Genomic DNA, 57,671 nt, shown 5'->3' with positions numbered 1-57,671 from the left:
CCGCCTCGGCCACGCCTTCATCCCGGGCCTCGGCGGCTGCGACATCGGCGGCCGCCCGGTCGACTTCCACTTCGAGGTGCTCCGCCAGTTCGGCGCCACCATCGAGAAGCACCCGCAGGGCACCTACCTGGTCGCCCCGCAGCGCCTGCGCGGCACCCGGATCGAGCTGCCCTACCCCTCGGTCGGCGCGACCGAGCAGGTGCTGCTCACCGCCGTCCTCTGCGAGGGCGTCACCGAGCTGCGCAACGCCGCCGTCGAGCCCGAGATCGTCGACCTCATCTGCATCCTGCAGAAGATGGGCGCGATCATCACCATGGGCACCGACCGCACCATCCTGATCACCGGCGTGGACGAGCTGACCGGCTACAACCACCGCGCGCTGCCGGACCGCCTGGAGTCCGCCTCCTGGGCCTGCGCGGCGCTGGCCACCAAGGGCGACATCTACGTCCGCGGCGCCCGCCAGCTGGAGATGATGACCTTCCTCAACACCTTCCGGAAGGTCGGCGGCGCCTTCGAGGTGGACGACGAGGGCATCCGCTTCTGGCACCCGGGCGGCGAGCTCAAGGCGATCGCCCTGGAGACCGACGTGCACCCGGGCTTCCAGACCGACTGGCAGCAGCCGCTGGTGGTCGCGCTGACCCAGGCCACCGGCCTGTCCATCGTGCACGAGACGGTGTACGAGTCGCGGCTCGGCTTCACCGGCGCGCTGAACCAGATGGGCGCCCACATCCAGCTCTACCGCGAGTGCCTGGGCGGCACCCCGTGCCGCTTCGGCGCCCGCAACTTCCTGCACTCCGCGGTCGTCTCGGGCCCGTCCAAGCTGATCGGCGCCGAGCTGGTCATCCCGGACCTGCGCGGCGGCTTCTCGTACCTGATCGCGGCGCTGGCGGCCGAGGGCACCTCGACCGTGCACGGCATCGACCTGATCAACCGCGGCTACGAGAACTTCATGGAGAAGCTGCGCGACCTCGGCGCGCACGTCGAGCTGCCCAGCGAGCAGCTCGTCCACGCCTGACCGGCGCGCCGGCACGCCGGACGACGACGGAGGCCGGGCCCCCCTCGCGGGGAGCCCGGCCTCCGGGCGTTCAAGGGGTGCTTCAGGCGCCCTTGGCGGCTTCCTTCAGCTTGGAGCCGGCGCTCACCTTGGCGCTGTAGCCGGCCGCGATCTGGATCGGCTCGCCGGTCTGCGGGTTGCGGGCGGTGCGGGCAGCGCGGTGGGTGCGCTCGAAGGTCAGGAAACCGGGGATGGTGACCTTCTCGTCGCCCTTGGCGACGACCTCGCCGACGATCTCGGCGAAGGCGGCCAGAACGGCGTCGGCGTCCTTGCGGGTCACCTCGGCGCGCTCGGACAGCGCGGCCACCAGCTCACTGCGGTTCATGTGTACTCCTGTGGTCTGTTCGCTTGCGGTGTGCGGGGGCCCATCGGTGCTCCCTCCGGGGGGCACCCGGATAGGCCGCAGGTCCGCACACTGTGCTCATTCAGGCAATGCGTGGTCGCGGGGCGGGTTCGTACCCCGTGCCGCCGTGCCTTCGAAGGCCCGCCTGCCTGCCTGGATACGAATCCTGCCCCGTCCGGCCCCGAGAAAGCCAATCGGGCCCCGGCGGCGCCACCCGAACAACGCCCGCCCGCCGGAGGTGTGACGCTCCGTCGGCTCCGGCGGACCGGGCGCGGGCGGCGGTCGGGACGACTCGCCGGAGGATGAGGGGGACGTTCCGTACTTGTCGGACACGCCTGCCCCGTGCAGGGCTACCGTACGCCCTAGGCACGACAAGCCCAAACACGCCCCTCGCCCTTGTGTCGCAAGGGTTCGGGGCGGGCTTGGGTGGGTAAGGGCGACATTCGGTCATTTGACCGATCCGCGACACGTCCCGAAGGGGTCGGGTCAGAGCTTGACGGTGGGGAACGAGGCGGTGTCGAGAGTGCCGACGATGCCCGGGGTCGGGCGGGCCGGGGCCGGCTCCTCCGAGGCACCGGCCAGGGCCGCCTCCCGCACGGCGGCGGCCACCGTCTTGGCGACGTCCTTGTGGAAGACGCTCGGGATGATGTAGTTCGCGTTCAGCTCGTCGTCCGCGACGGTGGTGGCCAGCGCCCGGGCGGCGGCGATCATCATCTCGGTGTTGACCGTACGGCTCTGGGCGTCCAGCAGGCCGCGGAAGACGCCCGGGAAGACCAGCACGTTGTTGATCTGGTTCGGGAAGTCGCTGCGGCCGGTGGCCACCACGGCGGCGGTCTGACGGGCGATCGCCGGGTCGACCTCCGGGTCCGGGTTGGCCAGCGCGAAGACGATCGCGTCCTTCGCCATGGTGGCCAGGTCGTCGCCGTCCAGGACGTTCGGGGCCGAGACGCCGATGAAGACGTCGGCGTCCGCCACGGCCTCCTTGAGCGTGCCGGTGCGGCCCGAACGGTTGGTGTGCTCGGCGATCCAGCGCAGCGAGTCGTTGAGGTCGTCCCGGCCGCTGTGGACCACGCCGCGGACGTCCGCCACGGTGGCGTGCTCGACGCCCGCCGCCAGCAGCAGCTTGAGGATCGCGGTACCGGCGGCGCCGGCGCCCGACATCACCACCCGGATGTCGCCGATCGCCTTGCCGACCACCTTGAGCGCGTTGGTGAGCGCGGCCAGCACCACGATCGCGGTGCCGTGCTGGTCGTCGTGGAAGACCGGGATGTCCAGGGCCTCGCGCAGCCGCGCCTCGATCTCGAAGCAGCGCGGCGCGGAGATGTCCTCCAGGTTGATGCCCGCGAAGCCCGGGGCGATCGCCTTGACGATGGCCACGATCTCGTCGGTGTCCTGGGTGTCCAGGCAGATCGGCCAGGCGTCGATGCCGGCGAAGCGCTTGAACAGGGCCGCCTTGCCCTCCATCACCGGCAGCGCGGCCGCCGGGCCGATGTTGCCCAGGCCGAGCACCGCGGAGCCGTCGGTGACCACCGCGACGCTGTTGCGCTTGATGGTCAGGCGGCGGGCGTCCTCGGGGTTCTCCGCGATCGCCAGGCAGACCCGGGCGACACCCGGGGTGTAGATCATGCTCAGGTCGTCACGGTTGCGGATCGGCAGCTTGGACGACATCTCGATCTTGCCGCCGAGGTGCATCAGGAAGGTACGGTCGGAGACCTTGCCGATCGCCACGCCGTCGATCGCCCGCAGCTTCTCGACGATCTCCTCGCCGTGCGCGACCGAGGACGCCGCGACGGTCACGTCGATCCGCAGCGCCTCCAGGCCGGAGGCGGTGACGTCGAGGCCGGTGACCGATCCGCCGGAGGACTCCACGGCCGTGGTGATCGCACTGACGGCGTTCCCCCGGGCCGGGACCTCCAGCCGCACCGTGATCGAGTTGGAGACACTGGGCACCGTCGCCATCGACGTCCTTCTTCCGTCCACTGAGGGTCTCTGCGGGCCGGGCAGGGATTCAACAGTTTGTTGAATGCAGTGCCCAGCGCATGCTAGACCTCGATCGTCGCACCTACCAGGGGGAAGCCAGAAATAACGTTCATTGAGTGTGCGGATCCGACAAGAGCGCGTGACCCTGCTTGCCCCCACGGGCCGATGCGTTACATTGGACGGGACACCGGCTCGATCCAAGCCCCCGGGCCCAACCTTAGTCGCTTCGAGCGACCACTTGCCGCGAGGCGAGCATGGCGGGTCGGTGTCACCAATCGTCACGACGAGGGCCCCCACCAGGCGGTGGGGGCCCTCGTCGTTGAGCAGGCGTCAGCCGGGCCGCGGGGCGGCCGCGCACGGCGGCCGCCCCACCCGTCAGCCGTGCAGGAGCGCGGGCACCCCCGCCGCGTCCGGCAGGTCGTCCGGGCCCGAGAGCACGGTCAGCCGCTGGGTCGCCCGGGTCAGCGCCACGTACAGCACCCGCAGGCCCGCCTCGGACTCGCCGGCGATGCCGGTCGGGTCGGCCACCACCGTCGCGTCGTACTCCAGGCCCTTGGCCTCCAGGCTGCCGAGCGCCACCGCCCGTTCGCCCAGATCCGCGATCCAGCCGGCCGCCTCGGCCCGGCGGTCCATCGGCACGACGACCGCCACGGTGCCGTCCACCTCCGCCAGCAGCCGCTCCAGCTCGGCCCGGGCCGCCGCCGCGAACGCCTCGGGCGCCGGATCGGTGACGGCCGCGAAGCGCGGCTCCACCCCGACGCGGCGCACCGCGCTCGGCGAGGGCGTCCCGGGCGCGGCCAGCGCCAGCACCTTGGCGGCCACCTCGGCGATCTCGGCCGGGTTGCGGTAGTTCACGGTCAGCGTGTGGCGCCGGCGCGGCTTGCCGGACAGCACCTCGTCCATCGCCGCCGCGGCCTCCTCGGGGAACGGCCAGGAGGACTGCGCCGGGTCCCCGACGATCGTCCAGGTGGCCATCCGGGCCCGACGGCCGATCATCCGCCACTGCATCGGGGTGAGGTCCTGCGCCTCGTCCACGATGATGTGCGCGTACTCGGTGCGCTCGACCGGCACCCGGTCGCGCTGTCTGGAGCTGCGGTCGGCGAAGGTGGTGACCTCCTCCAGACCGGTCAGCAGGTCCACCGCGTCCACCTCGCGGACCTTCGGGCGGGCCGCCTCGCCGAGCAGCACCTGGAGCTCGTCGACCAGCGCCACGTCGTGCGCGGACAGCGCACCCTCGCCGCGCTCCGACAGGTGCCGCCAGGAGGCCGCCAGGACCCGCGCCTCCTCCGGGGTGACGGCCCGTCGGGCGACCCGGTTGGTGTGCCGGGTGTGCTTGAGCATGCCGAGCACCCGGCGCGGGGTCAGCGCGGGCCACCAGGCGTCCAGGAAGTCCAGGAACGCCGCCTCGTCCGAGACGTAGTCGTCGAAGGACTCCTTCTCCTCCTGGCGCTGCTCGCGGGCGTAGTGGTCGGTCGGCCTGGGCAGGTGCCGGACGACCTCCTGCCAGAGGGCGTCCAGCAGCAGCCTGCGGGCGCGCGGGCGCAGCAGGTTCAGCGGGGTGCCGCCGGAGCCGATGACGTTGCCGCGCACGGCCTTCAGGCGCCCGGCGTCCAACCGCAGCACCTCGCCGCGGGCGACCACCTTGAGCTCCTGCGGGGCGCCCGCCTCCAGCGCGCCCCTGGCGGCCCGGCGCAGCAGCTGCGTCATCCGGGCCGAGCCCTTGATCCGGGCCGCCTCCGGGGTGTCGTAGGTGCCCGCCTCGATGCCGTCCACCAATGAGCCGACCGCGCGGATGGCGACCTGGCCCTCCTCGCCGAGCGAGGGCAGCACGCCCTCGGTGTAGGAGACCAGCAGCGGGGTCGGGGAGACCACCAGGATGCCCCCGGCGTAGCGGCGGCGGTCCTGGTAGAGCAGGAAGGCCGCGCGGTGCAGGGCGACGGCGGTCTTGCCGGTGCCCGGTCCGCCGGTGACCAGGGTGGCTCCGGCCGCGGCGGCGCGGATGACCTCGTCCTGCTCCTTCTGGATGGACGACACGATGTCGCGCATCGAGTGGCTGCGGGCCCGGCCGAGCGAGGCCATCAGGGCGCCGTCGCCGACCACCGCCAGCTCGCGGCCGTCCAGGGTCGGGGCGAGGTCGGGACGCAGCAGGTCGTCCTCGACGCCGACCACCTTGCGGCCCTTGGAGCGGATCACCCGGCGGCGGATCACCCGGCCGGGCTCCAGCGGGGTGGAGCGGTAGAACGGCGCGGCGGCCGGCGCCCGCCAGTCGATCACCAGCGGGCCGTACTCGGCGTCCAGGACGCCCAGCCGGCCGATGTGGAGGGTCTCGGCGACGGCCGGGTCGGCCGGGTCGAGCGGGGTGTTCGAGGGGATGCCGTGCTCCTCCGGCGCGTCGGCCTGCTGGAGGTCGATCCGGCCGAAGAGGAAGTCCTCGAACTCGTTGTTGAGCCGCTGGAGGTGCGCGCCGGCCCGGTAGACCTGGGCGTCGCGCTCGGCGAGCGCGCCGGGGGTGCCGACCTGGACCCGCTTGACGGCGTCCTCCAGGATGTACTCGGCCTCGGCGAGCTTCTCCTCCAGGCGGTGGTAGACGGTGTCGAGGTGGTGCTGCTCCTCGGCGACCTCACGCGCGCGGATGGTGTCCCCGTCCGCGGCGGAGTCGGCGGCGGCGGTGATGGCGGTGTCCGTGTTGCTCTGCATGGCCTCGGTGGTAGCGGCGGTGTACTGGGTTGAGCCGTGCGCGCCCAAGAAGCCCCCTGACGTACATCTTGCGGTGGGTGGGTCCGGCTCGGGGAAATGAGCGGACGGAAAATCCTACGCCCCCGACCCCGGTCCGCGCTGCACCGCCCGCCCCCCGGGTGGTGGCGGTGCTCCTGCGGGCCCGCCGGGAGGGACGACGAAGGCCGCCCCCCGCTGAGCGGTGGGCGGCCTTCGACTGTTGAAACATGGGGTTGTGGAGATGCCGGGAATCGAACCCGGGTCCAGTGGAGTGGATTCAGGACTTCTCCGAGCGCAGTCCGCTGTGATTTTCTCGGCCCTGGCGGTCACGCGGACAAGCCGCCAACAGGCCCAGCTGCTGTTTGATTTCCCCTCCGCCCCCGCAGCCCGGGCGGACGGTTGAGTTCCCTAGATTATGCCAGGGTCCGGGTCGGGAACTCCCCGGTCTGACACCCAAGCGCTATCGGTGCTTATTAGGCAGCGAGAGCGAACTGCTGGGAATCGCGCTTAGAAGTGGCGATTATTTTTTTGCGACAGATGGTTAACGAGATCATTGCCGCGTTCCTCGGCTCGCTTCTCCTGTTTCGACTTCCCCTGTCGAAACCGATCATCCCCATGTTTTGTTGAGAAACAGCTCGGTGGGCGGCGAACCGACCCGACCGTGTTGCTTGCGCCATAGTACGCGAGGCGACGGGTGAGGGTCCAGCGGATTAACCCTGGCGCCGCCGTGCCGCCGCCACGGCGCGTGCCGTCTCGCGGGTGTCCTGCTTCTCGCGCAGCGTCTGCCGCTTGTCGTACAACTTCTTGCCGACGGCGAGTGCGAGTTCGAGCTTCACCCGGCCGTCCTTGAAGTACAGCGAGAGCGGGATGAGGGTGTGCCCGGCGTCGCGGACCTTGGCCTCGATCTTGTGGATCTCCATCCGGTGCAGCAGCAGCTTGCGCTTGCGCCGCGCGGCGTGGTTGGTCCACGTCCCCTGGGTGTACTCCGGGATGAAGACGTTGTCGATCCACGCCTCGTGGTTCTGGATGTAGGCGTAGCCGTCGACCAGGTTGGCCCGACCCTCGCGTAGTGACTTGACCTCGGTGCCGGTGAGCACGAGGCCGCACTCGTAGGTGTCGAGGATGGTGTACTCGTGTCGCGCCTTCTTGTTCTGCGCGATCAGCTTGTGTCCGGTTTCCTTTGCCATAGCGCCGATCATTCTCGCATCCCGACCCGGTGCCGGGCAGCCCCTTTACGCGCGGGTCCCCAGACCCGCCAGGACCCGCAGGGCGAGCGCGTCGGCGTCCTCGTCCCCGGCCGCCGGTACGTCGGGGGCCAGCCCGGTGCCCTCCGGGGAGCGCCCGGCGGGGGTGAAGTAGCGTCCGACGGTGAGCTCCAGCACCGCGCCGTCGGCGAGCCGGCTGGGCTGCTGCACGGTGCCCTTGCCGAAGGTGCGGCCGCCCACCACCACGGCCCGGCTGCGGTCCTGGAGGGCGCCGGTGAGCAGTTCGGCGGCGCTCATCGTGCCGCCGTCCACCAGCACCACCAGCGGGACGTGCTGGTCGCCGCCGGGCGGGGCGGTCAGCTCGCGGGTCCCGCCGCGCTCCTGGTAGGAGCCGACCGGCCCGCCGTCCAGGAAGACCGCGGCGGTGTCAGCGGCCTCCTCGACCAGGCCGCCGGAGTTCCCCCGCAGGTCGAGCACCACCCCGGCGCGGGCGCCCTGCACGGCGGCGCGCACCTGCTCGGCCACCCCGCTGGTGAAGGCCCGCACGGTGATCCGGACGACCCCCTTGTCCAGGTGCTCCACCGCGACCTGCTGGCTGTCCAGCAGCGTCCGGTACAGCCGGACCTCGCGGACCTCGCCGTCGCCGCGCTGGACGTCGAGGGTCACCTCGGAGCCGACCCGGCGCTCGCCCTCCCGCCCGCGCAGCCGGGCGACCACCTCGGTGACCGGCAGGTGGTCCGCCTGGTCGGCGCCGATCCGCAGCAGCCGGTCGCCGGGGGCGATGCCGGCCGCGGCGGCCGGGCCCGCGGGCTGCACCTGGGAGACCTCGGTGACGCCGTCCTGTCCGCGGCCCACCGAGAGGCCGACCCCGAGGTAGCGGCCGTCCAGGCCCTGGCTGAACTCGGCGTACTCCTGCGCGCTGTAGTAGGCCCCCCAGCGGTCGCCGTTGGCGCCGAGCAGGTGCTCGGCCTGCTGCTGGGAGAGCGCGGCGCCGGCCGGGTCCTGCCCGGCCGCGACGGGGGCGGCGGCGGCCGCCGCCGGAGCCGCGTCGGCGGAGGAGTGGCGGGCCGGGGTGGTGCCCGGGTCGCCCCACGCGCCGGTGGCGGCACCGGCCAGCAGCACGGCGCCGAACACCAGGCCGAGGGTGACCGCCTGACGTGCTCTGCGCGGAGTCTCTGGCATGGCATCGGAGTCTAGACACAGCGCGGAGCGCGCCGGGCCGGAACGGGTGACGCCGGAGCGGCGACGGCCCCGGACGGCGCAGTGCCGTCCGGGGCCGTCGGGGCCGCGAGGGGGTGGTGCGGGTCGAACAGGCGCCTAGACCTTCAGGTACTTGCGCAGCGTGAAGAACGCCGCGATGCCGGCCATGCCCATACCGACCACCACCAGCAGCGGTATCACCGCCAGCACCGAGCCGAGCCCGATGAAGTGGATGAACTGCACCCGCTCGGCCAGCCAGCTGTGGACGAAGAAGTGCCCGCCGAGCAGCAGTCCGGACGCCATCACCGCGCCGAGCAGCGCGGCGAACGCGGCCTCGGCGATGAACGGCATCTGGACGTAGAAGTTCGAAGCACCGACCAGGCGCATGATGCCGGTCTCACGCCGTCGGCTGTACGCCGACACCCGGACGGTGTTGACGATCAGCAGCAGGGCGACGAACAGCATCAGCACCATGATCACGAATGCCGCGGTCTGCAGGCCGTTCAGCAGGCCGAAGAGGTTCTCCAGGATCTTGCGCTGGTCCTCCACCGACTTGACGCCCGGCTTGCCCGCGAAGGCGCTCTGGATGACGTCGTACTTGGTCGGGTCCTTGAGCTTCACCCGCCAGGACTGCGGGATGGCCTCCGGGCCGAGGACGGAGATGAGCGGGTTGTCCGGGTTCATCTCCTTCCAGTGCTTGTACGCCTCGGCGGAGTTCTCGAAGGTCGCCGACTGGACCACCGAGTCCATCTTGTCCAGCTGGGACTTGATCTCCTCGATCTGCTGGTCGGTGGCCGCACCGGCCTGGCACTGCGGCGAGTTGCGGGCATCCGACTTGGTACAGAAGTAGATGCTCACCTCGACCTTGTCGTACCAGTACCCCTTCATCGAGTTGACCTGGTCACGGACCAGGAGCGAGGCACCGGCGAGGGCGAGGGAGAGCGCGACGCTGACGACGACCGCGATGGTCATCGTCAGGTTGCGGCGGAGACCCACACCGATCTCCGACAGGACGAACTGGGCGCGCATGCGTGTAACAACTCCAGGGTCGGGACCGGTCCGGCAACGGTGGGCCGGCGGCCTACGGCATCAGTGCTGGTGGATCAGTGCTGGTATCCGTAGACGCCGCGGGCCTGGTCACGGACCAGCAGCCCCTTGTCGAGCTCGATGACGCGCTTGCGCATCTGGTCGACGATGGCCTGGTCGTGCGTGGCCATCAGCACCGTGGTGCCGGTGCGGTTGATCCGGTCGAGCAGCTTCATGATGCCGACCGAGTTCTGCGGGTCGAGGTTGCCGGTGGGCTCGTCCGCGATCAGCAGCATCGGGCGGTTCACGAAGGCGCGGGCGATCGCCACGCGCTGCTGCTCACCACCGGAGAGCTCGCCGGGCATGCGGTCCTCCTTGCCCCCGAGGCCGACCAGGTCCAGCACCTCGGGCACCACCTTGTTGATGGCGCTCTTGGGCTTGCCGATCACCTCAAGGGCGAAGGCGACGTTCTGCGCGACCGTCTTGTTCGGCAGCAGGCGGAAGTCCTGGAAGACGGTGCCCAGCTGGCGGCGCATGTGCGGCACCTTCCAGTTGGACAGCTTGCCCAGGTCCTTGCCCAGCACGTGCACCTCGCCGACGCTGGGGCGCTCCTCGCGCAGGCACAGGCGCAGGAAGGTGGACTTGCCCGAGCCGGACGAGCCGACCAGGAAGACGAACTCACCCTTCTCGATCTCCAGCGAGACGTTGTCCAGGGCGGGACGGTTCTGCTTGGGATAGGTCTTGGAGACGTTGTCGAATCTGATCACGGCTGCATCACGGAGGCCATCCTAGGCGGCGCCAGTCCTCGGTCGATCCACCCCGGGCGCCCGGCCCGGGAGCGGGCGGAGGGAGCGGAAAGGGCCGCTCCCGGCTTGGGACCATACGCGAGTCCGCGCCCGGCCCGCAGGGTCGGCCCGTGACATCGGTCGAAAGCTGGGGGACAATGTCCGGTTATGCCCTGAATATTGCGAGGCATCTCACAGCCCGGGGGCCGGAACGGTCAGAACCTGGCAGAGTGGAGGTGGCGGTCGGGGTCGGCCGCTCCCCCGCACAGGGCAAGAAAAGGAACCAAAGCCCCGTCCGGTGCGTTGGCTGTAGCAGCGAGGAGGAGATCGCATGACCTGCGACCATCTGGTGTGCGCCAACTGCAACGGCCGCGTGAGCGAGGGCCGCTGCCCGGTCTGCCGCGCCAACCGGGCCCGGCTGCAGGAGCAGCAGGGTCCGTTCGCCGCGCTCTCCCCCGCGATGCTGCTGGCCCTGGTGGCCGGGCTGCTCGCGGTGGTGCTGATCGCCCGGCAGGCGCTGGCCTGATTCCGTTCGAACGTACGAGGAGGGCCCCGACGGATCACCGTCGGGGCCCTCCTCGTACGTCTGCCTACTGCGCGGCGGTCTCGCGCTGCTTGCGCCAGCGGATGCCGGCCTCGATGAAGCCGTCGATGTCGCCGTCCAGCACGCCCTGCGGGTTGCCGACCTCGTACTCGGTGCGGACGTCCTTCACCATCTGGTACGGGTGCAGCACGTAGGAGCGCATCTGGTTGCCCCAGGAGCTGCCGCTGTCCTTGAGGGCGTCCATCGCCGCCCGCTCCTCCTGGCGGCGCCGCTCCAGCAGCTTCGCCTGGAGGACGTTCATCGCGGAGGCCTTGTTCTGGATCTGCGAGCGCTCGTTCTGGCAGGAGACCACGACGCCGGTCGGGAGGTGCGTGATGCGCACCGCCGAGTCGGTGGTGTTGACGCCCTGGCCGCCGGGGCCGGAGGCGCGGTACACGTCGATCCGCAGCTCGGACTCGTCGATGTCGACGTGGTCGGACTGCTCGACGACCGGAAGCACCTCGACACCGGCGAAGGAGGTCTGCCGGCGGCCCTGGTTGTCGAACGGCGAGATGCGGACCAGGCGGTGGGTGCCCTGCTCGACCGAGAGCGTGCCGTAGGCGTAGGGCGCCTTGACGGTGAAGGTCGCGGACTTGATGCCGGCCTCCTCCGCGTACGAGGTGTCGTAGACCTCGGTCGGGTAGCCGTGCCGCTCGGCCCAGCGCAGGTACATGCGCATCAGCTGCTCGGCGAAGTCGGCGGCGTCCACGCCACCGGCCTCGGCGCGGATGTTGATCAGCGCCTCGCGGGCGTCGTACTCGCCGGACAGGAGGGTGCGGACCTCCAGCTCCTCGACCGCCTTCTTGACGGACGTCAGCTCGCCCTCGGCCTCGACGCGGGTGTCCGCGTCGTCCTCGGCCTCGGCGAGCTCGAACAGGACGCCGAGGTCGTCGATGCGGCTGCGCAGGGACTCGACACGGCGCAGTTCACCCTGGAGGAAGGAGAGCCGGCTGGTCACCTTCTGCGCGTTCGCGAGGTCGTCCCACAGGTCGGGGGCGGCTGCCTCCTCCTCCAGACGCGCGATGTCGGCCCGGATCTTGTCCAGGTCGAGGACGGCCTCGATCGACCCCATGGTCGTATCGAGGTTCTTGAGCTCTTCGGAAGGATCGACGGCTGCCACGCACCCAGGGTAATGCCCCCGGGGGGGCACCTGGCGACACCGGGGGCTTCCGCCCGCGGCCGGGGCGGCTACGGTGCCCGCGGACCGCTGCTGTGGACGGTCGGGCGGGGTACCGGGCCGCCGTGGCCGGTGACGGCGGCGAAGGCCGTCCAGGCGGCGGCCGCGCCGGCCAGCAGCAGGACGGTGGCCAGCAGGACGGCCAGCACCCGGCGGCGGCGCAGCAGGGCCTGGCGGTTGCGGCGGTGGCCGCTCTGGCCGGTGCCGGTGCGCTGGGCCCGGGACTCCGCCGCGTAGGAGGCGAGCTCCTGGGCCGAGGGGCGGCGCAGGCTGGTGTGGGTGTCCCGGGTGGAGTCGGGGGCGGTGCCGGGCACCAGCGGGACGGCCGGGCCGCGGCGGCGCTTGTGGACGCCGGGCCCGGCGTCCACCTCGGCGTAGACGGCCTCGCCGGGGGTCAGCAGCTCCTCGGCCGGGGCGCGGCCCTGCGCGGGGACGGCCAGCACGGGCAGCCCGGCCAGCGCGGGCAGCTGCTCGCGCAGCCGCTCGGCCAGCTCGGCGGCGCGCAGCCGGGAGGCGGGGGCCTTGGCCAGGCACTCGGCGATGATCCGCCACAGGCCGTCCGGCAGGCCCGGCACCGGCGGGACCTGCTCGGTGACGTGGCGGCGCAGCACGGCGCCGGTGTGTCCGCCGCCGAACGGGGTGGCGCCGGCCAGCACCTCGTAGAGCACGGTGGCCAGGGCGTAGATGTCGACGGCGGCGCGCGGCTCCAGGCCCTCGATGATCTCGGGGGCGAGGTAGTCGGGGGTGCCGATGATCCGGGTGGCGCGGGTGCGGCGCGGGGCGTCGACCAGGCGGGCCACGCCGAAGTCGGTGAGCTTGGCGCGCGGCGCGCCGCCGGGGCCGGGGGCGGCGGCCAGGTCCAGCAGGACGTTCTCGGGCTTGACGTCGCGGTGCACGATCCCGGCGGCGTGCGCGGCGGCCAGGCCGTCGGCGACGTCGGCGATCAGCGAGACGGCGGCCTGCGGGGCGAGTGCGCCGTCGCGCTCCAGCCGGGAGCGCAGGTCGGTGCCCTGGACCAGCTCCATCACGAGGGCGAGGTCGCTGCCGTCCACGACCATGTCGCGGACGCCGACCACCCGGGGGTGGTCGAGGCTGGTCAGCGCGGCGCGCTCCTGGACGAAGCGGCCGACCAGCACCTGGTCGGCGGCCAGGTCCTCGCGCAGCAGCTTGACCGCGACCGGGCCGTCCGGGCCCTCGCCGAGCCAGACCGTCCCGGCCGAACCCCGGCCGATCACCTGGTGGACGGTGTAGCGGCTGCCGATCTTGCGTGCCAATGCTGCTCCGTGGGCGGCGGGAGCGCACTGGGGGTCCGGTGCGCTCGGTGGGGCGGGACAACAGCGACCAACCTACGCGCCCGGACACCCTTCGCGGGCCGCCTGAGGGCGCTCGGCGGGCTCTGGCAGGCGAGAAATATTATGGATTGTCGACAAAGCGTCAATGTTGCCGTCAGCGCCGCGCGGTGGCCCCGGCGGCGGCCGGTGCGGTGCACCGGCCGCCGGCTCAGTTCTTCGAACTGCCGAAGACGCTGCTCACCCAGTCGCTCGCGCTGTTGAACCAGTCCTGGACGTTGGACCAGTACTGCGGCAGCGGTGTGAAGTTCCACAGCGCCACCGCGGCCACCGCGAGCACCAGCAGCACCATCAGGCAGCCCTTGAGGCAGCCGAGGCCCGGGATGTACATCCGGTTGCGGCTGCGCGGGCGCGGCTCGCGGGCGGGCGCGGGCTCTCGCCGGGCCGGCTCGCGCGGCGGCGCCTCCCGGCGCTGCGGGGGCTCGCGGTGCTGCGGTGCGGGCGGTTCGGCCCGGCGCGGGACGGCGGCCGGCGCGGGCGGCGGCGGGTAGCCGCCCTGAGGGCCGCCCTGGGGACCGCCCTGCGGCGGGGCCTGGCGGCCCTGCGGCGCGCCGTACCCGGGCGGCGGGGCCTGCTGGTAGCCGCGCTGCGGGGGCTGGTTGTAGCCGCCGGGGGGCTGCGGGCGGCCGCCGCCGGGCGGGGCCTGGTACGGCGGCGGGGCCACCGGCGGCCGCTGGGCGTAGCCGGGCGGCGGGGGCTGCTGCTGGTAGCCGCGCGGGGGCTGCTGCTGGGGGTACCCCTGCGGGGGCTGCTGCTGGTAGCCCTGCGGGCCCTGCGGACGGCCCTGGCCGCCCGCCTGGAACGGCGGCGGGGCGACCGGCGGGGCCTCGAAGTCCTCGGGGGCGAAGTAGCCGATCTCGGTCTGCTGGTTGCGGTCGCGGGCGGCCCGCAGCTGGGTCTGCCACGGGTGCGGCGCCTCCGGCTCCGGCGGGCCGGGCGGGGTGGGCGGCATCACCTGGGTGCGGTCGGCCGCGCCGAACGGGGCCGGCGGGGGCTGGGTGCCCATCAGTCGGGTGGCGGCCGCCGGGTCGTACTGGGCCTGGTCGAACTGGGCCTGGTCGTACGACGGGGCCTGGCCGCCGGTCGGCAGCACCTGGGTGCGGTCCTCGGTGCCCGGCGTGCCGGGCGGACCGGCAGCGCCCGGGACGGCGGTCGGCTGCGGGTCGGGCAGCAGCAGTGCGCCGACCGCGAGCGCCGCGTCCACCGCCGCCGGGGCGGCGTGCACGCCGACGCCCGCCGCGACCACCCGCAGCGCGTGCGCCAGCGAGACGGCGCTCGGGCGCTGCGCCGGGTCCTTGCGCAGGCAGCGCTCGATCACCGTCCAGAGCGGTTCGGGCAGGTTGGCCGGTCGCTGCGGCTCCTGGGCCAGGTGCGCCTGGAGGATCGCCAGCGGGCCGTCGCCCTGGAACGGCTGCCGCCCGGTGACCAGCTCGTACAGCATGATCCCGGCGCCGTAGACGTCCACGGCGGAGGTCTGCGGGCGGCCCTCGGCGGACTCGGGCGCGACGTACGCCGGGGTGCCGACGAACTCGTGGGTGCGGGTGATGCCCGGGGAGTCGGCGAGCCGGGCGATGCCGAAGTCGGTCAGCATCGGGTGCATCTGCTCGGTGCCGTCCACCAGGGTGGAGGCGAGCAGGACGTTGGCCGGCTTGAGGTCGCGGTGGACGACCCCGTCGGCGTGGCTGGCCGCCAGCGCGTCCGCGACCTGGGCCATCAGCAGGGCGCCCGCGATCGGGCTGAACGGGCCGTTGCCGCGCAGGTAGCGGGCCAGGTCCGGGCCCTCGATGAGGTCCATCACCAGGGCCAGCAGCTCGCCCTCGACGACCAGGTCGCGGACCTTGACGATGTTGGGGTGGGTCAGCCTCAGCAGCAGCGAGCGCTCCCGCAGGAAGCGCATCACCACGTCCGGGTCGGCCGCCAGCTCCTCCCGCAGCACCTTGATCGCCACCGACTGCCCCGGCTCGCTGCCCGGCACCGCGACGTCCGCACGCACCCGGCCGCGCCAGACGGTGCCGGTGGCCCCCCGGCCGAGGGTCTCCTCAAGCAGATACTTGCTGCCGACTGGCCGCACCTGTCGCACTCCTCGCCGTGCCGCCCGCGCGGGGCGCTCCTCCGCAGGTGCGGTGAGCCTGCCGGGCCCGTGTTCCGGCCACTCTAACGGTGACCGTTCAGGTTTTTGAGGCGACCGGCGAGGGCATCCGGACGGGTCCCGGGAAGTCCCCTAGGGGTCTTCCCGGAGGTCGGGGCCGAGCCGCCGCCCGGCGGCGGTTGACCTGACCCTCCGTCGCCTCCACCATGACCATGATCGCAAGATCGTCAAATCCGGTACCGTGCGCGGACTGTCCGTGACGGATGGCAGGATGACAGTCGCCACTCTTGTGGCCCAAGCTCGTCGCGGCTGCCCGCGGCGGCGTCGGCAGCGGCACGAGGCAGCGGCACCAGCTCCCCGGCTCCGGCCGGGGGTACCCCCAGAGCACCAGCAGAAGGGACCGCGGGCGAGATGCAGATCCGGCTGACCGTCCTCCGACCGCGCAGTGGCCCGGCAGTCGCCGGCTCCGCCATCCCCTACGTGGACGTCCTGGTCACCGCGCCCGTCGGCACCGCGCTCGGGTCCGTCGCGGGCGCCCTCGCGGGCGCCGTGGGCGTGCGCGGCCCGCGGGCCGCCACCCATGTGCACCTGTACGCCGGGGCGCACCGGGTGGACGAGCACACCCTGCTCGGCCACCCCCCGCTGCTCGACGGCGCCGTGCTGAGCCTCAACGAACCCGACCCGACCGCCGACGACCCCGACGACGGCCGGGCCGCCGCCGAACTGCGCGTGGTCGGCGGCCCCGACGCGGGCGGCGTGCACCGGCTGCACGGCCGGGAGATCCGGGTCGGGCGCTCCGGCGAGGCCGACGTCCCGCTGGACGACCCCGACGTCTCCCGGCTGCACCTCGCGCTGCACCTCACCGCCGACGGCCGGGTCGCCGTCCGCGACCTCGGCTCCACCAACGGCACCACCCTCGACGGCCGCTTCGTCCCGGCCGGACCGCCCGAGGAGGCCGTCCCGCTCGACGGCGGCGGCCTGCTGCGGATCGGCGAGTCCACCCTCCGGATCGGCCCGCCGGACGTCGCGGGCGGCCCCGGGGCGCCCGTCCGCACGGCGCTGCCCGACGGCCACGGCCACCTCCAGCTCGCCCCGCCCGCCCCCGGCCGGCCCGCGCCGCCCGCGGTCGAGCCGCCCGCCGCCCCCGAGCCGCCGGCCGGCCGCGGCCGCGGCCTGCTCTCGCTGCGCCTCGGCCGCGGCGCCACCGACTCCCCGGACGCCCAGGACAGCGCCGAGCGCCACCACGCCGCCGTCCGCACCCGGCAGGCCGCCGCCCAGCGCGAACGCTGGCCCGACCTCGCCACCCTGCTGCTGAACGCCCTCGGCCCGGGCCCGCGGCTCTGGGAGCGCGGCCCCGGCCACCCCGACGCGCTCACCCTGCGACTGGGCACCGCCGACCGTCCCGGCGGCGCCGGCACCTCGCCCGGCACGGTGCTGCCCGCCGTCCCCGTCACGCTCGACCTGCAGACCGCCGGCAGCCTCGGCCTCAGCGGCCCGCGCGAGCGCCTCGACGCCCTCGCCCGCGCGGTCGTCGCCCAGCTCGCCGCCCTGCACCCGCCGACCGGTCTCAGCCTGGTCGTGGTCGACGCCGACCCGGCGCGCCCCGCCCAGGACCGCGCCGACACCTGGGCCTGGGCCCTGTGGCTGCCGCACCTGCGCCCCGCCGAGGGCCAGGACTGCCGGCTCCTGCTCGGCCTCGACGACGAGCAGGCCACCGCCCGCCTGACCGAGCTGACCGCCCGGCTCAGCGGCCCGACCGGCCAGGGCGGCCACCCCGCCACCGTGGTCGTGGTCGACGGCCGGCCGCGCAGCGAGGCCGCCCGGCAGGCGCTGGACCTGCTGCTGCGCCAGGGCCCCGCCGTCGGCATCTTCCCGATCTGCCTCGCCGAGCAGCCCGAGCTGCTGCCGCGCGGCCTCGGCGCCACCGCCCTGATCACCGGCGAGGTCGGCACCCAGCTCTCCATCGACCGGCCCGTCGCACGCGGCCGCGAGACCCTCCACGAGGTGTCGCTGGACGCCGTCTCCGACGCCTGGGCCGAGCGGCTGGCCCGCGTCCTCGCCCCGCTGCGCGAGGCCGTCCCCGCGGCGCGCGGCCCGCTGCCCGACGCCCTTCGCCTGCTCGACCTGCTCCAGCTCGACACCGTCACCCCGGCCAAGCTCTCGGCCCGCTGGGACGCCCACGCCGGGGGGATCGGCGCCGCCACCGCCCTGCTCGGCACCACCCGCGACGAGCTCTGCACGCTGGACCTAGCCGACCCCGAGCTCACCCTGCCCTCCCCCGACCCGGGCGGCCCGCACCTGCTGATCGGCGGCGCGCGCGGCTCCGGCAAGACCGAGCTGCTGCGCACGCTGGTCGCCTCGCTGGCCGTCTCCGAGCGGCCCGAGCGGCTGACCGTGACCATCGTGGAGGGCCGCGTCCCGGACGGCGACGGCGGCCTGGACGGCTGTACCGAGCTGCCGCACGTCACGGCCCTGGTGAACGCCGCGGCCGACCCCCGGCAGGCACTGCTCACCGCCGAGTCGCTGGAGGACGAGCTGGCGCTGCGCGAGCGGCTCTTCGACGGGCTGGACTTCGCCTCCTGGCACGCGACGCGGATCCTCGACGACGAGCGCGGCGTGGACGCGGAGCGGGGCCTGGGCACCGAGCGGCCTGCCGTACCCGTGCCCGCCGTCGTCGGGGCGGGCGGCTCGACCCCCGTCGCCCGGATCATCCAGCCCCGCAGCGGTGACCGCCCCCGGCCCGCCGCCGCCCCCTCCCCCGCCGTCCCGGCCCGGCTGGTCGTCGTGGTGGACGACTACGACGCCCTGCTCGCCCCGAACTCCCCGGCCGGGCGGCCGCTCGCCCGCGCGCTGGCCGCGATCGCCCGCCGCGGCGGACCGCTCGGCGTCCACCTCGCCGTGGCCACCGGCCGCCCGGACGAGACGGCCGGCACCGAGGTGGACGAGGCCGCCCTGCTGCGGATCGCGCTGCGCACCGACGACCCGGCCGACTCCGACCTGCTGATCCACCTGGGAGACGCCTCCGCCCTCGCCGAGGACACCCCCGGCCGCGGGTACCTGAGGCTCCCCGACGGCGGTGTCACCGCCTTCCAGACGGCGCGGATCAGCGGTCGCATCCCGCGGACGGCGACGCTGCGGCCGACGGTCGTCGCGATAGACCCGCTGCAGCTCGGCGCCCCGCCGGCCCGCCGGCCGGTCCGCGAACTGGGCAACGGCCCGACGGACCTCGCCCTGCTCGCCAGCGCCCTGCAGCGCGCGGCCGGCCGCTGAGGCACCGGGCACCGAAACGGCTGTGGGGCCCGGTGCAAGCGGGCCCCACAGCTCTACTTCCCCGTGACGGTCAGGCGTTCTGCTGCTTCGTCTCGGCACCGGCCTGGTCCACGACCGTGCGGCCGAGCACCGCCGAGTGACCGATCACCGCGCCGGGCTTGCCCAGCTCGTTGCCCTCGCCGACCACGACCAGGCGCTCGCCGAGGAACTCGTGGCTCGCCGGGTCGAAGATCCACTCGGTGCGGGTGGTGCCGTCCACGTGCGCCACCGCCACACCGTGGCGGCCGGAGGCGTCCACCGAGTCGTCGACCACGGTGACCCCGGGGATCTTGGCGGCCGCCCGGTAGAGCGCGCTGCCGACCGCCGGCGGCGCCAGCTGCTCGCGCAGCAGGTCGCCGATGGTCGCGAAGGCCTCCTGGTCCGGGGTCCTGCCCTGGCCCTTGGTCTCCTCGTAGATCTTCTTCAGCAGCACGTCCGGGTCGGTCGGCAGCGCGGCCAGGTACTGGTAGGTCGGCGAGTGCAGGCTCTGCACGGTGGTCGGGTTGATCCACTCGCCGCCGTCGGTCCGCGGCGCCGGGCGCTTGTCACCCTCCTTGCGCGGCGCCGGCTCGGCAGGGCGCCCCTCCTCCTTGAGCACGCCCCACTGGCTGCCGTCCACCGAGAACCAGGTCTGCCGGCGGTGCGGCTTGTCGACGCCCGTCTCGCCGGTGGCCAGGTTGGTGCTGCTGAAGGCCACCAGGCTGTCGACGTAGACGTACTGCTGCTTGCCGGGCTTCGGGTCGGCCTTGCCGGCGGCAGTGTCCGCCACCTGGGTGAGCAGCTGGACGGCCGCCACCGGGGCGGCGTTCAGGGCGGCCCCGCCCTGGCCCTGCTGCTGGCCCTGCTGCTGCGCCTGCTGCTGCGCCGGGCGGACCTCGCCGCTCCCGCCGCTCAGCACCACGGCCAGCGCCAGACCGCCGGCGAGGGCGGGAACCGCCACCCACCCGAGTCGGCCGCGGCGGGCCCCGGCGGGCTTGCGCCCCTGAGCCTTCTGGTTCTGGATCTCGCTCATCAGATGTCCCCTCAACAGCCGGTGGCGGTCGGAGGAGAGCTCCGGCTTCGCCGGCGGCGGCAGCAGCCGGGCCAGCTCGGCACCCTCGTACTCGTTCATCGGTTCGTCTCCCGTGTCGACCGGGCCGCACCGGTGCGGCCAACCCGTACCTGTCCGCTCTCCGAGCGCGGTTCCCGCCCCTGGGCGAGTTCTTCCTCGGCCAGCGCGCGCAGCTTGGTGCGGGCGCGCGACAGCCGGGAGCGCACCGTGCCGATCGGCACTCCCAGGGCCTCGGCCGCGCTCGCGTAGTCCAGCCCCGCCCAGACGCAGAGGCCGAACACGTCCCGGTCCGCCTTGCGCAGCCGGCCCAGGGCCCGCCGGGCCGCCGCGAGCTGCGCGCTGTCGTCGAGCCTGCCGACCAGTTCGTCGGCGAAGTCCGGCACCACGTCGCGCTCGGGCATCCGGGCCATCGCCGCCCGGTGGCGCCGGGCCGCCCGGGCGGTGTTGCGCAGCACGTTGGCGGCGATCCCGAACAGCCAGGGCCGCACCGGCCCCTCGTCCTCCTCCCGGAGCTTGCCGCGTAGTCGCCAGGCCTCCAGGAAGGTCAGCTGGACGATGTCCTCGGCCACCGACCAGTCCCCCGACACCCGCACCGCGTACCGGTACAGGTCACCCGCAGCTTCGTCGAACAGCTCCCCGAACGCCCACTGGTCCCCACTCCTCAACCGGCCCCGCTGTGACAGTTCCACACCCCCACCTGTCCGCACCGGCCCACCGGGTTCCCGCGGACGGCACAACACGGCGGGCCCGCGTCCGGGAACGCGGGCCCGCCGGCCGGTCGGCGCCGCCCCTGCTCAGGAGGCCGGGGGCTGGAATGCGGCACGGGAGTACTGGGCGGCGGCGAGGACGGAGGCCATCAACTCGCCGTCGAGGGCCGAGGCCTCGGCCAGCCTGGTCGCCGCCGCGTGGGAGGAGAGCAGGGTCTTGGTGACCCGCAGGGCGGCCTCCGAGCGGCGGGTGATGGGCCTGGCCCACTCCTCCACCGCCGCGTCCAGGTCCTGCTCGGCGACGACGCGCTGCAGGATGGAGAGGCCCGCCGCCTCCACGGCGCCGACCGGCCGGCCGGTCAGGATGATCTCCCGGACCCGGGCCGCCCCGACCTCGTTGAGCAGCCGGGGCAGCAGGCCGCCGAAGGCGACGGGCAGGCCGAGGGCGAGTTCGGGCAGCCGGAAGACGGCGCTCTCCCCGCCGACCCGCAGGTCGCAGGCGAGGGCCAGGGCGAAGCCGGCCCCGGTCGCCCGGCCCTGGACCCGCGCGATCGTCACCGCGGGGCTGTCGGTCAGGGCCTCGCAGACCCGGCGGGCCTTGTTGCCGTAGCCCCGGATGCCGCCTCCGGTGGGGTCCTCGCCGAGCGCGGCGGCGAACTCCTCGCGGTCGCCGCCGAGGCAGAAGTCCGGGCCGGCGGCGGAGAGCACGATCACGCGTATGCCCGGATCCGGCTCGGCGATCACGGCGAGCAGTTCGTCCAGCATGGCCGTGGTGACGGCGTTGCCCGTGCCGGGGCTGTCCAACTGGACGTACAGCACCGGGCCCTGACGCTCGAAGCGGACCGTGCGCGGAGCGGCGGCCTGGACGGGGCCGGCCGGGGCGCACGGGAGGTACGAGGGGTGCTTGGTGTATTTGGGGTACTGCGGCGCGAGAGGAGTGACGTTCATGCCGCAACTCTCAGGGACGTCACCCGGTGGAAGACCATCCGGGGTGCGTACTCGGGCGCGCCCGCCGCCCGCAGGGTCGGGAAGCGCCGCAGCAGCTGCCCCATCAGGATGCGCGCCTCCAGCCGGGCCAGGCCCGCACCGAGGCAGTAGTGGGCGCCCCCGCCGAACGCGAGGTGGGTCCCTCTTCGGAGGATGTCGAAGGTGTGCGGGTCCGGGTTGCGGCGCGGATCGTGGTTGGCCGCGCCGTACATCACGTGGACCATGGTGTCCTTGGGGACGAGCACCCCGGAGAGCACGGTGTCCTCCCCCGCGACGCGGCTGTTCAGGCGGATCGGCGGGTCGTGGCGCAGCGCCTCCTCGATCGCGTCGTCGATGTGCTCCGGCCGGGCCCGCAGCCACTCCCAGGCGCCGGGCGACCGGAGCAGTGACCAGATGAGCGAGGAGAGCAGGGTCGCCGTGGTCTCCAGGGAGGCGATGGTGACGAACATGGTGAGCTGGTAGACGACCCGGTCGGTGGCCGCCGGGTCGGACTCCAGCGCGTCCCAGGTGCGGATCCAGCCGGAGATCACGTCCTCGCCCGGGTTCGCTCGGCGCTCTCGGACGAGGTCGGTGAAGTACCGGCGCAGGTCGGCGGTCGCCGCCTCGGAGACCGCCAACTCCTTCTTGGTCGGGAGGAGTTCCTGGGCGTGCACCTGGTTGTGGGTCATCTCCAGGATGTGCGCGTAGTCCTCCGGCGGGATGTCCAGCCAGCGCCCGACGGTGTTGATCGGCAGGCGTTCGCTGACCACGGCGGCCAGGTCCGCCTCGCCGTCCGCGCGTATTCGCTCGGCCAGCCGGTCGAGCAGGCCTGCGACGTCGGCCTCGATCCGCGGCGCCAGGTCCAGGAGGGTGTTCCGGTCGAAGAGGTTCCCCAGGCTGTGCCGCTGCCGGGTGTGCTCGGGGGCGTTGAGCCGGGAGAGGGTCCGGCTCATCTCCTGGGTGGCGACGGCGTGCCAGCGCTCCGTCTCGGTCTGCCGCTCCTGCCAGGCGAAGTCGGGGACGAGCCAGGTCCTGCCGCGCAGGACCTGGTTGCACGCCTCGAAACCGGTGACCAGGTACCCGCCCCAGGGCGCCGGGACGAGATCGCCCATCGCCCGGAGCTCGTCGTAGACCGGGGCCGGGTCGGCCAGGCCCTCCGCCGACCGCAGGCGCCGCAGAAGTGGCACCGCGGCGCGGCGGTCGACGGTTCCGGCCCGGGACTCCGGGTTCCCGGGGCGGGCTTCCAGCATGGCGGTCACACGGGGCTCCTTGCGCGCGGGCGGGCCGTACTGCGGCGACCTACCCCGCAGCAGCGCGCTCAAGCGTCAATTTGTGTTGCCCCCGTCACGTGCCACACGGCTGTCGCACTCCGTTCATCGCACGGATGTTGACCGGAGTGTGACAAGCCGCCGGTCAGAGCCGGAACACGTCCAGGAAGGAGCTCCACCACCCCTTCTGCTTGCCCGGGGCCCGGCCCGCGGCGGGTGCGGCGGCCTGCTGGTGCGGCGTCTCGGAGGCCGCGGGCGGCCAGGCGGCGGGCCCGGTGGGTCCGACCGGTCCGGCGCCGGCGGCCGGCGCCGAGGTACGGGCCGCCGTCGGGCTGAACCGCACCGGCAGCGAGACCAGTCCGCGCTGGAACGGGCCCGGCCGCCACTCCAGGCTCTCCGCGGGCGCCGCGAGCGTGACGTCCGGGAGCGCGTTGAGCAGGCACTCGATCGCGCTCAGCGCGATCAGCTGGGCCGGGGACTTGGCCGGGCAGGCGTGCGGGCCGGCGCCCCAGGCCAGATGGGCGCCCTTGCTGAGGGTCAGTCGGGCGTCCGTCAGCACGGGGTCGCTGTTGGCGGCCGCGAAGCTGATCAGCACCGGGCTGCCGGCGTCCATCGGGACCCCGCCCACCTCGACGTCCTGCATCGGGAAGTGCGTCGCGTAGTTGGCGATCGGCGGGTTGTTCCACAGCACGTCGTCGAGGGCGTCCTCGATCCGCAGGGCGCCGCCGTCCGCACCCTCCCGGGAGAGCAGCAGGAGCAGCGCGTTGCCTATCAGGTTGCGCTCGGGCTCGACGCCGGCGCCCATCAGCATGACCAGCTGGTCCTTGAGCTCCTCGTCCCGCAGGCCGGCCGGGTGCTGGATGAGCCACGAGGTGATGTCGTCGCCCGGCTGGCGGCGCTTCAGCGCGACCAGGTCCATCAGGCAGGAGGTCAGGTCCTCGTTGGCCTGCATCACGTCGAGGCCGTCGAAGAGCGCGGACATGCTGCGGGTCAGCCGGTCGCCGATGTCCGCCGGGCAGCCGAAGAGCTGGTTGAACAGCAGCAGCGGCAGCAGCTTGGCGTAGTCGTTGAGCAGGTCGGCCCGGCCCAGCGCGCTGAACTGGTCGATCAGGTAGCCGGCGATCCGCTCGACATGCCGGTTGAGCCGGTTGTCGTTGAGCCGGTCCAGGCTCTCGGTCACGGCCTTGCGCAGCCTCAGGTGCTCGGCGCCGTCCGTGAAGAGGCAGTTGGGCCGGTAGAACATCATCGGCAGGACCGGGCTGTCCAACGGCACCCGCCCCTCGTTCAGCGCCGCCCAGCGCCGGGAGTCCCGGGCGAACAGCCCCGGGTTCTGCAGCACCCGCAGGGCCGCCTCGTGCGAGGTGACCAGGGTGGCCTCCACGCCCGGGGACAACTCCACCGGCGCGGCCGGACCGTGGGCGCGCAGCTTGTCGTAGACCGCGCCGGGGTCGGACGAGAACGCCTCCCCGTAGAGCGGCGTGCTCCCCACGTGCATCGGGCAGCCCGGAGGAGGCGACTGCAGGGCAGGTCGCTGCGGAGATTCCATGGGTCGTTCCTTGGAAGTGGCCCCGGGCGGGTGCGGCCCCGGGAGGCGTGACGGGAAGGGGGAGGTCAGGAGGCGCGGGCGAGCAGGTGCCGGACGAGGGTCAGCAGGGCGTCGGCGGACGACCGCTGGTCCCGGGCGTCGCAGAACACCACCGGCGTGTGCGGCAGCAGGTCGAGCGCCTCGCGCAGCTCGTCCTCGGTGTAGTCGCTCTGCCGGTCGAAGCTGTTGACCGCCACGGCGTACTCCAGGCCGTACTGCTCGATCAGGTCGATGACGGGGAAGGTGTCCGAGAGGCGGGTCGGGTCGGCCAGCAGCAGCGCGCCCAGCGCCCCCCGCGCCATGTCCTCCCAGAGCTGCATGAACCGCTGCTGGCCGGGTGTGCCGAAGAGGTACAGCACCAGGTCGTCGCCGAGGGTCAGCCGGCCGAAGTCCAGGGCGACGGTCGTGGTCTTCTTGTCCGGTACCCCGCGGAGGTCGTCGACGCGGATGGAGGCCTGCGTCATCTCCTCCTCGGTGCTCAGCGGGGCGATCTCCGACAGGGCGCCGATCAGCGTGGTCTTGCCGACCGCGAAGTGCCCCACGACCAGGATCTTGACAGCGGTCGTCACCTCTCCCGGGACATAGATGTCCTCAGGCGAACCGGCGTTGAAGTCCATGCAGTACCTTCTCTAGAAGTCTCGGGTCCGGGGCCTGGGCCGGCGGCGGGGACGCCCGGCGCAGCAGCCGTCCCTCGCGGATCAGGTCCGTCAGCAGCAGCCGCACCACCCCCACCGGAAGTTCCAGACGGGCCGCGACCTCGGCCACCGAGAGGTAGCCGCCGGAACACAGCTCCCAGATCGCCTGGGTCTCCGGGCTCGACAGGGCAGGGAGTTCCTGCTCGGGAGCGGTGGTGACCAGGGTGATCAGGGAGAGGTCGTCCGCACTCGGTAACTCACGGCCACCGGTGATGACATAGGACCGGATGAAGCCGCCGGCCACCCGCTGCTCCTCGCCGGAAGCCGTCATGAGCCGCTGAACGTGCTCTGGCGCGGCGCCGCGGTCATCGCCCGGCCGAGTGCGCCCACCTGCTGCTGCATCCGGAAGGACATCGCCTCCATGTCGACGTCGGGGGCGGTGGAGGCCGCGAGGTAGGCACCGCTGCCGGCCGCGATCAGGAAGATCCAACCGTGGTCGTACTCCAGGAGGGTCTGGCGCCACATCCCGGCTCCGCCGCCGACGAACGGGGCGACCGCCCGGCTCAGCGACTGCATCGAGCTCATCGCCGCGGCGTTGGTCTCCGCGTCGTCCCGGCCGATCTCGCTGGACCGCTCGAGCAGCAGGCCGTCGGAGGAGACGAGGATGGCGTGCCGGGCACCCGGCACCTGAAGTACGTCGTTGAGCACCCAGGACAGATCAGGGCTCACTGGATCTCGGTTCCTTCCGTGGTCATGGTGTTGCGCCCGGACAGCGTGCCGCGCTGGAACGCGCCGAGACGGGACGCCGTGTTCTGGCCGGTGCTCCGCACCGGCTCCTCGACGCGATCGGTGCCCTGCGGGTGCGGGACTACCGAGACGGTGCGCTGGCGGCGGCGCCTGGGCAGCCGGCCGTCCGCGGTCGTCTCCATCTCCATCGCCGCCTCCGCTTGCGCCAGGACCGGGGCCAGGACGGCCGGCTCCGGCTCGGGCAGCGACATGAGCCGCTGGCCGGGTGCCTGTGCCAGGACCGGCACGGGCTGTTCCACGGGCTCAACCGGGTAGTCGCCGCGCTCGGCGGCCACCGGGGGCGCGACCTCGCTGCTGAGCAGCGCGGTCGGCAGGAGGATCACGGCCCGCACACCGCCGTACGGGGAGACCGAGTCGACGGAGACCCGGAAGCCGTAGCGGGCGGCCAGCATGCCGGAGACGGCGAAGCCGAACTTGGGGGGGTTGCCCAGACTCGTGAGGCTGATCGGCGCCCCCGGGTTCAGGAGCGCGGCCGCGCGGTCCTTCTCCTCCTGGCCCATGCCGAGACCGGCGTCGTCGATGATCAGGCAGACCCCGGTGGGGACGGCCTGGACGCTGATCTCCACCGGGGTGTCCGGCGCGGAGTAGTTGGTGGCGTTGGCCAGCAGCTCGGACAGCACGACGGCGACCGGCTCGACGACCTTGCTGGCGAGCGAGACGCTGACCCGGGAGTGGATCCTGACCCGGTCGAAGTGGCGGATCCGGCCCTGGGCGCTGCGCGCCACGTCGTAGACCGAGGCGACGCTCTCCCGGCGGCCCAGCCAGCCGCCGCAGAGCACCGCGATGCCCTGGGCGCGCCGGCCGAACTGGCTGTTCGTGTGGTCGATCATCATCAGGTCGGCCAGGATCTGCGGGCTGTCGCCGTACTTCCGCTGGATCTTGTCGATGACGATCTGCTGCTCGTCGGCCAGGCCCTGCAGCGTTCGCATCGCCGCCTTGAGGACCGCTTTGGTGTCCTCCTCCCCGTCCCGGCGCACCTCTGCCAGGACGGCGGCGTGCTGGCTCTGCAGCCGTGCGTTCAGCGCTCCGAGGTCGTCGCGCTGACGCTGCGCCAAGGCGGCCGCCTCCTCCAGGGAAACGTTCCTCCGGCGCAGGGCGAGGTTCGTCCTACGGGCTTGGAGGGCTGCTCCGAGGGCTGCGAGCATCACCACGATAAAGACCCAGAAAAAGGGTTCCTGCACAAATGACGTCATGAAACTCTCTTCAGGTGGCATCGCGTCAGGAACAGATCCGGGCCGCCCTGCGCGAACGGGACTGGCGGCCCAAACCTCTCCGAAAGACACCTGTCGTTCCATCACGTCGGTGGAGCTCTCGGCACGAGAACCTGCGGCAACGCCTATCGCGGAGTCAGCCTACTGCAACTCTTGGCATGTCAGAACAGTTGCCAACCAGGGCAGTTGTGGCAAAACTCCACGACCCGCCGATGACTCTGGGCGGGAATGGCGGAGTTTGTGACTCGGCGTTAACCCACACCTCACACGAAGGCCACACATCTCTCGCCGCATAGCGTCACCGCACAATCACGCTGCGGAATAAGGCGTTCTCCGGGGCCTGCCGGGAGGGGCCCGCGGACGAACCGCCCCGGAACGCGCAACGGCGGGCCCGCGTCCGAGGACGCGAGCCCGCCGTTGCCGACCGGCCAAGCCTGGTGTCAGCGCATCGAACCCGTGCGGAGCAGGGTGCGGATGACGCGCATCGCGACGGAGAGACTGGACAGCTCGTAGTTGTCCGAACCCCTTATGTCGTCGAGGGTGCTCTTCGCCCGGTTCAGCAGGGTGGCGTTGAGCTCGGCCCAGGCGGTGTAGCGCTCCTCGGGCGTCGCCCCCTCGGGGCCGCAGACCAGGATGTCGGCGGTCAGCGCCGCGTGGGCCGCGAAGAGGTCCTCGCGGATGGCCGCGCGGGCCATCGAGGACCAGCGGTCGGTGCGGGGCAGCTCGATGATGCGGTCGAGCAGGTGGGTGATCTGCAGCCGGTCGGCGAGGTCGTAGTACAGCTCGGCGACGTCGGCGACGTCCTTGCCGCCCCGGTCCGCGACCTCGGTGATGTCCAGGGTCGGGAAGGTGGAGGACAGACCCGCGATCCGGGTGGCCAGGGCCTCCGGGACACCGGCCTCGGCCAGCTCCCCGTAGACCGCCTCGAACCACGCCAGGTCCTCGCCGCGCAGCGGCTTGGGCAGCGAGCCCCAGACCTGGTGGACCCGGTCGTGGAAGAACTCGATGGTGGCGGCGATGTCGAGCGGCTGGCGGCGGTTGTTGAGCATCCACCGGGTGGCGCGCTCGACCAGCCGGCGCGAGTGCAGCCGCATCTTGGTCTGGGCCCGGGCCGAGACCTGGTTGTCCAGGGCCGCGATCTCGGTCCAGATGTCCTCCAGGCCGAAGACGGCCCGGGCGGCGGTGTGCGTACGGGCGATCTCCTCGTACGTGGCGCCGGTCTCCTCCTTCAGCCGGAAGGCGAAGGTGCAGCCACCGCGGTTGATCGTGTCGTTGACGATCAGCGTGGTGATGATCTCGCGGCGCAGGGCGTGGTTGTCGATCGCCTCGGCGAACCGGGCCCGCAGCGCGCTCGGGAAGTACTCGTGCAGCGCGGTGCGGAAGAACGGGTCGTCGGGCAGCTCGGTGGCGAGCAGCTCGTCGGCCAGGGTGATCTTGGTGTAGGCCAGCAGCACCGACAGCTCGGGCTGCGAGAGGCCGCGCCCGTTCTGCTGGCGCTCGCGGATCTGCCGCTCGGTGGGCAGGAACTCCAGCGCCCGGTCGAGCCGGCCGTCGCGCTCCAGGCGGTTGATCATCCGGGAGTGGACGTTGACCATGCTGACGGCCTGCGCGACCGCGTTGGCCAGCACCACGTTCTGCGCGTAGTTGTTGCGCAGCACCAGGTGGCCGACCTCGTCGGTCATCTCGGCCAGCAGGGCGTTGCGCTGCTTGACCGTCATGTCGCCGTCGGCGACGACCTGGTTGAGCAGGATCTTGATGTTGACCTCGTGGTCCGAGGTGTCCACACCGGCCGAGTTGTCGATGGCGTCGGTGTTGATCCAGCCGCCGGTGCCCTCGGGACCGCCGGTGGCGGCGTACTCGATGCGGCCGAGCTGGGTGCAGCCGAGGTTGCCACCCTCGCCGACGACCCGGGCGCGGACCTGCTCGCCGTTGACGCGGATCGCGTCGTTGGCCTTGTCGCCGACCTCGGCGTTGGTCTCGGTCGAGGCCTTGATGTAGGTGCCGATGCCGCCGTTCCAGAACAGGTCGACGGGCGCCTGCAGGATGGCCTTCATCAGCTCGGCCGGGGTGAGCCGGGACTCCTCGATGCCCAGCGCGGCCCGGACCTGCGGGCTGAGCTGGATCGACTTGGCGCTGCGCGGGAAGACGCCGCCGCCCGCCGAGATCAGCGACTTGTCGTAGTCGTCCCAGGAGCTGCGCGGCACGTCGAACAGCCGGCGGCGCTCGGCGAACGAGGTGGCCGCGTCCGGGTTCGGGTCGAGGAAGATGTGCCGGTGGTCGAAGGCGGCGACCAGGCGGATGTGCTCGCTGAGCAGCATGCCGTTGCCGAAGACGTCACCGGACATGTCGCCGATGCCGACGACGCTGAAGTCCTCGGTCTGGGTGTCGTGGCCCAGCTCGCGGAAGTTGCGCTTGACCGACTCCCAGGCGCCGCGGGCGGTGATGCCCATGCCCTTGTGGTCGTAGCCGGCCGAGCCGCCGGAGGCGAAGGCGTCGCCCAGCCAGAAGCCGTAGGACTCGGCGACACCGTTGGCGATGTCGGAGAAGGTCGCGGTGCCCTTGTCTGCGGCGACGACCAGGTAGGTGTCGTCCTCGTCGTGGCGGACCACGTCCGCGGGGTGGACGACCTCGCCGCCCTTGAGGTTGTCGGTGATGTCCAGCAGCGCCGAGATGAACGTCTTGTAGGACGAGATGCCCTCGGCCAGCCAGGCGTCCCGGTCCACCGACGGGTCCGGCAGCTGCTTGGCGACGAAGCCGCCCTTGGCGCCGACCGGGACGATGACGGTGTTCTTCACCATCTGGGCCTTGACCAGGCCGAGGATCTCGGTCCGGAAGTCCTCGCGGCGGTCGGACCAGCGCAGGCCGCCTCGGGCGACCTTGCCGAAGCGCAGGTGCACGCCCTCGACCTGCGGCGAGTACACCCAGATCTCGAACGCCGGGCGCGGGGCCGGCAGGTCCGGGATGGCCTTCGGGTCGAACTTCATCGACACGTAGGAGTGCCACTCGCCGTCGACCGCGTGCTGGAAGAAGTTCGTCCGCAGGGTGGCCTTGATGAGGTGCAGGAAGGAGCGCAGGATACGGTCCTCGTCCAGCGAGGCGACCTCGTCCAGCGCGCCGGACAGCTCCTCGACGATGCCCTCGGTCAGCTCGGCGGCACCCAGCTGGTGGCTGGGGCTCAGCCGGGCCTCGAAGAGGTTCACCAGCAGGCGGGTGGTGTGGGTGTTGTTGCGGAGCGCGTCCTCCATGTAGTCCTGGGAGAACGTGGAGCCCGCCTGGCGCAGGTACTTGGCGTACGAGCGCAGCATCATCGCCTGGCGCCAGGTCAGCCCGGCGGTCAGCACCAGCTCGTTGAAGCCGTCGTTCTCGGCCTTGCCGGTCCAGGTGGCGGCGAAGGTCTCCTGGAAGCGCTCGCGCGCCTCGTCGGTCAGCTCGACGGCCTCGCGCAGCCGCAGGCCGAAGTCGTAGACCCAGGCGGTGGTCTGGTCCGAGCGGGTCAGCGCGTACGGGTGCTCGTCGAGCACCTCGACGCCCAGCCGCTGGAGGACCGGCAGGACCTCGGTGAGCGAGATCGGGCCGCCGACCCGGTAGATCTTGAAGCGGCGCTCGTCGTCGCCCGCGCCGACCGGCTGGTACAGGTTCAGGCGGAAGTCGCCCTCGCCGTGCAGCGCCTCGATCTGCTTGAGATCGGCGACGGCGGTGCGTGCGGTGAAGTCCGCGCGGTAGCCGTCGGGGAAGGCGTTGCCGTACTTGCGGGACAGCTCGGCGGCCCGCTCCTCGCCCAGCTCCAGGTGCAGCTGGTCGTTGAAGCCGTCCATCCAGAACCGGGCGGCCTCGGCGAGCTTTCCCTCGATCCGCTCGATCTCGGCGTCCGTCAGGTGCGGCAGTTCGCTGCCGGGGGTGACCCGGACGACGAAGTGCAGTCGGGTCAGGACGGACTCCGTCGACCAGACCGTGTAGTCGATGGAGGCGCCGTTGAGCTCCTGCATCAGGATGTCCATCAGGCGCAGCCGGATGCGGGTGGTGTAGCGGTCGCGCGGCAGGTAGACCAGCGCGGAGAAGTAGCGCCCGTACTCGTCCTGGCGCAGGAACAGCCGCAGTCGGCGGCGCTCCTGGAGGTAGAGCACGCTGGTGGCGATCTGGAGCAGCTCGGTGGCCGGGGTCTGGAAGATCTCGTCCCGGGGGAAGGTCTCCAGGATCTGCAGCAGGTCGCGGCCGTCGTGGCTCTCGGTGGAGAAGCCGGAGCTGGCGATGACGTCCTGGACCTTGCGGCGCACCACCGGGATGCGGCTGACCGACTCGGTGTACGCGGCGGCGGAGAACAGGCCGAGGAAGCGGCGCTCGCCGATCACCTCGCCGTTGGCGTCGAACTTCTTCACGCCGACGTAGTCGAGGTAGGCCGGGCGGTGCACGGTGGAGCGGCTGTTGGCCTTGGTGAGGACGAGCAGCTTCTTCTCGTGGGCCTTGGCGCGCACCGGCGCGGAGAGCCGGCCGAAGGCCTCGCTGACCGGGTGGTGGTCGTCGTCGTGGCTGAGCGGGTCGGAGCGCAGGATGCCGAGGCCGGTGCCGGCCACCGCTCTCAGGACCTCCTCGCCCTCGTGCTCGACCAGGTCGTACTCGCGGTACCCGAGGAAGGTGAACTTGTCGTCGGCGAGCCAGCGCATCAGCTCCCAGGCCTCGCCGACCTCCTGCTCGGGCAGGTGGGCCGGGGGCTCCTCGGCGAGCTCGTCGGCCAGGCGCAGGGCGGAGTCGCGCATCTTCGACCAGTCCTCGACGACCTCGCGGACGTCGCCCAGGACCCGGCGCAGGTCGGCCTCGATCGAGCGGAGGTCCTCGCGGTCGGTCTCGCGGTCGATCTCGACGTGCATCCACGACTCGACCACGGCGTCGGCGGGCCACTCGGCACCGGCCGCCTGGCTGCGGGCGCAGGCGTCGATGTCCAGGATCTCCAGCAGCTTGCCGGTGATGTCACGGCGGACGACCAGCTGGGGGTGGATCACGACGTGGATCGCGCGGTCCTGGCGGGACAGCTCGTTGGTGACCGAGTCGACCAGGAACGGCATGTCGTCGGTGACGACCTCGACCACGGTGTGGCCGCAGGACCAGCCGTTCTCCTCCACCGACGGGGTGTACACCCGGACCTCGGCGGTGCCCTGCGGGCGCTTGAGGCCGAGCCGGTAGTGGGAGGCGGCCGCGCCGTAGACGTCGACCGCGTCGCGGTCGACCAGGTCCTCGGGCGCGGTGTGGAGGTAGTAGTGGTGCAGGTACGCGGTCAGAGCGCCGTTGCTCAGACCCTCCCCCGGCGCCGCTCCCCCCACCTGGCTGTTCTCAGCGGCTGCTGCTGCCTTCTTGAGCAGCTCGGCCTTGGCTGCGTCCAGCTTGGTCTGCATGACTTCTTGGCTCCTGTCGCGCGCCGTTGCGTGACTCGGTGGTGTGTGGGTGTACACCGCCGGGTCTACCGCAATCCTTCCCGACCGACCGGCTGAAAGGCCTTCATGGCACGCATGAAACACCTCTACAGCGGGTAGGACGAGACGTTCGGCCTGCGGAGCCACCCGACGACGCCAGCCAGCCTAACGGGATCAATCGAAGGTGTCAGGGGACAGGGAGGCGCAAACCCGCAGGAAGATCCGTCCGTCCTGGACACGATGTCCAATCCACCTCGCCGTTTGCGCCATCAGCCGAATCCCCTGGTGCTTCAGCCCATGTGGGGGTAGGTGTGACCGGTCGGCGGCACGAAGGTCTCCTTGATCGAGCGGGCCGAGGTCCACCGCAGCAGGTTCTGCGCGGCGCCCGCCTTGTCGTTGGTCCCGGAGGCCCGGCCGCCGCCGAAGGGCTGCTGGCCGACCACCGCGCCGGTCGGCTTGTCGTTGATGTAGAAGTTGCCCGCGGTGAAGCGCAGCGCCTCCACCGCCTGGGCGATGGCGTAGCGGTCCGTGGCGATCACCGCCCCGGTCAGGCCGTACGGCGCGCCGGAGTCCACCCGGCCGAGCACGTCGTCCCAGCGGCCGTCCTCGTAGACGTGCACGGCGAGGATCGGCCCGAAGTACTCGGTGCGGAACATCTCGTTGCGGTGGTCGGAGGAGACCAGCACGGTCGGCCGGACGAACCAGCCGATCGCGTCGTCGTACTGGCCGCCGGCCGCCAGCTCCACCGTCGGGTCGGCCTTGGCCCGCTCGATGGCGTCGCGGTTCTTCTCGAAGGCCCGCCGGTCGATCAGCGCGCCCATGAAGTTGGACAGGTCGGTGACGTCGCCGACGGCCAGCGCGTCCACCTCGGCCAGCAGGTCGTCCTTGATCTTCTGCCAGAGGCTGCGGGGCAGGTAGGCGCGGGAGAGCGCCGAGCACTTCTGCCCCTGGTACTCGAAGGCGCCCCGGATCAGCGCGGTCCGCAGGATCTCCGGGTCGGCCGAGCGGTGGGCGAGCAGGAAGTCCTTGCCGCCGGTCTCGCCGACGATCCGCGGGTACGTCCGGTAGGTGCCGATGGCGGCGCCGACGCTCTGCCAGAGCGACTGGAAGGTCGCGGTGGAGCCGGTGAAGTGCAGACCGGCGAGAGCCGGGTCGGCGAGCGCGACCGGGGAGACCTGCAGCCCGTCGCCGGTCACCATGTTGATCACCCCGGGCGGCAGCCCGGCGGCCTCCAGCAGCCGCATCAGGTGGTACGCGGCCAGCGTCTGGGTCGGGGCGGGCTTCCAGACCACGGTGTTGCCCATCAGGGCGGGGGCGGTCGGCAGGTTGCCGGCGATGGCGGTGAAGTTGAACGGGGTGACCGCGTAGACGAAGCCCTCCAGCGGGCGGTGGTCGGTGCGGTTCCACACCCCCGGCGAGGAGACCGGCTGCTCGGCCAGGATCTGCCGGGCGAAGTGCACGTTCCACCGCCAGAAGTCGATCAGCTCGCAGGCGGAGTCGATCTCGGCCTGCTGCGCGGTCTTCGACTGGCCCAGCATGGTGGCCGCGTTGAGCGTCTCCCGCCAGGGCCCGGCGAGCAGGTCCGCGGCCCGCAGGAAGACCGCCGCCCGGTCGTCGAAGGAGAGCGCGCGCCACTCCCGCCCGGCGGCGAGCGCCGCGTCCACCGCGAGCCGGGCGTCCTCCCGGGTGGCGTTGCCGAGCACCCCGAGCCGGGCCGCGTGGTGGTGCGGCTGGACGACGTCGATCCGCTCGCCGCCGCCGAACCGCTGCTCGCCGGCGATGGTCATCGGCAGCGGGATCTGCTCGGCGGCCAGCTCGTCCAGCCTCCGCACCAGCCGGGCCCGCTCCGGGCTGCCCGGTGCGTAGTCGTGCACCGGCTCGTTGCCCGGGTTCGGGACCTGGGTGACTGCGTCGATGGGCATGGCGGCTCCCCGCTCGTCGTACTGGCTGGTGTCAATCCAGACTGACGAGGGCGGACCGGTTCACGCGCTCTGACACGCCATCACCGGACGTGGTTCGCACCACGCCCGCGCGGCCCCTCCGCTCAGTCGGCCAGCCGGCCGGCCAGCTCCACCGCCTCCGCCAGGCTGTCCACCACGGGGACGCCGACGGGCTCCAGCTTCTCCCGGGTGTGCGAGCCACCGGTGTACAGCACCGCGTGCGCACCCGCGGCCAGCGCCGCCAGCGCGTCGTCCGCGGCGTCGCCGATCAGCACCGTGCGGGCCGGGTCCACATGCTCCCCGAGGGCGGCCAGGTGCCTGCTCAGGTGCTCCGCCTTCTGGCCGCCGGACGGCCCGCTGCGGCCGTCCACCCGCAGGAAGTGCGAGGTCAGGCCGAACCCCTCGACCACCGGCAGCAGCTTCTCGTGCTCGTACATCGACAGCAGCGACTGGCTGTGCCCGGCCTGGCCCCAGCCGCTCAGCAGCTGCGCCGCGCCGTCGGTCAGCCCGCAGGCGACGCTCAGCTCGACGTACCGGTCGTGGAACGCGTCGTCCAGCCGCAGCCACTCGGCCTCGGAGGGCATCCGGCCGAGCAGCCGCTGGTAGAAGCGGGGGATCGGGATCTCGTACTGCTCGCGGTACTCCTGCATGGTCATCGGCGCTACGCCGATGGTCGCGAACGCGGCGTTGCTCGCTCCGAGCACCGCCTCCATGTCGTGGAAGAGCGTGCCGTTCCAGTCCCAGACGATATGAGTGCGCACGCAGGGAACGGTAACCCCGGCCACCGACAAGGCGGTAGGACGGGGCTCACCAGGGGCCCGCCGAGGACCTGTGCCACGGGCCCACCGGATGGCCGCCGAAGGCCCCGGCAGGCCCCTCCGGGCCCGGTTCAGGCCAGCAGGGCGGGGATCTCCTGGGTCGCGAACCAGAGCAGGTCGTGGTCCTCGGCGCCGTCCACGGCGAACTGGGCGTCCTGGTCGCCCGCGTCCGCCGCCCCGACGGCCGCCACCGCCGCCGCGACGTCCTCGACGACCTCCTGGTCGGCCACGTCGGCGTGCACCGCCGCCGCCTTCGCCAGCCGCACCGGCCCGGCCAGCACCACCCGGCCGAGCGAGGCCTGGTCCTGGTACTCGTCGCCCGGGAACGGCTGCACGGCCGAGTCGGCGACGTCCAGCGCCACCACGACCCGGCGGCGCGGCGCGTCCTGGTCGGCGGCCAGCAGCCGCAGCGAGGACTGGGCGGCCCGGTTCAGCGCCGCGTACTCCAGCTCCTCCAGGTCGTCGCTGACGTACCACTCGCGCAGCGCGGGGGTCACGGCGTAGGCCGCCGACTGCTCCAGGGCACCGCCCGGGTGCGCCGCCGCCAGGCCGTTCAGGGTGGTTGGCACGTACACGCGCATCGGTGGCACTCTCCGGTTCGTCCAGCGGCACAGGCTTCCAGCGCCCCCAGAATAAGCGCCGGGACGCCACCCGTGATCACCTGCTCACCGCTCACCCCGGCCCGGCCGCCGCCGCCCCGGGCCGCCGGGCGTCCTCCAGGGCGGCCCGGCTGGTGCACAGCGCGCTCTCCAGTACCGCGCCCCGGCGGGCCGGGTCCATCAGGTTCGGACCCATCGCCGCCAGGTCCTCCAGGGTCGGCGCGAGCAGGTGCACCCGGACCCCGCTGTCCCGCAGCAGCCGGGCCTCGCGCAGCAGCTGCCTGGTCACCGCCCGGCGGTAGCGGCTGACCAGCTGGGCGAGCACCCCGCGCGGGCGGTCCCGGGCGCGCCACTCGCGCAGCGCCGCGAGGGTGCCGCGGCCGGGGCCCGCCGACGGCTCGGGCGCCCCGGCCCGGGAGCGCGGCCGCAGCCGCAGCGCCATCGGGGCGAGGACGTACACCTCGTCCAGGCCGCGCCCGAGCATCAGGTCCGCGTTGGTGGCCGACCAGCAGCCGCCGTCCACGTACGCGGAGCCGTCCACCCGCACCGGCGCGAACCAGCCGGGGATCGCACAGGAGGCCATCACCGCCTCGGCGACCCCGGCGGGCGGTGTGTCCGGATCCCCGAAGACCACCCGGTGGCCGCTGCGGTAGTCCACCGCCGCGACCCGCAGGGCCTGCCAGGGGCCGGCCTGCGGGGCCGGGTCGAACAGCGCGCCGACCAGCTCGCCGACCGATGCGAGCGAGCCCCGGCCGTGCGGTGCCATCGCCGACACCATGGTCAGCAGCGGGTACTCGCGCGGGTGCCGGACGGCGTCCCGCAGCAGGCCCGGCGAGCCGATCCCGGCCCGCGGGCGCGGCGGCAGCGCGCCGCCGACCGCCGTGTCGTAGTCGAACTCCACCCCGGCCAGCGGGCCGGCGGTGATCGGCAGGCCGCGCTGGTGGTCGCGCAACTGCTCGGCGCGCACCCCGCCGGCCAGCATCGCGCCGAGGATCGCGCCCGCCGACGTCCCGAGGACCACCTCGGCGCTGCCCGGCTGCCAGCCGACCGCCTCCTCGACGGCGCACAGCGCGCCGACCGTCCAGGCCGCGCCCAGCATGCCGCCGCCGCCCAGCACCAGGCCGCGCCGGGGCGCGCCCGCGGCGGGCGGCGCCGCGCTGCCCTCACCCGTCGAAACCTGTGTCGCCATCGCCGGCCGCCTGTCGTCCTCGGGCGCTGCTGTCGGCGCCTGCGCGTGCTTCTCCCCGGGGGCCCCGGTCCGGCTCCGATCGTGCGCGCCGACCCGGGGCGGGCGCAACGCCGCGCGGGCGGCCGCCACCCGGACCGACGCACCGGCCCGTCCCCTTTCGGGCCCCGGGGCCCGCCCGCAGACGTCAACCGGGCGCCCTTCCGGCCGGGCCGACGACCCGCCCCCGTACTGGGCGGTTCACCCGGATAGGTGAAACAGCGGGCCGCCCGCCAACCGGCCGCAAAGCCGATTGCCGCCCCGCGCGAGCCACCGCTACCAAGGACCCGACCGCACCCGGCCACACCGTCGAGGAGATCCGCCATGGTCCACGGCCCGAGCGCCCAGCCCCACCCGCAGCCCCACCCGCACCGCGTCCGGGCCCCGGGCCGTACCGTCGCGGGCAGCGCCCGCACCGGGCACCACCCGCCGGCCGACCGCGGTCCGCGCCACCCCCGCGCCGCCTGCGCCGCCGCGTCCGGCCAGGAGGCGCGCACCGGTCTTACCACCCGCTTCGCGCACCAGCTGGTCGAGGTGCTCACCGGCGCCCGGCCGTCCGGCCAGCTGATGCGCCACACCACCCTGGACGGCTACGGCCAGCTCGCCGCGCTGGTCCGCTGCGGCACCCTGCGGCGCGGCGGGGCCGCCGACCGGCCCCGGCTGGGCCCGGTGCACGACCGCTCGCCCTCCCCCGACGCGGTCGAGGCGTGCGTCCGGGTCGACCTCGGCCGCCGGCACCACATGGTGGCCTTCCGGCTGGAGCAGCGCGGACCGGCCGGGCAGTGGCAGTGCACCGCCGTGGAGGCCCGGTGAGCGCCCGGACGCCCGCCCGGGCGCTCCCGGGAACGCCGCAGGGCGCCACCCCCGTACGGGAGCGGCGCCCTGGTGTACCGGCGGCCGGGTGCTCAGCCCTTGCGGCGGCGGCCCTTGGCCGACTTGGCGGCCTTGCGGCGCTCGGCGCGGGTCAGCCCGTCGCCCTCGTCCTCCGCGGTGAGGTCCTCGAAGTCGCCCTCGACGACGCCGCCACCGACCTCGTCCGAGGGGGCCGTGTAGTGCAGGCGCTGCGGCTTGGGGGCCTCCAGGCCCTTGGCCTTGATCTCCGGGCGGGCGGCGTCCTTCTCCAGCTTGTCGAGCAGCACCTCGGCGTCCTCGACCGGCACCTCCTCGACCTGCTGCTCGACCTGGACCTCCAGGTTGAACAGGTAGCCGACGGACTCCTCCTTGATGCCCTCCATCATGGCGGTGAACATGTCGAAGCCCTCGCGCTGGTACTCGACCAGCGGGTCGCGCTGCGCCATGGCGCGCAGGCCGATGCCCTCCTGGAGGTAGTCCATCTCGTAGAGGTGCTCGCGCCAGCGGCGGTCCAGCACCGAGAGGACGACCCGGCGCTCCAGCTCGCGCATGATCTCCGCGCCGAGCTGGTCCTCACGGGCGCCGTACTGCCCCTGGATGTCCTCCTGGATGGCCTTGGTGAGGAACTCCGGGGTCAGCCCGGCGGTGCCGCCGGCCTCCTCCTCCAGCTGCTCCAGCTCCAGGGTGATCGGGTAGAGCTGCTTGAGCGCGGACCAGAGCTTGTCGAGGTCCCAGTCGTCCTCGAAGCCCTCGCCGGTGGCGGCCTTGACGTACGCCTCGACGGTGTCGTCCATGAAGTGGCCGACCTGCTCCTGCAGGTCCTCGCCCTCCAGGACGCGGCGGCGCTCGCCGTAGATGACCTCGCGCTGGCGGTTCAGCACCTCGTCGTACTTGAGGACGTTCTTGCGGATCTCGAAGTTCTGCTGCTCGACCTGGGTCTGCGCCGACGCGATGGCGCGGGTGACCATCTTGGACTCGATCGGCACGTCCTCGGGCACGTTGGCCATCGACAGCACGCGCTCGACCATGCCGGCCTTGAACAGGCGCATCAGGTCGTCGCCCAGCGACAGGTAGAAGCGGGACTCGCCCGGGTCGCCCTGACGGCCGGAGCGGCCGCGCAGCTGGTTGTCGATCCGGCGGGACTCGTGCCGCTCGGTGCCGAGGACGTAGAGGCCGCCGACCTCCTTGACCTCGTCCTGCTCGGCCTTGACGGAGCTCTTGGCCTTCTCCAGCGCGGCCGGGAACTCGGCCTCGTACTCCTCCGGCGTCTCGGTCGGGGTGAGCCCGCGCTGCGCCAGCTCGGCCGCCGCGAGGTGGTCGGAGTTGCCGCCGAGCATGATGTCGGTGCCACGGCCGGCCATGTTGGTGGCGACGGTGACGGCGCCCTTGCGACCGGCCTGCGCGACGATCTGCGCCTCGCGCTCGTGGTGCTTGGCGTTCAGCACCTCGTGCGGAATGCCGCGCTTGCGCAGCTCCTGCGACAGGTACTCGGACTTCTCCACCGACACGGTGCCGACCAGCACCGGCTGGCCCTTCTCGTGCTTCTCGGCGATGTCCTCGACCACGGCCGCGAACTTGGCCGGCTCCGACTTGTAGATCAGGTCGGGCTGGTCGATGCGCAGCGGCGTCTTGTTGGTCGGGATCGGCACCACGCCGAGCTTGTAGATCTGGTGGAACTCCGCGGCCTCGGTCGTACCGGTACCGGTCATGCCGGACAGCTTGTCGTACAGGCGGAAGAAGTTCTGCAGGGTGATGGTGGCCAGGGTCTGGTTCTCGTTCTGGACCTCCACCCCCTCCTTGGCCTCGATCGCCTGGTGCATGCCCTCGTTGTAGCGGCGGCCGGCCAGGATGCGGCCGGTGTGCTCGTCAACGATCATGACCTCGCCGTTCATCACGACGTAGTCCTTGTCCGCCTTGTACAGCTCCTTCGCCTTGATGGCGTTGTTCAGGAAGCCGACCAGCGGGGTGTTCACCGACTCGTAGAGGTTGTCGATGCCCAGGTAGTCCTCGACCCGGGAGACGCCCTCCTCCAGCACGCCGACGGTGCGCTTCTTCTCGTCGACCTCGTAGTCGCGGTCGATCTTGAGGCGCTGCACCAGCTTGGCGAAGTCGGCGTACCACTTGGTCGCCTGGTCGGCCGGGCCGGAGATGATCAGCGGGGTGCGGGCCTCGTCGATGAGGATCGAGTCGACCTCGTCGACGACCGCGAAGTTGTGGCCGCGCTGGACCAGTTCGTCCTGCGACCAGGCCATGTTGTCGCGCAGGTAGTCGAAGCCGAACTCGTTGTTGGTGCCGTACGTGATGTCCATCCCGTACTGGCGCTTGCGCTCGGCGGGCGTCATGTTGCCCAGGATCACGCCGACTTCGAGGCCCAGGAAGCGGTGCACCCGGCCCATCCACTCCGAGTCGCGCTCGGCGAGGTAGTCGTTGACGGTGATCAGGTGCACGCCCTTGCCGGTGAGCGCGTTGAGGTACGTCGGGAGCGTGCCGACGAGGGTCTTGCCCTCACCGGTGCGCATCTCGGCGACGTAGCCGAGGTGCAGCGCGGCGCCGCCCATGATCTGGACGTCGTAGTGGCGCTGGCCGAGCACGCGTCGGGCCGCCTCGCGGACGGTGGCGAACGCCTCGGGGAGGATGTCGTCCAGGGACTCGCCGTCGGCGAGCCGCTGCTTGTACTCGTCGGTCAGCGCGCGCAGCTCGGCGTCCGTGAGGTTGACGAAGTCCTCTTCGATGGAGTTGACCTGGGCAGCAATCCGCTGCAGCTTGCGAAGGATCTTGCCTTCGCCGGCGCGCAGGATCTTGTCGAAGACGGACACTTGAGCGGGCTCCTTGCCTGTATTGGCACTGGACGACTGCACGGCGGGTCCACCCCACCGCACGGGCCATCGTATGCGAGGACTCCAACCCCCCGGGAGGTGCGTCAGCCTGCTATTCCCGTGTCACCCCTGCGAGCACATGCCTCGATAGCGATGTCTACCAGGGCAAAGCGGTCACCGCCCCGGGCAGTTGGGCGGTTAATCGGATGCCCGGATTCCTCTCCGTACGGAATAATCCGCGCATGACAGAGCAAGCCGACACCCCTGTGGACCCCGTCGTCCTCACCACCGAGCGCCTGATACTGCGGCCGCCGCAGGCCTGTGACCTGGAGGCGCTCTTCGAGGCCTGCCAGGACGAGGAGATCCAGCGCTGGACGGTCGTCCCCAGCCCGTACCGCTTCGAGGACGCGGAGTACTTCGTCAACGATCTCGCCGCCAATGGCTGGCGCACCGGCGAGGCCCTGATCTGGTGCGTGCTGGAGCGCGGGAGCGGCGCCCTGGTCGGCACCCAGGCGATCACCCTCACCCCGGGCCGGACGGGCAGCGGCGAGGTCGGCTGGTGGGCCGCCAAGGAGCACCGCGGCCGCGGCTTCACCGTCGAGGCCGCCCGTGCCGTCGCCCGCTACGGCCTCACCGAGCTGGGCCTGCGCCGGCTGGAGTGGCAGGCGTACGTGGGCAACGACGGCTCGCGCGCGGTGGCCGACCGGGTCGGCTACCGCTTCGAGGGCACCCTGCGCTCGTACGCCGAGCAGCGCGGCGTGTTCCACGACTCCTGGGTCGCCTCGCTGCTCGCCACCGACCTGGACTGAGCCGCCCCTGCCCGAAGCCGCCCCGGCCGCAGAGCCCGGTGGCCCCGTCGGCCGGTCCCGACTGTCGGTCCCGGCGTCTACCCTCGCCGACATGACCGTCACGACTCCCGTCACGACCCTCAGCGCCGACGAGGCGCGCCGCATCGCCCTGCGCGCCCAGGGCCTGCTCGGTGCGCCGGACCGCCGGGGCGGCGTGCGCGGGGTGCTGCGCCACCTCGGCGCCGTCCAGCTCGACACCATCTCGGTGCTGGCCCGCTCGCACGAGCTGATCCCCTACGCCCGCCTCGGCGCGGTCGGCCGCCCGGCCGTCGAGGAGGCGTACTGGGGCTCGGGCGCGAGCTTCGAGTACTGGTCGCACGCGGCGTGCATCCTGCCGGTCGAGGAGTGGCCGCTGTTCGCGTTCCGCCGCCGCGGCTACCGCGGGCGCGGCCACCTCTGGGGCCACCAGGTCACCCCGGAGACGTACCGGCACGTGCTGGACAAGCTGCGCGCCGAAGGGCCGTTGACCTCCACCGAGCTGGGCGGCGCCAAGAAGACCGCGGAGTGGTGGGACTGGTCCGACACCAAGATCGCGGTGGAGCGGGCCCTGGCCTTCGGCGACGTGGTCTGCGCCGAGCGCCGGAGCTGGAAGCGGGTCTACGCACTCGCCGAACAGGCCGTCCCCACGGACCTGTTCGAGCAGGACCCGAGCGACGAGGAGTGCCTGCGCACCCTGGTCGCCCAGGCCGGGGCCGCGCTCGGCGTGGCCACCCGGGCCGATCTGCTGGACTACCACCGGCTGCGCGCCGAGCAGCTGGACGCGGTGGTCGAGGCCTCCGGCCTGGTCCCGGTGGAGGTGGCGGGCTGGGGTCCGGCGGGCGCCGCGGCCGCCGCGTGGGCCGATCCGGCCGCGCTGGCCGCCCCGCCGCGCGGGCGCCACCGCACCACGCTGCTCTCCCCGTTCGACTCGCTGATCTGGGACCGCGGCCGCACCGAGCGGATCTTCGGCATGGCCCACCGGCTGGAGGCCTACACCCCGAAGGACAGGCGGGTGCACGGCTACTTCGCGATGCCGCTGCTGACCGGCGGCCGACTGGTCGGCCGGGTCGATCCGGCCCGCGAGGGGCGCACCCTGGTGGCCCGTCAGGTCTCGCTGGACTCCCCGCGCCACCTGGAGGCACTGGCGGCGGCGCTGCGCGAGGCGGCCGCCTGGGTGGGCTGCGACGCCGTCCGGGTGGAGGCGCTGAACGACGAAGGGCTGCGCCCGGCCCTGACGCGGCTGCTCGACGCCTGACGCCCGGCCGGAACCGCCGACAGGCACGCCGAGGGCGCCCCAACGCCCGGGCGCCTCACCCTATTTCGAGGATCTTCTCCCGCATCGCGTAGACCACGGCCTCCATCCTGGAGTGCAGCTGGAGCTTCTCCAGGATGTTGCGCACGTGGTTCTTCACGGTGTTCTCGCTGATGAACAGCTCCTTGGCGATCTCCCGGTTGTTCATCCCGGTGGCCACCAGCTTCAGTACCTCCAACTCCCGGTCGGTCAGCCGGGGAGCGGGCACCAGGTCCCGGTCGTCGGAGCGGCGCTGGATCATCGACTTGAACTCGGTGAGCAGCTTGGAGGCCATCGACGGGCTGATCTGGGACTGCCCGTCGGCGACCGCGCGGATCGCGGTGGCGACCTCGTCGGTGGAGATCTCCTTGAGCAGGTAGCCGGTGGCGCCGGCCTTGATCGCCTCGTAGAGGTCGGCCTCCTCATCGCTTATCGTCAGCATGATGATCTTGGTGCTGGGCACCACGTCCTTGATCGCGGTGCAGGCCTCGATCCCGCTGCGCCGGGGCATCCGGACATCCATCAGGATGATGTCGGGCAGCAGGTCGGCGGCCTTCAGCACCGCCTCGGCGCCGTCCCCCGCCTCGCCGATGACCTTGATGTCCTCCTCCTCCGCGAGCACGATCTCCAGCCCGCGGCGGAACAGCGCGTGGTCGTCCACCACCAGGACGCGAATGGGCTCGGCCTGGCGCGGGCCGTACTCGGGCTCGGCCCCCGGTCCTGGCGACACCCCCGCGCCCGGCCCCGCAGCGGGCCCCAGCCCGAAGTGATCCCCCATCCGCTCCTCCCCCGTCGCCGGTCCTCGTCGCGCCATCATTCCACGCCTCGGACCCCCTCCGGTCACCCTCAGGTGCCGAATCCCCTGCACCGGGTGACCTCGGGCCCGCCGCGGCCGCCACAGCACCCCGAAACGCCGGTGACCCCGGCGGCAACGGCTGCCGGGGTCACCTCGTCCCATACCGCTGGGACGGTCAGTCCTCGTCGTCGGCCCCGCCGATCGCGCCGCCGGCGCCGGCACCCGCCCCGACCGAGCCGTCGGCCTTCAGGTGGATGACGCCGTAGTGGTAACCGTGCCGGCGGTAGACGACGCTCGGCAGGCCGCTGTCCTTCTCCACGAACAGGTAGAAGTCGTGGCCGACCAGTTCCATCTCGTAGAGCGCCTGGTCGAGCGCCATGGGGGCGGCCGGGTGGGTCTTCTCCCGGACCACCAGCGGGCCTTCGCCCTCCACTTCCAGGGACCCCATCATGGTCTTGCGGACGGCCCCGTTGGTCTCGCCGACGGGCTGCGTCGTGTCGGGCAGCGCGGCGAGGGACGCCGTCGCCTCGGCGACGCTGATGGGGGTGCGGCCGTTGCCGCCCTTGTGCACCCGGCGCCGGTCTGCGGACTTGCGCAGCTGGGCGTCGAGCTTCGCCGAAGCCAGGTCGAGTGCCGCGTACGGGTCTGCCGCGGCCGCCTCGGCCCGGATCACCGGGCCACGGGTACGGAGAGTGATCTCCACCCGCTCGGACCGGTCGGCCTGACGCGGGTTGTGCTCCTTGGACACCTCGACGTCGAGGCTGATCACCTTGCCGTCGAACTTCTGGACCTTCTCCAGCTTCTCGGCCACGTGCTCGCGGAACCTCTTGGGCACCTCGGTCTTGCGGCCCTTGACGACGATGTCCACGCAGAACTCCGATCCCTCGTGCTGACGCCGATCCGGGTGCTACCGAATCGGGCTGAGACCCAGCCGGACCAGCCAATCCACTGCCGACCCTTCGCCCCGCCGCGAGCGGCGAAAGCGACTGGCCCTCACCTCACTTCCTCCCCACCAGGGACGGTTGAAACCCCCTGGAGCCTCATAGAACACCTCACACGGGGATTTCGCCTCCCCAGGCGGCAAAGTGGGTATGACCCGATCTTGTGGGGTTGGCGGTCGAGCTGTTGCACCCTGTCTACCCTCTTGCGAGTGAAGCATGGGTAAATACCTGGACAACACCCCCCGTACGGCGCATCCTGTGCTCACTCTCCGTGCCTGCCCTCCGCCAGGAGCAGTCGTGCCACCCATCGCATTCCCCGCCCGCCCACAGCCAGTCCCCAGCCCGTTCGCCTACTCACTGGGCGGCCTGCTGGACCTCCTGCTGCCCGCCCGCTGCGCCGGCTGCGGCACCGGCCGCAGCCAGCTCTGCCCGGCCTGCCGCCACGCCCTGACCGCCGCCCGGCCCGGCCCCACCGCCCTGCCCTGGGTGCACGCCGCCGCCCGGTACGCCGATCCGGTGCGCCAGTTGCTGATCGCCCACAAGGAGCGCGGCGCGCTGCGCCTGGCCGACCCTCTGGGTGAAGCGCTCGCCCAGGCCGTGCGCTCCGCGCTCGGGCCGCGCGCCGGTCAGGCGCCGCTGCTGCTCGTCCCGATGCCCTCCACCCGCGCCGCCGTCCGCGCCCGGGGCCACGACCCGACGCTGCGGCTGGCCGGCGCCGCCGCCCGGGCGCTGCGCCGGGCCGGGCTGGACGCCCGGGCCGCGCCGCTGCTGCGGCACGTCCGCCCGGTCGCGGACCAGAGCGGCCTGTCCGCCCCGGAGCGCCGGCGCAATCTGCACGGCGCGCTCACCGTCCTGCCGCGCGCCCACCGGCGGCTGACCGGCCGCCAACCCGTGCTGGTGGACGACCTGGTGACGACCGGGGCCAGCCTCGCCGAGGCCGCCCGGGCCCTGGCCGCCGCCGGACTGCCGCCTCGGGCGGCCGCGACCGTGGCGGCCGCCGTCCCGCACCGGCCGGACCGCACACCACCGGCCTGCGGAGGCCGGGGCGGGCGGCTCAGCCCGGGTAGATGAAGGCGCTCGCCCGGTACTGCGGCGGCAGGACGAGCTCGCGCCACTGGTTGTTGACCAGGCGGTAGATCTTGCCGTCCGCACCCTGCAGGGCCAGCACCGGAGGCGCCTGGCCCGCGCTGTCGTCACGGGACTCGGAGGCCTGCACCGAGACCATCCCCTCGCCGCCCAGCAGCGAGCCCTCGGTGCTCCGCGAGCCGTCCGTGCTGATGTAGTGCAGCTGCGGCAGCCGGTCCTTCTCCTTGCCCAGCACCAGCAGTTGGTCGGCCTCCGCCCAGGACACCGAGGTGACGTCGGTGAGCTGCGGCGCGGCGTTGCGCAGCCCGGTGATCCGCGCCGTGGGCGCGTCCTGGGTGCCGCCGTGCTGTACCAGGCCGACCATCAGGCTCCGGTCGCCCTTGCGGTCCTTGACGACCAGGGCGATCCGGACCCCGTCCGAGGCCGTCTTGAGGCTCTGCACCGTGCCCCCGTCGAGCCCCTCGACCGGCACGGTGACGGGCTTGCGCCCGCGCACCATCACCACCCGCGGGTTCTGCGGGTCGCGGTCCACCACCCAGAGGTCGCCGCGGCCGTCCCAGCTGGGCGAGGCCAGCCCGTCGTCGGCCTTCTCCGCGGCCCGGGCCGTCGTGCTGAGCACGGCCTCGGGGAGCACCGACTCGCTGTCGGCCAGCCCCACCGAGTACAGCTGGTGGCCGTCCGGGCTGATCGCCGCGGCGCGCTGGCCGTTGCGGCTCACCGCGATCGCCCCGACCGCCCGCTTGCCGTTGGCCGGGGCCTTGCCGAGCACGCCGGCGACCGCGGAGCCCTCGCCCTGCTCGCGGGCCTGCAGCAGCACCCCGTTGTCGGCGCGCTGGTAGTACTGCTGGTCGGCCGCCGGACCGGCCAGGGCACCGGGGGCACTGGCCGGCAGGTCGTTGCGCGCCACCACACAGCTGCTGCCGCGCGGGCCCTTCAGCTCCAGCCGGTCCATCTGGCCCTTGCCCTGGTCGGCGAGGGTGTAGAGGAGCTGGTTGGCCATCTGCTTGCACAGCAGCCCGCCGCCGAGGTCGGGCCCGGCGGCCACCACGTGGGCGGTCCGGCCGTCGTCCACCGTGACCGGCTGCACGGTGACCCCGGCCGGGAAGGCCGTCCGGACCACCGGCGAGAGCCACTCGGACGGGCCGGCGACCAGGGCCCTGGCGGCGGCGGTCAGCGGGTCTATTCGGCGCCGCAGGTAGATCGGGTCGGCGATCAGCACCTCCTGCGCCGTGGGCGCGGAGGGGTCGGCGGCCGCATAGAAGAAACGGTCCACCTGGCGGTAGCTGTTGCGGAAGTTGGTCTCGTTGATGATCAGACCGTCGGGCAGCCGGTCGATCCGCCACTCCCCGGACTTCTCCCGGACGAAGTTGAAGGTGAAGCTGACGTCCTTCTGCCCCTCCCGGAAGCGGTAGGAGTGCTTCTCGTCCACCTGGGCGACGACCGTCCCGGACACCGGGATGGACACCGAGGTGTCGGCCTCCGTGAGGGTCTGGTCGGTGTGCGTCGGGTTGGCCGCCAGCACCATGATCCCCGCCTCCGGGTTCCACCGGCCGGCGGCCTCCTCGGTCAGGTACTGCCGCGCCGTCGGGTAGCCGTCGTCCGCGGTCGACGCGTCCAGGAAGCCGGTCAGCAGATCACTCGGCTTGGCCCCCTTGGCGGGCGCCATCGGGAAGACCCTGACCTGGAGGTTCTTGTCCGCCGCGCCCTGCGACAGCTCGACCTTGGCGATGCCGCCGGCGTCCGGCATCGCGGCGCAGCCACCCACCAGCGCGGCCCCCAGCACCGCGCCGGCCACCGCGGCCACCCGCGGCTCAGTCCTGCTGCTGGTCCTTCGCACGCTGCGACCCCTCCGTGTCCGTCCCACCCGTGCCGTTCGCGGCGCTCACCGCGACCGGCTCCTGCGGCTCCGCCGTCCGCTGCGCCACCGAGGGCCGGCCGGGCGTCGGATCGACCACGACCTGGGCACCGGTGGCACCGTACCCGGCCCCCGCGGCGCGGACGTCCGAGGGGTCCGAGCGCGGTCCCTCGGGCACCCGGCGGCCCAGGGCCGGGCCGATGCTCAGCACCCCGCCCAGCCCGCTGCCGAAGCCGTTGCCGCCGCCCTCCGGGGCCTCCGGCACGGCCGGTTCCTCGGTCGCGGTCAGCGCGGTGGCACCGGCCGGGTGGATCGCCCGCCGGTACGGCATCCCGGCCGAGCCGAGGCCCCGGTTGTTGCGGGAGTCCTCCGGCTCCAGCCGGAACGGCGCCCGGTTGATCTCGCCGCCGCGGGTGCGCGGCAGGGTGAGCCGGAAGTGCGACCCCCCACCGGGCTCGCCCCAGGCCTGCAGCCAGCCGGCGTGCAGATGCGCGTCCTCGACCGCGATGGACAGGCCGAGGCCGGTACCGCCGGTGGTCCGCACCCGGGACGGGTCGGCCCGCCAGAAGCGGTGGAACACCCGGGAGGCCTCGCCCGGCTTGAGCCCGATGCCGTAGTCGCGCACACCGACGGCGACCGCGCCGTCGGCCGAGCCCAGCCGGACCACGACGTCGCGGCCCTCGCCGTGCTCCAGTGCGTTGACCACCAGGTTGCGCAGGATGCGCTCGATCCGCCGGGAGTCGACCTCCGCCAGCACCGGCTCGCCGTCGCCGCGGATCACCACGGCGCTGCCCTTGGCCTGGGCCAGCGGGTCCGCGGCCTCCACCACCCGGGTGACGATCTCGCGCAGGTCCACCGGCTCGGCGTCCAGGATCGCGGCGCCGGCGTCGAAGCGGCTGATCTCCAGCAGGTCGGCGAGCAGCGACTCGAAGCGGTCCAGCTGCCCCTGGAGCAGCTCCGCCGAGCGGGCCGCCATCGGGTCCAGGTCCTCGCGGCTGTCGTAGATCAGGTCGGCGGCCATCCGCACCGTGGTCAGCGGGGTGCGCAGCTCGTGCGAGACGTCCGAGACGAAGCGCCGCTGGACCCGCGAGAGCTCCTCCAGCTGGCGGATCTGCGCCTGCAGGGCGTTGGCCATCCGGTTGAAGGACTCGCCGAGCCGGGCGATGTCGTCCGTCCCGGTGACCTTCATCCGCTCTTCCAGGTGCCCGGCGGCCAGCCGCTCGGAGATCCCGGCGGCCATCCGCACCGGGGTGACCACCTGGCGCACCACCAACCAGGCGATGCCGACCAGCAGGATCACCACGAACAGGCCTGCGGTGGCCAGGGTGCCGGTGACCAGGTCGAGGGTCTTGGTCTCCTGGCCGAAGGGGAAGACGTAGTACAGCTGGTAGCTGGTGCTGCTCGGCCCGGTGAACTGCTGGCCGAGGACGAGCCCCGGCTCCGAGTCGGAGCCGCCGCCGCGGTGGATCCGGGTCGGCTGCTCGAACATCACGCCGGGCTCCGAGGCCACCGCCGTCCGCAGCGAGTCCGGGATGCTGCTCGGCAGGACGTCCCCGGAGTAGCGCGGGCCCAGCCCGGGGTTCTGCTGCGCCACCACCTGGCTGCTGCCGGGCAGGATCGCGATCACCGAGTAGACGCTCTGCCCGCTGGCCGCGAGGTCGCCGACCTGCTTGAGCAGCCAGGTGCCGATCTCGTCGGTGGTCGGGTCGCTGGTGGCCCCGACCTTGAAGCGCAGGTCCTTCGCCTCGTCGATCTTCTTCTGCTCGCTCTTGAAGCCGCCGTCGGCCTGGCTGCGGGCCGAGGTCTTCTTGGTGTCCAGCAGTCCGGTGCGCACCTGGGCCACCACGACCACGCCGAGCACCAGCACGACCGCGACGGAGAGCAGCAGGGTGGCGGCGACCACGCGCAGCTGGATGGAGCGCCGGTAGAGCGCCGTCACCCGGTGGAACGGTCGTCGCAGCTGACGGGTCAGGAGCGCGAGCAGGGCCGCCGGACCGCGCCGACGGCGGCGGCCCCGGGTGGTCGAGCTCAGCACGTCCCCGCGCACGGCGGGGCCCCCGTCGGTCGAGGCACCCAACGGGGTCTCGTCAGCCCTGTACACCACGTCAGCTGGGCCCGGCCTTGTAGCCGACGCCACGAACGGTCACCACGATCTCGGGGCGCTCCGGGTCCTTCTCGATCTTGGAGCGCAGACGCTGGACGTGGACGTTGACCAGCCGGGTGTCCGCCGCGTGGCGGTAGCCCCAGACCTGCTCCAGCAGCACCTCGCGGGTGAACACCTGCCAGGGCTTGCGGGCCAGCGCGACCAGCAGGTCGAACTCCAGCGGGGTCAGCGGGATGCCCCGCCCGTCCCGCTTCACCGAGTGGCCGGCCACGTCGATCACCAGATCGCCGATGGTCAGCTGCTCGGGCGTCGGCTCCTCGGCCCGACGCAGCCGCGCCCGTACCCGGGCCACCAGCTCCTTCGGCTTGAACGGCTTGGTGACGTAGTCGTCGGCGCCCGATTCCAGGCCGACCACCACGTCCACGGTGTCCGTCTTCGCGGTCAGCATGACGATCGGGATGCCCGACTCGGCCCGGATCTGGCGGCAGACATCGATGCCGTCCCGTCCGGGCAGCATCAGGTCCAGCAGGACCAGGTCAGGCTTGGTCTCCCGGAACGCGGCTAGCGCCTTGTCCCCATCCGCGACGAAAAACGGCTCAAAACCCTCACCACGCAGCACGATACCGAGCATCTCGGCCAGTGCGGAGTCGTCATCAACGACGAGGACGCGTCCCTTCATGCGTCCATACTCTCATTACCGGATTGTGACCTGCCGCACAGCAGTCCCATTGCGCCAGAACGGCCAAGTGGCAGCCCGGGCGATTTCCGGCCATATCGGGCGAATTTCCTGCGCCGAACCGCTCCGGAACGATCCGCGAACCCGCACCGGCCACCACCGCGGAGCCCGCCCGCGGTTCAGGAGCCGGATACCCCTGAGACCCGTCCGAGCACCATGGCACGATGGGCGCTGCGCGCGGGTGAAGATCCACCCGGCCCCGCGAACCCTGACGCCCCTCCGAGGAGCAGTGATGACCGACACTCCGGGCTGGGCCTCGCCCAGCTCGTCCGAGCCGCCCCGCGAGGACGCCCGGCCACCGGCCGACGCGCCCGCCGCCGTGCCCGGTCCGTCGGCACCACCACAGGGCGCACCCGCCGCCCCGCCCGCCTGGGGCTCCGGCTACGGCGGCCCGCCGCCCGGCGGCCCGCAGTACGGCCAGTACGGCTGGGGCGCACCGCCGAGCCCCAAGCCCGGCATCATCCCGCTGCGCCCGCTCGGCCTCGGCGAGCTGCTGGACGGCGCCGCCTCCACCATCCGCAAGCACTGGCGGACGACGCTCGGCCTCTCGCTCGGCGTCGCCGTGCTCCAGCAGGCCGCGGCCACCGCGACCGAGCTGTCCATCGACGGCGACACCGGCAACCTCACGCCGGTCCTGACCACGCTCGCCAGCCTGCCGGTCAGCCTGCTGCTCGGCGTCGTCGCCTCCGCGCTGCTGACCATGGTCGTCAGCCGCGCCATCCTCGGCCAGTCCGCCACCATCCGCGACGCCTGGCGGGACGCCCGCCCCCGGCTGTTCCAGATGCTCGGCCTGACCCTGCTCACCGCCCTGATCGGCGGCGGCATCGTGCTGCTCGGCTTCGCCCCGATGATCGGCTACGTGATCGCCGGCGCGGACGAGCCCGCCATCGCCGCCCTGCTGTTCGTGGTCGGCCTGCTCAGCCTTCCCGTCGCCGTCTGGATCTGGATCCAGCTCAGCCTGGCGGCCCCCGCCCTGATGCTGGAGAAGCAGGGCGTGCTGACCGCGCTCTCCCGCTCCCGCCGGCTCGTCCGCGGCTCCTGGTGGCGCCTGTTCGGCATCAACCTGCTCAGCCAGGTGCTGGCCGGCATCGTCGCCGGGATGATCTCGGTGCCGTTCACGATCATCGGCGTGGTCCTGGGCTTCGACGACCTCGCCGGCCAGGCCGACTCCGGCGGCGTGGTCAGCCTCCCGCCGGCCCTGCTGATCACCACGGCCATCGCCGGCGTCATCTCCGCCACCCTGACCATCCCGTTCACCGCCAGCATCGGCGTCCTCCTCTACGTCGACCAGCGGATCCGCCGCGAGGCCCTGGACATCGAGCTGGCCCGCGCCGCCGGGCTGCCCGAGTACGGCGGCACCGGCTGGAGCGACCCGGCCGGCCCGACCGCCGCGAGGCTCTGACCCGGATGCCGAACTGGGGGGACCTGACCCGGGCGGCCGGCGGCGCACCGGTCACCATTCCGCGCGATCCGGCACGCGACGCCGCACGGGACGAACTGCTCAAGGCCGACTACCACCGCCACGACCCGAGCCTCCAGGAGCGGGTCCTCGACTGGATCGGCGACCGGCTCGGCGACGCCCTCGACACCGTCGCGGGCAACGGCACCAGCGGAACCACCGGCCTGATCCTCTTCCTGGTGATCGCCGCCCTGATCGGCGGCGCCCTGTGGTGGCGCCTCGGCGCACCCAGGCGGGCCGCCCGCACCATCCAGCCCGTCTTCGGCACCGCCGGCCCGCGCAGCGCCGCCCAGTACCGGGCCGAGGCCGAGCGGCACGCCGCCGCCGGCCAGTGGCCCCAGGCCGTCCGGGAGCAGATGCGCGCCCTGGTCCGGGCCCTGGAGGAGCGCACCCTGCTCGACACCCGCCCCGGCCGCACCGCCGACGAGGCCGCCGCCGAGGCCGGCCGCGCCCTGCCCGAGCACGCCGCCGCCCTCGCCGCCGCCGCCCGGAGCTTCGACGACATCGCCTACGGCGAGCGCACCGCCGACCAGGCCGCCTACCGGCTGCTGCACGACCTCGACCGGGCCCTGGAGCGCACCCGCCCGGCCCTCACCCCGGTGCCGGTACCGGTCCCGGCCCAGGCCCAGGGAGGAGCGGCATGACCACCACCGTCCCCGCCCCCGACGCGCCGCCCGCGCCGACCGCGCCCGCCGCCGCCCCCACCAGCCTCGCGCCGAGCGGCCGAAGCCTCTGGTACCGCGGACGCTGGTACCTGTTCACCACCGCGATGCTGCTGCTCGCCGGAGCCGTCCTGGCCGGCCTCAACCAGGAGCAGCGCTACCCGCCGCTCGACCCGCGCTCCTACGACCCCGCCGGCACCCGCGCCGTGATCGCCCTGCTCCAGCGCGAGGGCGTCAAGGCCGACATCACCGCCGACCTCACCACCGGCGCGGCCGGCGCCGGCACCCTCGTCGTGCCGGAGCCCGACCTGCTCTCCCCCGACCGGCTGCGCGCCCTGGCCGCCGCCCGGCACGGCCGCCTGGTCCTCATCGCCCCCGGCCCGGCCGCCCTCAGCGCGCTGGTCCCCGGCGTCCGCCCCTCCGACGAGGGCGGCGGCGTCCCCTACGCCTCCGTCCGCAGCACCCCCGCCGACTGCTCCCTGCCCGCCGCCGTGCGGGCCGGCAGCGCCCACCTCGGCGGCCTGCTCTACACCGCCGGCACCCGCGGCGAGGGCTGCTACCCGCGCGGCCACGGCTACCCGCTGGTCAGCGTCCCGAACAGCCGGGGCGGGGACGTCATCGTGCTAGGCGGCGGCGCCTTCCTCACCAACGAGCTGCTCGCCAAGGACGGCAACGCCGCCCTCGCCCTCGCCCTGCTCGGTTCCCAGCCCGACCTGACCTGGCAGCTGCCCGACTACACCGCCCCGATCGCGGTCGAACAGCGCAAGCAGCTCACCGACTACATCCCCGAGGGCTGGCGCTGGGCCGGCTACCAGCTCGGCATCGCCGCCCTGCTCGCCGCCGCCTGGCGCGCCCGCCGGCTCGGCCCCGTCGTCAGCGAGAACCTGCCCGTGGTGGTCCGCGCCGCCGAGACCACCGAAGGCCGCGCCCGCCTCTACCGCCGCGCCAGGGCCCGCGGCCGCGCCGCCGACGCCCTGCGCCGCGCCGCGGCCCACCGCCTCGCCCCGGCCCTGGGCGTCCCGCTCAGCGCCGGCGCACCCGACCCCACCGCTCTCTGCGCGGCCATCGCCGACCGCCTCCCCGAGCGCCCCGCCGGGGACGTGGCGGCCCTCCTGTACGGCCCGCCCCCGACCGACGACGCCGCGCTGCTGCGGCTCGCCGACGACCTCGACACCCTCGAAAGGCAGGTACGGAAGCCGTGACCGAGCAGGCCACCGCCACCCCCCTCACCACCCCCGGCACGGCCGACAGCACGCCCGGCACGGCGAGCGACCCGCGCCAGGCGCTCACCGCCCTGCGCGCCGAGATCGCCAAGGCCGTGGTCGGCCAGGACGCCGCCGTCACCGGCCTGGTCGTCGCCCTGCTCTGCGGCGGCCACGTGCTGTTGGAGGGCGTCCCCGGCGTCGCCAAGACCCTTCTGGTGCGCACCCTGTCCACCGCCCTCAGCCTGGGCACCAAGCGGATCCAGTTCACCCCCGACCTGATGCCCGGCGATGTCACCGGCTCCCTGGTCTACGACGCCCGGACCGCCGAGTTCTCCTTCCAGCCCGGCCCGGTCTTCACCAACCTGCTGCTCGCCGACGAGATCAACCGCACCCCGCCCAAGACCCAGGCCGCCCTGCTGGAGGCCATGGAGGAGCACCAGGTCACCGTCGACGGCGAGCCCCGCGCCCTGCCCGTCCCGTTCCTGGTCGCCGCCACCCAGAACCCCGTCGAGTACGAGGGCACCTACCCGCTGCCCGAGGCCCAGCTGGACCGCTTCCTGCTGAAGCTGATCCTGCCGCTGCCCGACCGCGACCAGGAGTTCCAGGTCCTCGCCAGGCACGCCGCGGGCTTCGACCCCCGCGACCTCGGCGCCGCCGGCGTCCGCCCGGTCGCCGGCCCCGCGGACATCGCCGCCGCCCGCGCGCAGATCGCCAAGCTCACCGTCTCCCCCGAGGTGCTCGCCTACATCGTCGACCTCTGCCGGGCCACCCGGCAGTCCCCGTCGCTCTCGATCGGCGTCTCCCCGCGCGGCGCGACCGCCCTGCTCGCCGCCTCCCGTGCCTGGGCCTGGCTGGCCGGCCGCGACTACGTCACCCCCGACGACGTCAAGGCCCTCGCCCTGCCGACCCTGCGCCACCGCGTCGCGCTGCGCGCCGAGGCCGAGATGGAGGGCGTCACCGCCGACTCCGTCATCCAGGCCGTCCTCGCCCAGACGCCCGCCCCCCGCTGACCGCCTCCCCCCGCACGCCTCCGAAGGAGCGCACCGCATGGCCCTCACCGGGCGAACCGCCCTGCTCGCCGCACTCGGCGCGCTCGTCGTGGGCCTGCTCCTGCCCTCCGCGGCGGGGATCGCCGCCGTCACCGGCGCGGTCCTGCTCGCCGCCCTGGTCGACCTGCTGCTCGCCGCCCCGGTCCGCAGCCTGCGGATCACCCGGGGCGGCGACACCACCGTCCGGCTCGGCGAGCCCGCCGCCGTCGAACTGAGCGTCACCAACCCCTCCGGCCGCCCGCTGCGGGCCCGCGTCCGCGACTCCTGGGCCCCCTCCGCGTGGCGGCCCGGCACCGGCACCGCCGCCTCACGGCACACCCTGCGGATCCCCGGCGGCGAGCGGCGCCGCGTCACCACCCTGCTCACCCCGAGCCGGCGCGGCGACCACCACGCCCACAAGGTGACGGTCCGCTCGCTCGGCCCGCTCGGCCTGGCCGGCCGTCAGGGCTCCCACCTGGTCCCGTGGACGGTCCGCGCGCTGCCGCCGTTCACCAGCCGCAAGCACCTGCCCTCCCGGCTCGCCCGGCTGCGCGAACTCGACGGCCGCACCTCCGTCCTGACCCGCGGCCAGGGCACCGAGTTCGACTCCCTGCGCGAGTACCTGCCCGGCGACGACGTCCGCTCCATCGACTGGCGGGCCAGCGCCCGCCGCCACACCGTCGCCATCCGCACCTGGCGCCCCGAGCGGGACCGGCACATCCTGATCGTCCTCGACACCGGCCGCACCTCCGCCGGCCGGGTCGGCGACGCGCCCCGGCTGGACGCCGCACTCGACGCCGCCCTGCTGCTCACCGCACTCGCCACCAAGGCCGGTGACCGGGTCGACCTGCTCGCCCACGACCTGCGCAAACGCGTCTCGGTCGCGGGCCGCTCCCCCAACGAGATCCTGCCTGCCTTCACCGGCGCGATGGCCGTCCTGGAGCCCGCCCTCTACGAGACCGACATGCGCTCGCTGGTCTCCACCGCACTCCGGATGGCACCGCACCGCTCGCTGATCGTGCTGCTCACCGGCCTGGACGCGGCGCCCGTGGAGGACGGCCTGCTCCCGCTGGTGCCGATGCTCACCAAGCGCCACGAGGTCGTCCTCGCCTCGGTCGCCGACCCGCACCTGGACGAACTGGCCGCCGGCCGCGGCACCGTCGAGGCCGTGTACGGGGCGGCCGCGGCCGAGCAGACCCGCGCCGACCGCCGTCTCACCGCCGACCGCCTCGGCCGCCACGGGGTGACCGTCCTCGACGCCCCGCCCTCCTCGGTCGCCCCGGCCCTCGCCGACGCGTACCTCGCCCTCAAGGCCGCCGGCCGGCTCTAGGGTTCGGCCCGGCCTGCTTCCTCTGGACCGGCCTGGACCGGCCTCAGCGGAGCCGGGAGGAGGAGAGGATCGACGCCAGGTGCGCGACCACCATCACCCAGGTGATCGCCGCGATGGCGGCGACCACCGCTCGGGTCGGAGTGGTGGTGCCGACCACGGCGTCGGCGACGGCCGCCGCCAGCAGGACCAGCGAGGCCTCGATGCCGTTGGTCACCCGGTGGATCCTGAGCGCGGAGGCGAGCCTGCGCACGGTGGCCACCCCCTGCGAGCGCGGCCGGGCCGCCTCGTCCTCCGCGACGCCCAGCCCGTGCCGGGCCCGCGCCACGTCGACCAGGTCGGTCGAGGCCTTCAGCAGCACGATCCCCAGCGCCGCCGCCAGGCCCACCGACACCCACGCCTCCGCCCCTGACCGGGCCGCCCGGAAGCCGGCCCCCGTCAGGAGCGCCGCGTCCGCCAGATAGGCGCCGAGCCGGTCGACGTAGATGCCGACCGCGCTGTACTGCTTCTTCCAGCGGGCGACCTCGCCGTCCACGCAGTCGAAGAGCAGGAACAGCTGGAACAGCACGGCGGCCAGCACGGCCCCCGGCAGACCGGGTATCAGCAGCGCCACCCCGGCGGCCACACCGCAGACGACCATGACCCAGGTGAGCGTGTTCGGGGCGACCCCGGTACGCACCAGCTGTCTGGTCACCCGCAGCGAGATGCGCCGCATGTACAGCCGGCCCGCCCAGTGCTCCCCGTTGCGGCTCTGCAGCTTCGCCTGCGGCTGGCAGACCGCACGCAGCTCCGCCAGGTCCGGAGCGGCACCCATGACCATTCCGTCCCCTCCGGCCCTCAGTAGCGGGGCTTGACCCAGACGTGGACGCCGGCCGAGGCCCCGTCCTCGCTCTCGTCGTCCGCCTGCGCGTCACGGGCCTGCCACTCGGCGATCCCCGCCGACAGCGCGACCGCCGAGGACTTGTCCCCGTGGAATCCCTCCCGCGCCGCCTGGTAGGCGAACCAGCGCTCGACGTGCGCCAGCCAGGCCGCCTCGTCCGGCGCGAAGTGCATGACGAAACGCGGGTGCGCCCGAAGCCAGTTGATGACCGTCGGGGACTTGTGCGTGAAGTAGTTGTCGCAGATCAGGTGGACCTCGCCGCCTTCCGGCAGCTCCTGGTCCAGCTTCGCCAGGTACTGGCGGAAGGCGACTCCGCGCCGCCGACGGTGCAGGGTGCCGGCCACCTTCTCGGTGGTCGAGTCGAGGCTCTCCAGCAGGGCCGTGACGGCCGCCGGCAGCGGCTCCTCGCGCAGGGTCTCCAGAGCGGCCCGCAGCTTGGGCCGCAGGACGGTCTCCGCATCGACGTGCAGCGCCAGCACCCGCTCCGGCGGAGCCAGGTACAGACCGGCCACCTCGTGGGAGGTCTCCATGGTGAAGGGGTCCGTCGCCAGGCTGAAAGGCTCGGTACGCGGCTTGTTTTCTTCGGGGTTGGCCTTGGGGCCAGGACGACGTGCCATACCGCGATCGTATCCTGCATAAACGCAAAGAACCCCCACCCGGAATCGGGTGGGGGTTCTTCGGAATGATTGTTCGGCGGCGTCCTACTCTCCCACAGGGTCCCCCCTGCAGTACCATCGGCGCTGTGAGGCTTAGCTTCCGGGTTCGGAATGTAAC

The 57,671-nt window shown here is 73.1% G+C and carries 44 protein-coding genes, 1 rRNA gene and 1 other RNA gene (1 of these 46 running past the window's edge); 12 read left to right on the top strand and 34 right to left on the bottom strand.

Translation table 11 applies throughout. The annotated features are described in order from the left end of the window. Positions 1–1,015, top strand: the 3' portion of a protein-coding gene (murA, locus tag ACGFZP_RS29020) for a UDP-N-acetylglucosamine 1-carboxyvinyltransferase (RefSeq protein ID WP_392938770.1). 326 nt of this gene lie to the left of the window's left edge; the window shows 1,015 of its 1,341 coding nt (coding positions 327–1,341); the start codon falls outside the window, past its left edge; its stop codon occupies positions 1,013–1,015. An 82-nt stretch (positions 1,016–1,097) separates the two neighbouring features. Here murA and ACGFZP_RS29015 read toward each other — a convergent pair whose 3' ends face one another. From ACGFZP_RS29015 to ftsE, 8 genes are all read right to left on the bottom strand, one after another. Continuing rightward, positions 1,098–1,379: an HU family DNA-binding protein gene (locus ACGFZP_RS29015; RefSeq protein ID WP_030059737.1), complete on the bottom strand. Its 282-nt coding sequence runs from the start codon at positions 1,377–1,379 to the stop codon at positions 1,098–1,100. Between the two features lie 504 nt (positions 1,380–1,883). Then, the gene (locus ACGFZP_RS29010) at positions 1,884–3,356 is read right to left on the bottom strand and encodes an NAD-dependent malic enzyme (protein ID WP_392938769.1); all 1,473 of its coding nucleotides are present in this window, start codon (positions 3,354–3,356) and stop codon (positions 1,884–1,886) included. Positions 3,357–3,752: 396 nt separating this feature from the next. Continuing rightward, positions 3,753–6,074, bottom strand: coding sequence for a HelD family protein (locus ACGFZP_RS29005; RefSeq protein ID WP_392938767.1), 2,322 nt, complete (start codon positions 6,072–6,074; stop codon positions 3,753–3,755). Positions 6,075–6,325: 251 nt separating this feature from the next. Further along, positions 6,326–6,707: a transfer-messenger RNA gene (gene ssrA / locus ACGFZP_RS29000) on the bottom strand. A 95-nt stretch (positions 6,708–6,802) separates the two neighbouring features. Beyond that, a complete protein-coding gene (smpB, locus tag ACGFZP_RS28995; RefSeq protein WP_392938766.1) occupies positions 6,803–7,279 on the bottom strand; it encodes an SsrA-binding protein SmpB in 477 nt (158 codons plus the stop codon). A 45-nt stretch (positions 7,280–7,324) separates the two neighbouring features. Next, on the bottom strand, positions 7,325–8,479 hold the full coding sequence (locus ACGFZP_RS28990) for a S41 family peptidase (protein WP_392938765.1): 1,155 nt from the start codon (positions 8,477–8,479) through the stop codon (positions 7,325–7,327). A 135-nt stretch (positions 8,480–8,614) separates the two neighbouring features. Next, complete coding sequence (ftsX, locus tag ACGFZP_RS28985) at positions 8,615–9,526, bottom strand: permease-like cell division protein FtsX (protein WP_392938763.1); 912 nt, start codon at positions 9,524–9,526, stop codon at positions 8,615–8,617. A gap of 74 nt (positions 9,527–9,600) precedes the next feature. Next, the gene (gene ftsE, locus ACGFZP_RS28980; RefSeq protein WP_184919059.1) at positions 9,601–10,290 is read right to left on the bottom strand and encodes a cell division ATP-binding protein FtsE; all 690 of its coding nucleotides are present in this window, start codon (positions 10,288–10,290) and stop codon (positions 9,601–9,603) included. A gap of 349 nt (positions 10,291–10,639) precedes the next feature. On the opposite strand from ftsE, the gene ACGFZP_RS28975 reads away from it, so the two are divergent. After that, positions 10,640–10,834: a hypothetical protein gene (locus ACGFZP_RS28975; RefSeq protein ID WP_392938761.1), complete on the top strand. Its 195-nt coding sequence runs from the start codon at positions 10,640–10,642 to the stop codon at positions 10,832–10,834. A gap of 64 nt (positions 10,835–10,898) precedes the next feature. Here ACGFZP_RS28975 and prfB read toward each other — a convergent pair whose 3' ends face one another. The 3 genes from prfB to ACGFZP_RS28960 all read right to left on the bottom strand — a co-directional run bounded on the left by prfB (position 10,899) and on the right by ACGFZP_RS28960 (position 15,488). Beyond that, on the bottom strand, positions 10,899–12,011 hold the full coding sequence (gene prfB, locus ACGFZP_RS28970) for a peptide chain release factor 2 (RefSeq protein ID WP_392938760.1): 1,113 nt from the start codon (positions 12,009–12,011) through the stop codon (positions 10,899–10,901). A 68-nt stretch (positions 12,012–12,079) separates the two neighbouring features. Then, a complete protein-coding gene (locus ACGFZP_RS28965; RefSeq protein WP_392938758.1) occupies positions 12,080–13,342 on the bottom strand; it encodes a serine/threonine-protein kinase in 1,263 nt (420 codons plus the stop codon). A 226-nt stretch (positions 13,343–13,568) separates the two neighbouring features. Continuing rightward, a complete protein-coding gene (locus tag ACGFZP_RS28960; protein WP_392938756.1) occupies positions 13,569–15,488 on the bottom strand; it encodes a protein kinase in 1,920 nt (639 codons plus the stop codon). Positions 15,489–15,917: 429 nt separating this feature from the next. On the opposite strand from ACGFZP_RS28960, the gene ACGFZP_RS28955 reads away from it, so the two are divergent. Then, positions 15,918–18,776, top strand: coding sequence for an FtsK/SpoIIIE domain-containing protein (locus ACGFZP_RS28955; protein ID WP_392938754.1), 2,859 nt, complete (start codon positions 15,918–15,920; stop codon positions 18,774–18,776). Between the two features lie 70 nt (positions 18,777–18,846). Here the strand turns inward: ACGFZP_RS28955 and ACGFZP_RS28950 are convergent, their stop codons facing one another. The 14 genes from ACGFZP_RS28950 to ACGFZP_RS28885 all read right to left on the bottom strand — a co-directional run bounded on the left by ACGFZP_RS28950 (position 18,847) and on the right by ACGFZP_RS28885 (position 36,996). After that, the gene (locus tag ACGFZP_RS28950) at positions 18,847–19,926 is read right to left on the bottom strand and encodes a CU044_5270 family protein (RefSeq protein ID WP_392938752.1); all 1,080 of its coding nucleotides are present in this window, start codon (positions 19,924–19,926) and stop codon (positions 18,847–18,849) included. Next, positions 19,923–20,555, bottom strand: coding sequence for an RNA polymerase sigma factor (locus ACGFZP_RS28945; protein WP_392938751.1), 633 nt, complete (start codon positions 20,553–20,555; stop codon positions 19,923–19,925). Before ACGFZP_RS28945 ends, ACGFZP_RS28950 begins: the two co-directional genes overlap by 4 nt. Positions 20,556–20,660: 105 nt before the next feature. After that, positions 20,661–21,521: an enoyl-CoA hydratase/isomerase family protein gene (locus ACGFZP_RS28940; protein ID WP_392938749.1), complete on the bottom strand. Its 861-nt coding sequence runs from the start codon at positions 21,519–21,521 to the stop codon at positions 20,661–20,663. Further along, the gene (locus tag ACGFZP_RS28935) at positions 21,518–22,789 is read right to left on the bottom strand and encodes a cytochrome P450 (protein WP_392939011.1); all 1,272 of its coding nucleotides are present in this window, start codon (positions 22,787–22,789) and stop codon (positions 21,518–21,520) included. Before ACGFZP_RS28935 ends, ACGFZP_RS28940 begins: the two co-directional genes overlap by 4 nt. 163 nt (positions 22,790–22,952) lie before the next feature. Continuing rightward, positions 22,953–24,353, bottom strand: coding sequence for a cytochrome P450 (locus tag ACGFZP_RS28930; RefSeq protein ID WP_392938747.1), 1,401 nt, complete (start codon positions 24,351–24,353; stop codon positions 22,953–22,955). Between the two features lie 65 nt (positions 24,354–24,418). Beyond that, positions 24,419–25,009, bottom strand: a complete 591-nt coding sequence (locus ACGFZP_RS28925) for an ATP/GTP-binding protein (protein WP_392938745.1) — start codon at positions 25,007–25,009, stop codon at positions 24,419–24,421. Continuing rightward, the gene (locus ACGFZP_RS28920; RefSeq protein ID WP_392938744.1) at positions 24,984–25,358 is read right to left on the bottom strand and encodes a DUF742 domain-containing protein; all 375 of its coding nucleotides are present in this window, start codon (positions 25,356–25,358) and stop codon (positions 24,984–24,986) included. Before ACGFZP_RS28920 ends, ACGFZP_RS28925 begins: the two co-directional genes overlap by 26 nt. Continuing rightward, positions 25,355–25,756 carry a roadblock/LC7 domain-containing protein gene (locus tag ACGFZP_RS28915; protein WP_392938743.1) on the bottom strand — a complete coding sequence of 134 codons (402 nt, stop codon included), beginning with the start codon at positions 25,754–25,756 and terminating at the stop codon, positions 25,355–25,357. The genes ACGFZP_RS28920 and ACGFZP_RS28915 overlap by 4 nt, the downstream gene beginning before the upstream one ends. Continuing rightward, positions 25,753–27,027 (bottom strand): ATP-binding protein, encoded by a 1,275-nt coding sequence (locus ACGFZP_RS28910; RefSeq protein WP_392938742.1) that lies wholly within the window; start codon positions 27,025–27,027, stop codon positions 25,753–25,755. The genes ACGFZP_RS28915 and ACGFZP_RS28910 overlap by 4 nt, the downstream gene beginning before the upstream one ends. Positions 27,028–27,485: 458 nt before the next feature. Continuing rightward, positions 27,486–32,432, bottom strand: coding sequence for an NAD-glutamate dehydrogenase (locus ACGFZP_RS28905; protein WP_392938741.1), 4,947 nt, complete (start codon positions 32,430–32,432; stop codon positions 27,486–27,488). Between the two features lie 308 nt (positions 32,433–32,740). After that, complete coding sequence (gene pruA / locus ACGFZP_RS28900) at positions 32,741–34,366, bottom strand: L-glutamate gamma-semialdehyde dehydrogenase (RefSeq protein WP_392939010.1); 1,626 nt, start codon at positions 34,364–34,366, stop codon at positions 32,741–32,743. Between the two features lie 128 nt (positions 34,367–34,494). Continuing rightward, a complete protein-coding gene (locus ACGFZP_RS28895; RefSeq protein ID WP_392938739.1) occupies positions 34,495–35,151 on the bottom strand; it encodes an HAD family hydrolase in 657 nt (218 codons plus the stop codon). 128 nt (positions 35,152–35,279) lie between these two features. Then, on the bottom strand, positions 35,280–35,789 hold the full coding sequence (locus tag ACGFZP_RS28890; RefSeq protein ID WP_392938737.1) for a DUF6912 family protein: 510 nt from the start codon (positions 35,787–35,789) through the stop codon (positions 35,280–35,282). A gap of 91 nt (positions 35,790–35,880) precedes the next feature. Next, a complete protein-coding gene (locus ACGFZP_RS28885) occupies positions 35,881–36,996 on the bottom strand; it encodes a patatin-like phospholipase family protein (RefSeq protein WP_392938735.1) in 1,116 nt (371 codons plus the stop codon). 360 nt (positions 36,997–37,356) lie between these two features. On the opposite strand from ACGFZP_RS28885, the gene ACGFZP_RS28880 reads away from it, so the two are divergent. Beyond that, entirely contained in the window at positions 37,357–37,845 is a 489-nt protein-coding gene (locus ACGFZP_RS28880) for an Rv3235 family protein (RefSeq protein WP_392938733.1), read from the top strand. A 92-nt stretch (positions 37,846–37,937) separates the two neighbouring features. Here ACGFZP_RS28880 and secA read toward each other — a convergent pair whose 3' ends face one another. Further along, entirely contained in the window at positions 37,938–40,700 is a 2,763-nt protein-coding gene (secA, locus tag ACGFZP_RS28875; protein ID WP_392938732.1) for a preprotein translocase subunit SecA, read from the bottom strand. 242 nt (positions 40,701–40,942) lie between these two features. On the opposite strand from secA, the gene ACGFZP_RS28870 reads away from it, so the two are divergent. Both ACGFZP_RS28870 and ACGFZP_RS28865 read left to right on the top strand, forming a co-directional pair. Beyond that, entirely contained in the window at positions 40,943–41,509 is a 567-nt protein-coding gene (locus ACGFZP_RS28870) for a GNAT family N-acetyltransferase (protein WP_392938730.1), read from the top strand. A 91-nt stretch (positions 41,510–41,600) separates the two neighbouring features. Beyond that, entirely contained in the window at positions 41,601–42,782 is a 1,182-nt protein-coding gene (locus tag ACGFZP_RS28865; RefSeq protein ID WP_392938729.1) for a winged helix-turn-helix domain-containing protein, read from the top strand. 55 nt (positions 42,783–42,837) lie between these two features. On the opposite strand, the gene ACGFZP_RS28860 is transcribed toward ACGFZP_RS28865, so the two are convergent. Next, on the bottom strand, positions 42,838–43,596 hold the full coding sequence (locus ACGFZP_RS28860; protein WP_392938728.1) for a response regulator: 759 nt from the start codon (positions 43,594–43,596) through the stop codon (positions 42,838–42,840). A gap of 193 nt (positions 43,597–43,789) precedes the next feature. Next, the gene (gene hpf / locus ACGFZP_RS28855; RefSeq protein WP_392938727.1) at positions 43,790–44,482 is read right to left on the bottom strand and encodes a ribosome hibernation-promoting factor, HPF/YfiA family; all 693 of its coding nucleotides are present in this window, start codon (positions 44,480–44,482) and stop codon (positions 43,790–43,792) included. A gap of 370 nt (positions 44,483–44,852) precedes the next feature. Between hpf and ACGFZP_RS28850 the strand changes: the two genes are divergently transcribed. Next, on the top strand, positions 44,853–45,626 hold the full coding sequence (locus ACGFZP_RS28850) for a ComF family protein (RefSeq protein WP_392938725.1): 774 nt from the start codon (positions 44,853–44,855) through the stop codon (positions 45,624–45,626). Here the strand turns inward: ACGFZP_RS28850 and ACGFZP_RS28845 are convergent. From ACGFZP_RS28845 to mtrA, 3 genes are read right to left on the bottom strand one after another with little or no spacing between them, the layout of a single operon-like run. Beyond that, the gene (locus ACGFZP_RS28845; RefSeq protein ID WP_392938723.1) at positions 45,610–47,478 is read right to left on the bottom strand and encodes an LpqB family beta-propeller domain-containing protein; all 1,869 of its coding nucleotides are present in this window, start codon (positions 47,476–47,478) and stop codon (positions 45,610–45,612) included. The genes ACGFZP_RS28850 and ACGFZP_RS28845 overlap by 17 nt on opposite strands. Further along, entirely contained in the window at positions 47,453–49,573 is a 2,121-nt protein-coding gene (mtrB, locus tag ACGFZP_RS28840) for an MtrAB system histidine kinase MtrB (protein WP_392938722.1), read from the bottom strand. The genes ACGFZP_RS28845 and mtrB overlap by 26 nt, the downstream gene beginning before the upstream one ends. 28 nt (positions 49,574–49,601) lie before the next feature. Further along, a complete protein-coding gene (gene mtrA / locus ACGFZP_RS28835; protein WP_030061806.1) occupies positions 49,602–50,279 on the bottom strand; it encodes an MtrAB system response regulator MtrA in 678 nt (225 codons plus the stop codon). 289 nt (positions 50,280–50,568) lie between these two features. On the opposite strand from mtrA, the gene ACGFZP_RS28830 reads away from it, so the two are divergent. From ACGFZP_RS28830 to ACGFZP_RS28810, 5 genes are all read left to right on the top strand, one after another. Beyond that, positions 50,569–51,738: a hypothetical protein gene (locus ACGFZP_RS28830; protein ID WP_392938720.1), complete on the top strand. Its 1,170-nt coding sequence runs from the start codon at positions 50,569–50,571 to the stop codon at positions 51,736–51,738. Between the two features lie 5 nt (positions 51,739–51,743). After that, positions 51,744–52,439 carry a DUF4129 domain-containing protein gene (locus tag ACGFZP_RS28825; protein WP_392938718.1) on the top strand — a complete coding sequence of 232 codons (696 nt, stop codon included), beginning with the start codon at positions 51,744–51,746 and terminating at the stop codon, positions 52,437–52,439. Further along, the gene (locus tag ACGFZP_RS28820; RefSeq protein WP_392938717.1) at positions 52,436–53,659 is read left to right on the top strand and encodes a DUF4350 domain-containing protein; all 1,224 of its coding nucleotides are present in this window, start codon (positions 52,436–52,438) and stop codon (positions 53,657–53,659) included. Before ACGFZP_RS28825 ends, ACGFZP_RS28820 begins: the two co-directional genes overlap by 4 nt. Before the next feature lie 92 nt (positions 53,660–53,751). Then, a complete protein-coding gene (locus ACGFZP_RS28815) occupies positions 53,752–54,672 on the top strand; it encodes an AAA family ATPase (RefSeq protein WP_392939009.1) in 921 nt (306 codons plus the stop codon). 37 nt (positions 54,673–54,709) lie between these two features. Continuing rightward, positions 54,710–56,020, top strand: a complete 1,311-nt coding sequence (locus tag ACGFZP_RS28810) for a DUF58 domain-containing protein (protein ID WP_392938715.1) — start codon at positions 54,710–54,712, stop codon at positions 56,018–56,020. 43 nt (positions 56,021–56,063) lie between these two features. On the opposite strand, the gene ACGFZP_RS28805 is transcribed toward ACGFZP_RS28810, so the two are convergent. From ACGFZP_RS28805 to rrf, 3 genes are all read right to left on the bottom strand, one after another. Further along, positions 56,064–56,831 (bottom strand): CDP-alcohol phosphatidyltransferase family protein, encoded by a 768-nt coding sequence (locus tag ACGFZP_RS28805; protein ID WP_392938713.1) that lies wholly within the window; start codon positions 56,829–56,831, stop codon positions 56,064–56,066. Between the two features lie 23 nt (positions 56,832–56,854). Continuing rightward, positions 56,855–57,514 carry a transposase gene (locus ACGFZP_RS28800; RefSeq protein WP_392938710.1) on the bottom strand — a complete coding sequence of 220 codons (660 nt, stop codon included), beginning with the start codon at positions 57,512–57,514 and terminating at the stop codon, positions 56,855–56,857. Positions 57,515–57,585: 71 nt separating this feature from the next. Beyond that, positions 57,586–57,671: ribosomal RNA gene (rrf, locus tag ACGFZP_RS28795) — 5S ribosomal RNA — on the bottom strand; the annotation flags it as partial.

Source organism: Kitasatospora sp. NPDC048239 (genome assembly GCF_043202015.1).
Taxonomy (GTDB): domain Bacteria; phylum Actinomycetota; class Actinomycetes; order Streptomycetales; family Streptomycetaceae; genus Kitasatospora.
This window is presented reverse-complemented; position numbering and strand designations above follow the sequence as displayed.

Bases quoted from the DNA above. Each gene is read 5' to 3' on its own strand.
- ACGFZP_RS29015 (WP_030059737.1), bottom strand. From the start codon at position 1,379: ATGAACCGCAGTGAGCTGGTGGCCGCGCTGTCCGAGCGCGCCGAGGTG.
- ACGFZP_RS29010 (WP_392938769.1), bottom strand. From the start codon at position 3,356: ATGGCGACGGTGCCCAGTGTCTCCAACTCGATCACGGTGCGGCTGGAG.
- ACGFZP_RS29005 (WP_392938767.1), bottom strand. From the start codon at position 6,074: ATGCAGAGCAACACGGACACCGCCATCACCGCCGCCGCCGACTCCGCC.
- smpB (WP_392938766.1), bottom strand. From the start codon at position 7,279: ATGGCAAAGGAAACCGGACACAAGCTGATCGCGCAGAACAAGAAGGCG.
- ACGFZP_RS28990 (WP_392938765.1), bottom strand. From the start codon at position 8,479: ATGCCAGAGACTCCGCGCAGAGCACGTCAGGCGGTCACCCTCGGCCTG.
- ftsX (WP_392938763.1), bottom strand. From the start codon at position 9,526: ATGCGCGCCCAGTTCGTCCTGTCGGAGATCGGTGTGGGTCTCCGCCGC.
- ACGFZP_RS28975 (WP_392938761.1), top strand. From the start codon at position 10,640: ATGACCTGCGACCATCTGGTGTGCGCCAACTGCAACGGCCGCGTGAGC.
- ACGFZP_RS28955 (WP_392938754.1), top strand. From the start codon at position 15,918: ATGCAGATCCGGCTGACCGTCCTCCGACCGCGCAGTGGCCCGGCAGTC.
- ACGFZP_RS28950 (WP_392938752.1), bottom strand. From the start codon at position 19,926: ATGAACGAGTACGAGGGTGCCGAGCTGGCCCGGCTGCTGCCGCCGCCG.
- ACGFZP_RS28940 (WP_392938749.1), bottom strand. From the start codon at position 21,521: ATGAACGTCACTCCTCTCGCGCCGCAGTACCCCAAATACACCAAGCAC.
- ACGFZP_RS28935 (WP_392939011.1), bottom strand. From the start codon at position 22,789: ATGCTGGAAGCCCGCCCCGGGAACCCGGAGTCCCGGGCCGGAACCGTC.
- ACGFZP_RS28930 (WP_392938747.1), bottom strand. From the start codon at position 24,353: ATGGAATCTCCGCAGCGACCTGCCCTGCAGTCGCCTCCTCCGGGCTGC.
- ACGFZP_RS28925 (WP_392938745.1), bottom strand. From the start codon at position 25,009: ATGGACTTCAACGCCGGTTCGCCTGAGGACATCTATGTCCCGGGAGAG.
- ACGFZP_RS28920 (WP_392938744.1), bottom strand. From the start codon at position 25,358: ATGACGGCTTCCGGCGAGGAGCAGCGGGTGGCCGGCGGCTTCATCCGG.
- ACGFZP_RS28910 (WP_392938742.1), bottom strand. From the start codon at position 27,027: ATGACGTCATTTGTGCAGGAACCCTTTTTCTGGGTCTTTATCGTGGTG.
- ACGFZP_RS28905 (WP_392938741.1), bottom strand. From the start codon at position 32,432: ATGCAGACCAAGCTGGACGCAGCCAAGGCCGAGCTGCTCAAGAAGGCA.
- ACGFZP_RS28890 (WP_392938737.1), bottom strand. From the start codon at position 35,789: ATGCGCGTGTACGTGCCAACCACCCTGAACGGCCTGGCGGCGGCGCAC.
- ACGFZP_RS28885 (WP_392938735.1), bottom strand. From the start codon at position 36,996: ATGGCGACACAGGTTTCGACGGGTGAGGGCAGCGCGGCGCCGCCCGCC.
- ACGFZP_RS28880 (WP_392938733.1), top strand. From the start codon at position 37,357: ATGGTCCACGGCCCGAGCGCCCAGCCCCACCCGCAGCCCCACCCGCAC.
- ACGFZP_RS28870 (WP_392938730.1), top strand. From the start codon at position 40,943: ATGACAGAGCAAGCCGACACCCCTGTGGACCCCGTCGTCCTCACCACC.
- ACGFZP_RS28865 (WP_392938729.1), top strand. From the start codon at position 41,601: ATGACCGTCACGACTCCCGTCACGACCCTCAGCGCCGACGAGGCGCGC.
- ACGFZP_RS28860 (WP_392938728.1), bottom strand. From the start codon at position 43,596: ATGGGGGATCACTTCGGGCTGGGGCCCGCTGCGGGGCCGGGCGCGGGG.
- mtrA (WP_030061806.1), bottom strand. From the start codon at position 50,279: ATGAAGGGACGCGTCCTCGTCGTTGATGACGACTCCGCACTGGCCGAG.
- ACGFZP_RS28830 (WP_392938720.1), top strand. From the start codon at position 50,569: ATGACCGACACTCCGGGCTGGGCCTCGCCCAGCTCGTCCGAGCCGCCC.
- ACGFZP_RS28825 (WP_392938718.1), top strand. From the start codon at position 51,744: ATGCCGAACTGGGGGGACCTGACCCGGGCGGCCGGCGGCGCACCGGTC.
- ACGFZP_RS28820 (WP_392938717.1), top strand. From the start codon at position 52,436: ATGACCACCACCGTCCCCGCCCCCGACGCGCCGCCCGCGCCGACCGCG.
- ACGFZP_RS28810 (WP_392938715.1), top strand. From the start codon at position 54,710: ATGGCCCTCACCGGGCGAACCGCCCTGCTCGCCGCACTCGGCGCGCTC.
- ACGFZP_RS28805 (WP_392938713.1), bottom strand. From the start codon at position 56,831: ATGGGTGCCGCTCCGGACCTGGCGGAGCTGCGTGCGGTCTGCCAGCCG.
- ACGFZP_RS28800 (WP_392938710.1), bottom strand. From the start codon at position 57,514: ATGGCACGTCGTCCTGGCCCCAAGGCCAACCCCGAAGAAAACAAGCCG.